We start from the raw sequence: 57671 nt of genomic DNA on the forward strand, positions 1-57671 counted from the left end.
TCGCCATCGGCCAGACATTTGATGTCTACCTCCGTGTCGCTACCACAGGCTCAACGTTTAACCGCCTAGCCACATTGGATGGCGTCTCTGCCACTTTTGTTCAGACCTACTATGCGGTGGAAGATTTTGGTGGCTTCGGCGGCGGGTATCTGGAGGAAGGCTACTGGAAATGGGAAAATGTCACTTCTTCAGACGGGTGGCTGGTGTTCAACTTTGATGCAAAACCACATACTGGCTTTGACCAGTTGGCTTTGGCAACTGTTGCAGCTGTTCCAGAGCCAAGTACCTACGGCATGTTGGCGCTTGGCTTGGGCATTTTAGGCTTTGCAGCACGCCGTTCTAGCAAGAAAATGATTGCATAAGCCGCATTCACGCTAGTCCCATCCACTCCGGCCCTGGTGTATTTCATTTATGCACCTGGGCCGGATTTTTCTGCCTACTCGTATCCACCATATGGCTCAAACTCAGCATTCCAAGCTTTATCTGCAAGCCTTGAGCGCGCTTACATTCCTCATAATTCATGGCGGGGTACTTGCAGCCGCAGGGGCAACGCCTTCTAACTCCAACAATACCTCCACAACGGCTACTGAACGCGTTAAAGAAAATGACACTTCCGCATCCTCTCCCTCTTCCAGTAAGAGCAGCAGCACTGCATCGCCCACAGTCCTGCCCGAGATTGGCGTAAGCTCAACCCGCATCAAGCAAGATGCGATCACCATTAACCCAACCCAGACCATCACCACAATAGAAGCCAAGGAATTAGAAAGAACACAACCCACAACGATATTTGAGGCAATTCGCGATACGCCAGGCGTCGCGATTGAAGGTGGCCCTCGTCCAAGCGGCATGACATTCAATGTCCGGGGATTTAACAGCAATGAAGATGTCCAGGTGCGTGTAGACAATGTCCCTAAAGGGTTTGAAAAATACCGCTTTGGCGGCACCTTCATAGAACCAGACCTGCTCAAGTCTATTGAGGTGCAGCGTGGTCCGCAAATCGCCAGCGGTTCCGGTTCATTAGGCGGCACCATCTTGGCCAAGACCAAAGATGCAGCCGACCTGCTGAAACCGGGACGGCGCTATGGCGGACGCATCAAGCTAGGCTATGCAAGCAACAATGACGAGGTTCAACGCTCCTATTTGGCTTTTGCTCGCCCGGTAGATGCTGTGGATATTCTGTATAACCGCACCTATCGCAATTCCAACGATATTACTCATAGCGATGGCAGCAAGTTACCTCAGTCGAAAGTCAACTCACGGGCCCAGTTATTGAAAGTAGGGATATTTCCAACAGACTTTCTCGAATTGATAACCTCAGTCACGTTACTCGAGGAAAGCGGACTGCAGCCATATGACGCCCTCACCAGCGACCCAGGACTATCGAACTTTGGTAATGTCCTTCGTGACATAGAGGATTTAAGCATTGCCCATACGGCTCATTGGAACCCTGAGTACCGATGGATAGATTTGTCCGCAACCGTTGCCTTTGGTCACACAAAAGTACTAGAGACATATCTTCCTGGCATGAGCAGGAATCGCTCATGCGGTCTCCAAGGAGTCACCTTCTGTGGAAATGATTATCACGACCAAAAAGTTAAAGGCATTACACTAGAGCTGACTAATACCGCTCAACTATATAAGCAAGATAATTTCAGCATTTCCCTGCTTACCGGGCTGCAGTACCGTTCGATGGAAAATGAAACAAGAAGAACAACCGATAGCCAAGGGCCTAATATCAATGAATCATTTCCTGCTGATGGCTTCTGGGCCGCCAGCACCTCAGGGGAAAACGCATATACGGCTGCATTTATTCAATCCCGCATCCAATATGGTCGGCTTGGAATTATTCCCGGGGTCAGAGTGGACTGGTACGAAATCTCATCAACAGAAGATCGCGTCAAACGTCACTTGGCCGAGAAAGGCTTATCGTCTGAAATCGATTTTGATCATACCAGCTATAGTATGGGGCTGACTTTTGATGCCATTGCCAATAGCCTGACTTTCTTTGCAAATTACGGTGAGGGGTTCCGCCCCCCCTCGATCAATGACTATTTTACTTACGGCGACCGCGCAGGCACTCCGCCAAAACCGGCAAACTGGCTTCCTAACAGACCATGGCTTGGTGAGGTAGGACTGGGCCCTCCTTATAGTTCAGGCGAAGGAAGATGCAATACTCCTGATACAAATTTTCTTTGCGGTGATGTATTTAAAATACAAAGCTCCCAGTCTAGCGAAATAGGCGTTCATTATCAGACACCAAACTTATTTGGGAAAAATATTCAGTTAATGAGTAAATTCACCTATTTCCACATTGAAACCAAGCATTTATTGCGCTATTTCTCCATTGATGACTTGACAAATACTTACGTACCGCAAGATGGATGGGAAAAACGCAATGGCACAGAGTTTGAGGGGAGCTTATTTTATAAAGACAGTTACTTCAGAGCCAATTATTCGCGCACCTGGGGATCATACTTTAATCCTCAAACAGGGAATATCAGCTCTATTGCCTGGGTACCAGCCAATACGCTGAATTTGACAATTGGAACTCAGCTCACCTCTCGGGTCGGTATCAATGCCAGTTACCGCAAAGTTTCAGAGCGCCCGCTCATCAACGGAGGCACTCAAGATGGCTATGAGCTTTTCAGTGCAGGAGGCTTCTGGAGCCCGACAGACAATCTAACATTCAGAATCATTGGTGAAAATATTACTAATAAAGATTATCACCTGAATGGCGGTGGTGATTTCTCGGGTCTTTTAGGCAATCGCGGCCCAGGTCGCAACATTCGCCTGATCACAGAGATAACCTTCTAAATCTTATATAAAAATGTGATGTTGCCATTGCGCAAAACAATGATAATTGTTATCATTTGTTTTAATGTTGCTATCAGTATGCAAGTATCATTCAAAGAATTGAAAGAAATCTATCCTTATGCTGCCTACGAAAGCTCCAGTGAAAACCTGCCTGCTCAACCTGCTGGATGAGTTGGTTGAGCATGATGGCTACGGCAGCCTCAAGGTCGATATACGCTTACTGCGCCGCGGGCAAAAGGAAATCATCATTGATTGCGGCAAGCAGTACCGCTTCGTTGTGGATTTCCAGCCTGCCAATAGTGCTGGAGATAAAGGCCAACAAGGCATGACCGATTAGTGAAATTGGTTTTTATGACCGCATCTGCTCATAGGATGGCGGTCATTGATTGCTCGACGGTGTGGGTCCGTGAGCCTAAATGTTGAATTGAATGCCTGCGCCTTCTCGGGGAAGGGTTGAATGGCATTCGCTTTATTAAAGGATTCATGATGAAACTTTCAGCTTTAGCTCTCGCCACTGGCTTGGCATTCAGTGCCTCCGCGTTTGCAACAGAAAACGTTTGGGACAGCGCATCCCCTTGGGATGGATTGACTGTCGTGGATTATGCAGAATGGAACGTGTTCGGCTGGGACTCCGTAAGTGGCAACGAGTACATTGATTCCACACCTGATGTTGGTGGTGTAGGCACCCTCACAGTTACCGGCGCCCCCATCATCACTGGTACTCAAAACGTCTACACATGGCAAGGTGGTCCTCTCTCTTATAGTGCATCCCTGTCCAGCTCAGCAACCGGCGTGTTCGATGTCTACCTACGTGCAGCGTCTATGGGGCTTGTAGCTTCTGACACCGCTTATTTGAATGGTGTTGCTGCAACAGCTGTCGAAACATACAACGTGTCGATGGGCATCATGTTTGGTGAACCTGCTGCTCAGCGTGAATATTACTTCGTGTGGAATAATGTTTCTGCTACAGACCTCTATACCTTCACCTGGACAGACCCTCGTCCCCACATCAGCCTCGATCAATTAGCAATCGCCACAGTGGCAGTGGCTGCCGTACCTGAACCAAGCACATACGGTATGCTGGCGCTCGGCTTGGGCGTACTTGCTTTCGCTGGCCGCCGCTCTCGCAAGCACAACGCTTAAATAGCAAGCAAGACCTTGTCAGCCCGCATCAATATACGGGCTGACATCTTTCGATTATTTATACCGGGGTATTACAATGTCACTTTCTTACAATCTAGCTGCCATCGCCTTGGCAGTAGGCACCGCTTTTGCCACATCCGCATCTGCCACCACCAATGTTTGGGATTCCCAGGCCCCTTGGGGTGGGGCAACGCCTGTACAATACGTGGAATGGAACTCTTTTGACTCCATCGAGGGTGACAGCACGCCCGAGATAGGTGCAGGCACAATCAGCCTGACGCCTCCTGCTGCCATCCAAATGGGTGAAGGGATTTACACTCTATTCAACATGCCGACGATTACCGCCACCTTGGCAGGCACCGCCGGCGTATTTGATGTGTACCTACGCGCAGCAGTGCAAGGCAACACATTAGCATCCGAAGCCACATTAAATGGTATCAGTGCTACCAGTGTGCTTGCTTTCACTGGGGCAGGCTCTCATGGAGACGAGGAAGAACTCTACTGGGTCTGGAACAATGTAGTTGGGACGGATCTTTATACATTCCAATTCAAAACCGCTGCTCCGCATGTCTTTATCGACCAAATTGCATTGGCAACCGTGGCTGCGGTTCCTGAGCCAAGCACCTATGCCATGCTAGCTCTTGGACTGGGCATACTTGGTGCTGCCAGCCGCCTCTCTCGTAAACAAAGCTAGTTATTTTTATATTAATAGTGCGCCTGGCCTACATCAGCGTATGCCAGGCCTCTTCTTTTAGATCGACCAAGCTCACCCACCCCTTTTAATAATGACAACCGCCAGCCTCAACACCTTGAGCCACCGCCCCATGCTGGCGCTTGTTTTAATGTTGGTCTCGGTGCTTCAGCCTCTTTCAGCATTAGCAGCAGAGACTGAAAAAAATAAGCAGTCAGAAAATTCCCCCAGCACACCCTCGGAGGCGCCGCAGGCTCCCACCAAAAAATCAGTCCAAAGGAATCCTGCAACTACTGTATTGCCAGAGACCAGTGTGAGTTCCTCTAGAATTCGGGATGATCGTATTAACACCACGCAGTCCATCACCAAAATCACTGCAGAAGACATGGAAAGGCGCCAAGTCTCCACTGTATTCGATGCGGTAAGAAACACGCCGGGCGTCAGTATTGATGGCGGCCCACGGCTTAATGGCATGAGTTTCAATATCCGTGGCTTTGACAGCAGCGACGTTGCGGTTTCTGTAGACGGTGTATTGAAAAACTATGAGAAGTATAGGTCTAGAGGCACTTATATCGAGCCTGACCTATTGAAAACAATAGAAATTCGGAGGGGCCCGCAAATTAGCACCAATTCTGGCTATGTCGGCGGGGCTGTCATTACTACTACCAAGGATGCTGAAGATTTTTTACGTCCAGGACAAATGATGGGCGGCCGAGTCAAGTTCGGATACGGAAACAACAACGATGAATACTTGCGCTCATATCTGGCCTACGCACGTCCACATGAACGAGTAGATTTGATTTATAACTACACCAATCGTCAATCCAACAACCTGACTCAAGGCAATGGTGATGAACTAGCCTACTCCAATCTCAACATTGAGTCGGAGTTATTTAAGGTTACACTCTACCCTACGGACGCACTACGCATTTCAACCTCATTGACAAAGCTCAAGCAAGGTCCGACAGTACAACTGTTCGATACCATCACAGGGATGCAATTCGCAACACCCTATGTGTTGAGAGCCATTGATGAGGAAACCATCTCCCAGACATGGGAATTCACGCCTGGTAGCGATTGGATTAATCTCAAGGCAATCCTAGGCACTGGCCATACCCAACAAAATGAAGTCACGCCTTTTGGATGGGATGGCAATAGACCATTCAATCCAATGCTCTATTGTGTAGGATTTACTGCATACAACAGATTTACCGGTCTACCAGGTACTGCTACCCAATCCGCCACAACGTGTACGGGAGACAGGCTAGACGACTACAATTTCCGCAATACTAACTTTGACCTATCTAATCGCGCGAAAATTTTCCACACCACTGATCTTGATATCGAGCTATTAACAGGAGTTCAATACTCAAGGCAAAAAACCATCACTAAACGCAGCTATGACAATCCCTTGTCTCCGCGAATTGATGCCAACGCAACTCCTTCGGGAATCAGAACCAGCACTGCCTTTTATATTCAACCTACCATGAGGATCAAACAGCTTTCCATTACCCCGGGATACAGGAAAGACTACTACTTCATTGAAGCATTAAATGAAATAAAAGATGCTCTAGACTTTACAAACCGTCGACACAAGATACGCGCCAAGGAAGAAATCTATAATTTGGCATTAGCTTACGATGTCGTTCCCAATAATCTCACCCTGTTTGCTAATTACGGACAAGGGTTCCGGCCGATTGCGAATGGCTATGCTTTCCCGATTCAAGCCTATCTGAGCAATGGCGATCCTGTTAGCGCCAGCCTATGCCCGGATGACCACTCTTCTTGTGACGATGCCTACAAAACACAGCGGACCGAAAACACCGAGGCAGGCATCAGCTATGTCAACAGTGGTCTATTTGGGCAACCGCTACAATTAACGTCTAAAGCGACATTTTTCCATAGCCATTCCAGCCATGTTGTATTAGGAATTTCAAACTACTTACCTAATTATGGTACCCAAATCAGAAATGGCTGGGAGTTTGAGAACAATCTGAACTACAAGGCATTTTATGCACAAGCTTCTTACTCCAGAATTGCGGGAAGGACAATTGTCGAAAGTAGCGGGAGGCGTATACCGATTTTCAGCCTGCCGGGCAACGCAGTGAACATTACTCTGGGATTCAATATCAGCTCTACTTTCGACTTCCATGTCCACTATAGACGGGTCTCAGACAAGGATATTATCAGCGGAGCAATGGATGGAGTCAGCGGTAATACAGGCATTCAAGAAGGCTATGAATTGTTCAATGTAGGTATGCGCTGGTCTCCAAACAAACATCTAAATTTCCGTTTGGTCGGGGAAAACATTAAAGACACACACTATTATTTGGATGGCGGCTTTGCAGGTGATCGAGGCCTTCCCGGTCCTGGTCGCAATATCAAATTCTATACAGAGCTTATTTATTAACCGTACTATTAAGTTATCAACACACTAGAAAAAATGAGGAGTCTCTCAATGAATCAATTAGCGACACACGAAGAACAATACCACGCCTTCCACAATGCAAAAAAAGAGCAAAAGCTACGTAACCGTGAAGCGGCGCAAGCCATCGGGATCACTGAAGGACAGGCGATTGCCAACGCCGTTGGCCGCGAGGCAGTACGTCTCAAGGGGCCGTTCCATGAAATCATTGCAGAGGTTCCCAAACTGGGCCGTGTGATGGCGCTGACACGCAATGAAGGCACGGTGCATGAGAAGATCGGCACTTATGAGAATGTATCCTTCGACCATGTCGGCTTAGTCGTGGGGCCAGATATCGACCTGCGCATTTTTTATTCGCAATGGAAACATGGTTATGCAGTCACCGAAGAGACCGAGAAAGGCACCCAGCGCAGCCTGCAGTTCTATGACGCCACGGGCACTGCAGTCCACAAGATCCACCTCAAGGATTTCAGCAATGTAGACGCCTGGAACAACCTGGTGCAGAAGTTTCGCAGCGAGGACCAGACGCCGGGAGAGGAAGTCGAAGCGGCCAAACCGGCACCTGCGGAAAAACCGGATAGCGAAATTGACCAAGAAGGCTTCAAGGCAGCCTGGTTGGCAATGAAAGATACGCATGATTTTTTCATGCTCTTGCGCAAGTTCGGTGTGGGGCGTACGCAAGGCCTGCGCCTTGCGCCTGAAGGCCATGCATACAAGGTGGACAACAATGCCGTCAAGCAAATACTGGAAGCAGCGGCGGCAGACGGCACCAGCATCATGTGCTTCGTCGGCAATCCCGGCAATATCCAGATCCATACCGGCCCGATCAAGAACGTGAAGGAATTGGGCCCCTGGATCAATGTGTTGGATGAAACATTCAACCTGCACTTGCGTACCGACCTGATCGTGGAGTCCTGGGTGGTCAAGAAACCAACCGAAGATGGCATCGTGACATCGCTGGAGGTATTCGATAAGAATGGCGAAATCATGGCGCAGTTCTTTGGCGAGCGTAAGCCAGGCAAGCCAGAACTTGAGGCATGGCGCAACATCGTGGCTCAATTGTCAGCTGTGAAATAATCATCAAGAGGAATGTAATGAAAATCCGCGCCTTGCTGCTCGCTACCGGGTTGATGTTTGGTAGCCATATTGCTGTTGCGGCTGAAAAGCTGTTGACGATAGGCGGCGCCGTGACAGAGATTGTCTACGCCTTGGGCAAAGGCAATGAGGTCATCGCCAATGACATTACCAGCGGTTATCCCGAAGCTGCCGCCAGCAAGCCTAAGATTGGCTATATGCGCACACTTTCTGCGGAAGGTTTAATGTCCACGGGTGCCACATTGATCATTGCCGAGGCCGGGGCCGGGCCGCGCAATGTGATCGACCAGGTGCGCAATGCCGGAGTCAAGGTATTGCAGCTACAGGAAACCGACCATACACCACAACAGGTAGCTGCCAATATCCGCACCATTGGTGACTATTTGGGGGCAAGCACGACACAGCAGATCGCTGCGGATTTTGAAAAATCCTGGCAAGAGGCAAAAGTCAAACTGGCCAAGCTTCCGGGACATCCCCGCGTGTTGTTCGTAATGAACAATTCCGGACGCGGAGCACATGCCGCCGGCGATGAAACAGCCGCCTCGGCCGTGATCAAGCTGATACATGCCGAGAATGTCATGGCAGGCCAGTTCAAGAGCTACAAGCCGCTGACTGCCGAGGCATTGGTGGCGGCAGCGCCGGAGGTCATCGTGACGACCAATGAAAGCCTGGAGGCCAGCGGCGGGCTGCCGGGCTTTCTCAAGACGCCCGGCATCAACATGACACCAGCAGGAAAGCAGAAACGTATCATCAGCATGGACACGCAATATATCCTGGGCTTCGGCCCTCGCCTGCCTGCTGCCATGGTCGAGCTCGGCGAAGCCATACGCAAGCAATGAGCAGCAGTGCTTCCTCCTCCATGACGCTGGCCGGGCAAGCGACCCGCAGTCTGCAATTGCGCAACCGGGTCCTCACTGGACTCACCATCATACTTGCCACTCTGGTCGTGCTGGCAGCAGGGATAGGTGCCGTCCACATTCCGCCGCTGGATGTGTTGAAACTGCTGATGAGCCCGCCCGGCACTTCCGTCTGGCAATCCATGCCGCAGGAGCAGCTGCAACAGGCCATGGTGTTATGGAACATCCGTCTGCCGCGCCTTGCCCTGGGCGTGCTTACCGGCGTGGCCCTGGCCGTGTCAGGTGCCGCCATGCAAGCCCTATTGCGTAACCCGCTTGCGGAGCCAGGCCTGGTTGGCGTATCGGGCGGCGCCGCCCTGTTCGCAGCGCTTGCCATTGTGCTGGGCGGTAGTTGGATGGTAGCGCTGCATAATGTGATTGGGGAGTTTGCCCTGCCCATTTTTGCCTTCGTCGGCAGCTTGATCGCCACTATCCTGATTTTTGCCATTTCGACCCGCCAGGGACAGACATCGATTGCCTTGATGCTGCTCGCGGGGATTGCCATCGGCTCGCTCTGCGGCGCACTGATTGGCCTGATGACCTTTGTTGCGACCGACCTGGAAATGCGTTCCCTCAACTTCTGGTCGCTGGGTAGCTTGGGGGCTGCCACCTGGCCGATGGTCACCATGGTGGCATGCCTGAGCGGCAGCTCCGTTCTCATCCTGCTCAAGCAGTCCAGCGCGCTCAACACCCTTGCGCTTGGCGAAGTGCAGGCCAGTTTGCTTGGCGTATCGGTCAAACGCCTCAACCAGGTATGCATAGGCGCGATTGCGCTTGCCGTGGGTGCAGTAGTATCCGTGACAGGCATTATCGGCTTTATCGGCCTGGTGGCCCCCCACTTGGTGCGACTTGCTGTCGGCCCAGACCAGCGCCTGGTCATGCCGGCTTCTGCACTGGTCGGCGCCATCCTGGTATTGCTGTCGGACTTGCTGGCACGCACGATTGCAGTGCCGACCGAGGTGCCGGTAGGCATCATCACGGCGCTGCTCGGCGTACCTTTCTTCCTGGCATTGCTGTTCCGCATGCGGCGCAAAATCGGGTTATAGGAATATTCATGCTGGAAGTCATTCACACAGGGCTCAACATCGGCAGCAAAACCCTGCTGCACGACATCAGCTTCATCATTAAGCCAGGCGAGATGGTAGCTATCTGCGGCCCAAATGGCGCCGGGAAGAGCTCACTCATCCGCCTGTTGTGCGGCGAGCTCAAGCCGTCCAGCGGCGAGGTCCGCTGGGAGGGAAAATCGCTTGCAGAATGGAACTTACTTCAGCTGGCCCGCCAACGCGCATTGATGCAGCAGCATGCTGAAGTTGGGTTTGCCTACACTGCCCTTGAAATCATACTGCTCGGCCGCCATCCCCATCACCTGGGTGCAAACCGTCCACAGGACTACCAGATCGCCATGGCCGCCATGCAGGAAGTGGGCGCCGTGCATTTGGCGGAACAGATTTATTCCACGCTTTCAGGCGGCGAACAAGCCAGGGTGCAAATGGCGCGTGTACTGGCGCAAATCTGGGAAAGCTCGCAAGGTGCCCGCCTGCTCCTGCTCGACGAACCCACTGCCGCGCTTGACCCGCTGCAGCAGCATCGCATGCTCACGATCGCGAGAAAATGGGCAGACAAAGGAGATGTTGCCGTCGTCGCCATCGTGCACGACCTCAATCTCGCCGCTCAGTATGCCGATCGTATCGCCTTGCTACGCGATGGCAGGCTGCAAGCAATTGACCGGGTGGAATCCATCATGACGCCCGCCATGGTCGAAGCCTGCTTCGACCTGCCCTGCGTCCTGCTCAATCATCCGGATGGCGGCACACCCATGATTGCCGCTCGCAGACACCCTTCATCATCGATGATAGCAACATGAGCATACTCAAGCCCATCGAAATCAAGGCATTCGTGCCAGCCAAAGACTTTAAGCTTTCCCAGCAGTTCTATCAGGACATCGGCTTCGAGAAACGGTCTGAAGGTGGAGGCATCGCCTATTTTTGCTATGAACATTGCGCTTTCCTGCTGCAAGACTTCCACTTAAAGCCCTGTGCAGACAATTTCATGATGCATTTACTGGTGGAGGATGCAGATGCCTGGTATGACCGTATTCGGTAGTCAGGCATCGTGGAAAAATACGATAGTCAAATCTCAGACGTGATCGACCAGCCATGGCGCATGCGTGATTTTGTCTTCAACGACCCAAGCGGTGTAGTCTGGCGTATCGGTCATAACATCTAGCAAAAAATCCTGGCCTGTTCCTTGCTTGATTAGCAGTGTGTGACATTGCAATCTGCAAGAAAGGAATGGTGCCTTATGAAAAGCTTCTGGATATTATGCTGTATTGCCGGCTTCACTCTTCTCAGCACGTCCGCCATTGCCGCCTCCGAACAGCAACTGCAAGTCGAGCCGGTACTACGCAGCGTCAAGGCCTGGGATGGCAAGAGCTACGCCAATTATCCAGGTGGCAAGCCTGAATTAAGCGTATTGCGTTTTACCATTCCACCCAACACTTCCCTACCATGGCACAGCAATCCGGTGCCTAATGTTGCCTATATACTTTCCGGCGAAATCACCGTGGAAAAACACGGCACTGGTGAAACTTTACGCCTCGGTCCGGGGCAAGCGCTCCCCGAAATGGTGCATGCCGTGCACCGTGGATATACAGGCGATAGCCCCGCGGTATTGATCGTATTTTATGCAGGTGGTGAAGGCATTCCCTTGCTGGAAGAACAGGAAATACAGTAGTAACAGAAAAATGACCCCTGCCAAACACTGGCAGGAAGCATGCCACGTCATTAGCTGATCTGGCGGAACATTACTCCAGCCAGATCAAGCTGGCCATGCGACCTGTTGATTCGTCACGGCGGAACGAGAAAAACCGCTCTTCATCATCATAAGTACACAGACCACCGCCATAAATATGGCTGACACCAACGTTAGCCAAGCGCTGCCGCCCCAGCTGAAAAATATCACCTAGCCATTTCCCGGCAGAAGCAGGCCTGAAGGCCTGCTCAGCCTTTGCGTCACGGGCGATAAATGCCCGCCTCACCTCATCTCCCACCTCGAACGCATCAGGGCCGATGGCCGGGCCGAGCCAAGCCAGTAAATCGCTTCCTGGCTTGTCCATTTCGGCTACCGTCTCCTCTATCACCCCATCTAGCAGACTGCGCCAACCCGCATGCACGGCAGAGACAATGGTGCCCGCCTTGTCACAAATGAGCACAGGCAGGCAGTCTGCCGTCATGACGGCGCACACGGTATGCCGAGTGCGGGCATAAGCCGCATCTGCGTCAGGCACACAACTGGCAGTGCCTGCGTCGATCACCGTAATGCCATGCACCTGGTTAAGCCATACCGGCTCTGTTGGCACATAGCGGTTCAGGCGCTGGCGGTTGGCTGCCACATCCAGCGCAACATCGCCCACATGCATGCCCAGGTTCAAGCTGTTGTAAGGCGCTTTACTTACCCCTCCCGAGCGGGTGGTTTGAAGCGCCCGGACATTGGCCGGTGCCGGCCAGTCTGGAATGATGAGGTCTTGATCACTCAACATCGTCATCCTCCTCAAGCCAATCGTCGTTTTCGTCTTCGCCGTATTCATACTCATAAGCGAATTCGCCATCATCCACGTAAAAAGCATCAGCCTCTTCTGGCGGCACATTTTCAGCGCGGATCGCTTCCAGCAATATTTTCATGTCGGCAGCCAGTTCCACTTGCCATTCCATTGGCTCACCGCTCACGGGATGTTTGAGTCCGAGCCGGATAGCATGCAGTGCCTGGCGCTTGAATTCGAGCAATACATTCCTGAGGTTGTCCGAGATATGGCGTAGCGGCAGAATGCCGCGAATGCCGTACACAGGATCGCCGACGATCGGCGCCTTGAGATGTTGCATATGCACGCGAATCTGGTGCGTGCGCCCGGTTTCGAGCAGACAACGCATATAGGTATGTACAGAAAAGCGATCCAGTACCTCATAATGGGTGACTGCGGGCTTGCCCATGCGGTTCACTGCCATCTTGGTGCGTGCATGCGGATGTCTGCCAATCGGTTGGTCTACCTTGCCATTGCGCCACACCTGGCCCCAGACGATGGTACGGTACTCTCGCTTGACGGTACGCGCCTGCAACTGCCTGACTAGATTGGTTTGTGCAGCCAACGTCTTGGCAACGACCAACAGGCCGCTGGTATCCTTGTCCAGCCGGTGCACAATGCCCGCCCTAGGCACATCCTTGAGCTGGGGCGCGTGGTAGAGCAAGGCATTGAGCAAGGTGCCACTCCAGTTGCCCGCCGCAGGATGCACTACCATCCCGGCAGGCTTGTTAATCACCAGGATATGCTCATCCTCGAACACCACCTCCAGCGGAATATTTTCAGGCTCGAAAGCCAATGCTTCCGGTGTTGCTTGCGGCTTAATCTGCACTTGCTCCCCGCCCCAGACCTTGAACTTGGCGGTCGGTGTCTCATCGTCAATGGTGACCAGTCCATCCTTGATCCAGCCCTGGATGCGTGAACGCGAGTGTTCGGGCATCAGGCGCTGCAGTGCCTGGTCGAGACGCATGCCCCCGAGCTCCTGGGTAATTGTGAGGGTAATAGGCGTTGCAGTGTGGCTCATCGGTTATAATCAATCATTGTGCGCTGCATCATGCAGCAGCATTGTGTTAATAATCGGCACCCACAAACTCAATCATGGATTTTGTAAATGAAGCATAGTTTAGCGTTAATTGCAGTACTCTGGCTCACAGGCTGCGCGATTTTCGGCGCCCCTACAGAACTCGACGAAACCAAGGGCTGGCCTGTGCAGCGCATCTATGCTGCTGCTGTGGAAAACATGACCACCCGCGACTATGAGAAAGCCATCAAGTACTTCCAGATACTGGAATCCCGCTATCCGCACGGGCGTTATGCCACTCAATCCCAGCTCGAGGTCATTTACGCGCATTACAAGAAAAACGATCCTGCTGCCACGATGGCTGCTGCAGACCGCTTCATCAAACTGCATCCCAACCACCCGAATGTCGACTATGCCTATTACATGAAAGGCTTGGCCACTTTCAATGAGCGCGGGATCATCGAAAAACTCACCAAGCAGCAAATCAGTGACCGCGACCCGAAATCGTTGCGCGAATCCTTCCTCGCTCTCAAGGAGCTGGTGAACCGCTTCCCCAACAGCCGCTATGTCAAGGACGCTACCTTGCGCATGAGCTACCTAGTGAACTCTCTCGCCCAGCACGAACTACACGTTGCCCGCTATTACATGAAGCGCCAGGCTTACGTGGCTGCAGCCAACCGCTGCAAATATGTCATGGAGTTTTATCCTGACACGCCCCATATTGAAGAAGCACTGGTGATTCTGATCAGCGCATACGACGCCATGAGCATGGATGATCTGCGCGACGATGCCAAGCGTGTGCTGGCGCAAAACTACCCCAACAGCCTCATGCTGGGAAACAATGTCCCCAAGGATGAACGTGTATGGTGGCGATTCTGGGAAAGCCTATTCTAGAGTAAGCTTGCTCTCTTAGAAGAGTAGATAGAGCTAATCGCGATATTACTCGATTCGTCGCTTTTATCTAAACACTGGCCCCTGGCATGTGTGATGGGAATATGAGCGAGCTGTTTATCAGGGCAAACGCTGCATACCGTCAAGGCCCTTAATGTCGACCCCCTCCTATTTCTTGGAGACCACCTTGTTTTTCACGTTGCGCGAGCTGGCGACAACGCCCGGCTTTTTCTTGATCTTGCGGCCCTGGTCTTCATTTTTTCGCGCATTCAAGGCCGCTCGCTCCGCAGTCTTGCGCCTGCGCATACTCACGATGCCTTCACCCTGCTTACGCTCTTCCTGTTCGGCAAAAGGATTGTGGCCTTGGTTGAACTGCACCCGCAATGGTGTTCCAGTCAACTGGAATGCCTTGCGGAATACGCCTGCCAGATAACGCCGGTAACTCTCCTTGATACCATCCACATGGTTGCCGTGGATCACGACGATAGGAGGATTGCTACCACCTTGATGCGCGTAACGGAGCTTGGGCCGTATGCCCTTGCTGATCGGCGGCTGGTGCTGCATGGTCGCATCTTCCAGAACCCGGGTCAGTTGCGGAGTTGAGAGCTTGGCCATGGCAGCCTTGTAGGCGGCATCCACAGAATGGAATAACTCACCCAGGCCCTTCTTGCGCAAAGCCGAAATATAGTGAAACTTGGCAAAATCCAGGAACTGCAGCTTGCGGTCGATTTCGCGCTTGATCCATTCGCGTTTATCATCTTCCAGGCCATCCCATTTGTTTACGGCCACCACGAGTGCCCGGCCACTGTCGAGGATGTAAGCCGAAACGTGGGCATCCTGCTCAGTAATGCCTTCCTGCGCATCAACCACGAGAATAGCGACGTTGGCCTCTTCAATTGCCTGCATGGTCTTAATGACAGAAAACTTCTCTACTGCCTCAAAAACCTTGCCACGCCTGCGCACACCTGCCGTATCAATAATCGTGTAGCGCTTGCCGTTGCGCTCGAGATCCAGATAGATCGAGTCACGGGTCGTTCCCGGCTGGTCAAATGCAATCACGCGCTCCTCGCCCAGAAGCGCATTGACCAAGGTTGACTTTCCCACATTCGGGCGGCCCACGATTGCCACCTTGGGCACTTGGTTCCCTTGGGACTCCTCTTCCTCACCGGGCTCAGGAAAGTTTTCCAGGGCCAGTTCGACAAGGTCCCGCACACCTTCACCATGGGCGGAGGATATAGATAGTGGATGTCCCAATCCCAGTTCGTGGAATTCTGCACTGGCAATGGCGCGCTGCATGCCTTCCGTCTTATTGACGGCCAACAGGATAGGCCGCTGACTCTTACGCAGCCGTTCGGCGATCACCTTATCTTGAGGTGCAAGACCGTTGCGTCCGTCGACGAGAAAAATCACTACATCAGCCTCATCAATCGCCAACAGCGTCTGGCGTGCCATTTCCTTGAGAATACCACTATCCACCAGTGGCTCAAAACCACCGGTATCAACAACTAGATAAGGTTTGCTTCCTACTACGCCACGACCATAATGGCGATCGCGCGTCAGTCCAGGCAAGTCTGCCACCAAGGCATCTCGGGTCTTGGTCAGGCGGTTGAACAATGTAGACTTGCCTACGTTGGGCCTGCCAACAAGAACGATGGTCGGCAGCATCATTGCGGCACTACTGAAACAGCATATAAGCCACCCTTGCGGGTCTGAACCAGGAAGCCGTTAGTGCCAAGCGCAACCGGCTGAGGCATCACCGCGCCCTTTTCGGTCTGCAATCGGGCCACAAAATTGCCTTCATCACGGTCCATGAAGTGGAGATAACCCTCGACATCCCCAACCACCACGACACCTCCCATTGGCAATGGGGCACTCAATTGGCGGTTCTTGAGGTCTGGCTGACGCCAGAAAGTACGGCCACTTGAATAATCAAGTGCGAACACGGCTCCACTGGCGTGCGAAACATACACTCGCGCATCCTCAGCGCCCAGGCCGGTATAGCTTGAAATATCCCGCGTCCAGGCAACCCGTCCAGTTGTACGCTCCACGGCAGCGACACGGCCCTGATAAGCAACTGCGTATACCAATGGCCCATCCACCACAGGCAAGCTGGTAATATCCGCGATGCGCTCCAACTCTGTCGTTCCCTTGGGCAGGGCAACAGAAGCCTCCCATAACGTCTTGCCATCATCGGCACGCAGCGAGACAAGCTTGCCGCCGGCAAATCCCGCGTAGACAATATTATCGGCAATCGTCACGCCAGCGCTGCTGCGCAGGGTCAGGGTCGGCGTAGCACGCTCATACACCCACTTGCGCGCACCATCCTTGGCGTTCAAGCCGAAAATCCGGCTGTCACCGCAACGAACGACCACGACATCATTCTCCACTTGAGGAGCACTCAAGACCTCGCTGCTGACCTTGGATTTCCATAGCAGTTTTCCATCAAGGTCATAAGCCAGTACATAGCCCTTGGGCGTCCCGACCAGCACCAAGCCGCTACCAAGGCCAACGCCGCCAGTCAGCGCTTCCCCGGCATTGACCTTCCACACCTGTTTACCGCTAACTGCATCAAACTTGGCGATCTCACCATCTCCGCTTGCCGCGTATACAAAGCCATCAGCTGCAGCAGGCATGAAGTCGGCAAGCCCTGATTCGCCCACCTTGGCAGACCAAACAATTCTCGGCTTCAGCGTGGGCTTGAACTCTACCAACTCGGCAGGCGGGTCAGCCTGATCACGCCCGAACACGCGCTCGGATATATCGGTTTTAAGGTCGCTGATCGTGGAACATCCACCCAATAACACAGCGGCGGCGATTGACAATGAAATTGAACGCAAACTTCGCTCCATCAGCTACCAAGTGCTTCCAGCTTGTACTCGGTATATTTGTAGTAATCACCCTGCATATCCAGCTTGGCAAGTGCATCCTTGTAAGCGGCCTTGGCATCTTCGGTCTTGCCTTGCGCAACGAGCACATCGCCCTTCAGGTCGGCAAACAGCCCGGCATATCCGGCATCATGTTTTTCTGACAAGGTTTTCAATGCTTCGTCGTAAGCTTTTTCCTCATATTGGATGGCAGCCAGCTGCAGCAATGCAATTGCCCGTACAGCGTCTTCCTTGGCATTCTTGGCTGCCCATGTCAATTGAGCTTTGGCGCTTTCCAGGTCCTGCTCCTGGTAATTAAGTTTAGCCACCGCCACCGCAGCACGCCCTGCGTATGGTGTGGAAGAGTATTTGTCCATCAGCTCGGCAGACAATGTCCGTATCTTGTCGGCATCCTTGATATCGGTACTGGCCATGTTCTGATACTGCACTGACGCAGCAGCGGATTGCTGATACTGGTAATATTGCCAGCCTTCGTAACCACCAAAGCCAACCAGCGCCAGTGCTGCCACGCCAATAACGAGATTACCGTTGCGCTTCCACCAGCTCCGGAATGCGTCCAACTGGTCTTGTTCTTCCAAATCGTATGCCATGCTCTTTCCTAAAATTACGCTGCCTGGGCCTTGCGTCCCGGGATAGAATTCAACAAATTACGGGTGTAGTCCTGGGTGGGGGTGCCGTAAATACGCTCCACACTTCCCTGCTCCACGATGCGCCCCTTGTACATCACAGCCACGTCATCCGCGATATGACGTACCACACGCAGATCATGGCTAATAAAAAGATAGCTCAGGTTCATTTCCTGCTGCAGGCTTTGCAACAACAATAAGATCTGCGCCTGGATAGATACATCCAGCGCGGAGACGGGCTCGTCACATATGACGACCTTGGGCTGCAACACAAGCGCCCGGGCAATCCCGATGCGCTGTCTCTGGCCACCGGAAAACTGGTGGGGATATTTGTTCATATCGGCAGCACTCAGGCCGACCCGCTCCAGCATCTGCACTACCTTGTCCTGCTGCTCTCTTGCCGTGCCGACTTCATGAATCACCAGCCCCTCCGCCACAATCTCACGAACCTTCATGCGAGGATTGAGCGAAGCAAAAGGGTCCTGGAAAATCATCTGCAAATGTCGGCGCTCCTGTCGCAAGGCATGGCCCGAGAGTTTTGCCAGGTTATTGCCTTGAAAAATGACTTCACCGCTATCCAGGGGTTGCAATTGTAACAGACAACGCGCCAAAGTGGATTTGCCGCTACCGGACTCCCCTACGATCGCCAATGTACTACCCGCCCGCAATGAGATGCTGACATTGTCCAGAGCCTTGACCTTGGTGCTGCCAAAACCGAAACGCCCGCTACGCTGGGTATACGTCTTGTTGAGATCGCGTGCAAGCAGAATATAGTTGTCGGAGACAGTATCCATCAGGCGCTTCCTGTGCTTAGCCAGGCATAATCGATAGGCTTAAGCGGCTTTTTGCCCTCGGCGTCCGGCACGCAATCAAGCAAGGCGCGGGTATAGGGATGTTGCGGATTCTGCAGCACCGATTGTACCGGTCCCGCCTCCACAATCTCGCCACGGAACATGACGACCACATTGTCCGCAATATCCGCCACCACGCCGAAATCGTGTGTAATGAACAGCATCCCCATGTGCATGCGTACCTTGAGGTCAGCCAGCAGTTTGAGGATTTGTGCCTGCACCGTCACGTCCAGTGCGGTCGTAGGCTCATCTGCGATGAGCATGGCAGGCTCGCATGCAATGCTCATCGCAATCATCACACGTTGACGCTGACCGCCAGACAACTCATCGGGATAACTGCCGGCGCGCTCCGGGGGAATACCCACCTGCTGCAACAAGCTCGCCACCCTGGCCTTCAGAGCTGAGCCGCTCATCTTCAAATGATGGGCCAGACTTTCGCCTATCTGGTAACCGACAGTCAGGACCGGATTGAGCGAAGTCATGGGCTCCTGGAAAATCATGCCGATTTCCCTGCCACGAATTTTCTGCAACTCGTCATTGCCGGCGCGCGCAATATCACGCCCCTTGAAATAGATGCCGCCGCTTTTCAGCTGCAGCTGCTCAGAGAGCAGCCCCATGATGGCAAGTGCCGTCAGGCTTTTTCCGCTTCCGGACTCTCCCACAATACAAGTCGTTTCACCGGCTTCCAGCGCAAGAGAAACACGACTGACCAGCAATCGCTCAGGCTCTGCCTTGGGGGCTATGGTCAGGTTCTCGATGCGCAGCAGTTCGGTCATGTATGCAATGCCTCTATAGCCTGGGATAAGGACATTCTGCGTTGCTCACCATTTTCACGCAATGGTTTCAGGCAAACCTCGTTCGCGGCGATTTCGTCATCGCCCAAGATCAAGGCATATTGAGCACCACTCTGGTCTGCTTTCTTCATTTGCGACTTGAAGCTGCCGCCTCCTGCATGCAGGCTTACGCTCAAGCCGCTGTCTCGCAGGGCCTCCGCAATGGGCAAAGCTGCCTTGTTGGCCGCATCGCCCACATTGACGAGATAGACGTCTGGGCTGTGGAACGCTTCGATGCCACATTCCCGCATCAGCAGAAACACGCGCTCAAGGCCAATGCCAAAGCCGCATGCCGGTGTTTCCTTTCCCCCCAGGCTCTGCACCAGGCTATCGTAACGGCCGCCGCCAGCAATCGTGCCCTGACTGCCCAGTTTGTTGGTGACCCACTCGAACACAGTGCGATTGTAGTAATCCAGGCCTCGCACTAGGCGGGTGTTCAATGTCCATTTGATGCCAAGCTGGTCTAGCTGGCGGGTCACGCCGTCGAAATGGGCCCGGCTTTCCTCGCCGAGGCTATCGAGCAGCTTCGGCGCTGCCTCGATCATGGTCTGCATGGCAGGATTTTTACTATCCAGGATGCGCAATGGATTGGCATACAGACGGCGCTTGGCGTCGTCATCGAGAAGACTCTCATGCTGCTCGAAATAGCGTATCAGCACCTGGCGGTACTGAGCGCGTTCCGAAGCGTCGCCGATGGTGTTCAACTGTAGCTCGACCTCGTTCGCCACTCCAAGCTCGCGCCAGAGTCTGGCCAGCATAGAAATTTGCTCAGCATCAACATCAGGACCGGTATACCCAAACGCTTCGGCACCGATCTGGTGAAACTGGCGTTGGCGGCCTTTCTGTACATTTTCATGCCGGAACATCGGGCCCATGTACCAGAGGCGCTGCGGGCCGTTGTAAGTCAAGCTGTGCTCGACCACGGCCCTGACGCACCCGGCAGTACCTTCTGGACGCAAGGTAAGACGGTCACCGTTGAGTTTATCCTCCCAGGAATACATTTCCTTCTCGACAATATCGGTATGCTCGCCCACTCCGCGGATAAAGAGCTCGGTGGGCTCGACAATGGGCAGCCGGATATTGCGATAGCCGTACTGAGACAGAACCTGCCGGGCACTATCCTCTATCCGCTGCCACAATGCGGTATCTGCTGGCAGGATATCGTAGAATCCCTTGATACTTTGAAACTTATCAGACATAGATGTTTGAATTAATATAGTTTTCTAGATTGCCTTGAGTGGGATGGTCTTCAGACCCGTGCCCGTGCCCTGCTGGCGGAGGCGCCCGCCCTCAGCATAATTGACGCGTACATATTCTTCCACGATCACCTTGAAGTCGTCCGCAATTCTCTCTCCCTTGAGGGTGACAGTTTTTTCCCCATCGACATAGACTGGAGCAACTGGCACCTCTCCCGTCCCCGGCAGGCTGATGCCGATATTGGCAAGCTTGGACTCGCCTGGCCCATTCACGACGCAGCCCATCACGGCCACGCTCATGTTCTCCACGCCGGGATACTGGCTGCGCCAGACAGGCATTTGATCGCGCAGGTAGTGCTGAATTTTCTGGGCGAGCTCCTGGAAGAAAGTGGAAGTCGTCCTGCCGCAACCTGGACAGGCCGTCACCAGCGGAGTAAATGAGCGTATACCCATGGTCTGCAGGATCTCCTGCGCTACCACGACTTCTTTGGTCCGCGACTCACCAGGCTCTGGCGTCAACGATACCCGGATGGTGTCGCCGATTCCATCCTGCAGCAATACGGACAAGGCCGCAGTGGACGCCACGATTCCCTTGGAGCCCATGCCGGCCTCGGTCAGCCCCAGGTGCAATGGATAATCGCAGCGACTACCCAAGTCGCGGTAGACTTTGATCAGGTCCTGCACCGCACTCACCTTGCAGGAAATAATGATGCGGTCACTGGGAAGGCCGAGTTCCTCTGCTGCAGCGGCATTCTCCAATGCCGACTGGATCAGCATTTCGCGCATCAAGGCATCCGCAGCCAAGGGTGCGGCACGCTTAGAGTTTTCATCCATCATGCGCGCCATCTTGGCCTGATCCAGGCTGCCCCAGTTTACGCCGATGCGGACAGGCTTGTTGTAGTCGATTGCCGCCTTGATCATGGCAGAAAACTGCTCGTCCCGCTTGGAACCCTTACCTACATTACCCGGATTAATGCGATATTTCGCCAGCGCCTCGGCGCAATCAGGATATTGCGCCAGCAAACGATGGCCATTGAAGTGAAAGTCACCCACCAACGGAACATTGCACCCCAGATCGTCAAGCTGACGCCTGATGGCACCCACTTGTGCGGCAGCCTCGGGCGAATTCACGGTAATACGCACGATTTCTGAGCCAGCACGCCAAAGCTCATACACCTGACGGACCGTAGCTGCAGCATCGGCGGTATCGGTATTGGTCATGGACTGCACGACTACCGGGGCGCTACTGCCTACCGGAACATGACCGATCATGACGGTCTTGGTAGTGCGCCGGCTGAGAGATTGATGATCCAAGCTCTACTCCAGTGTCAGTCGGGCCACATTGACCTTGGCATAAGGCGCCAGATCAACGGGGTTGTTATTGTATTCCAGCTTGGTGCCATGGATGTTGCCAACCACAATCCTAAATGGTGGTTTGCCAGTCACGACCTCCTCGCTATTGGGCTCAAGCGTCTTACTCATGATTTGTTTACCATTGGCATCTGAAACGCTGACCCAGGTCGCCTCAGTGACGGTAAATTTGATGCGTGCATCTTCCGCCGCCGGCAATGCAAGAGCAGGTTGAGCGATAGGAGGAGTTATCTCAACCGCGGATGGCGTCGCTGGCACAGCCGCCGGCTGTTCAACAGCAGCAGGTTCATCTGTAGGTGCTGGCGGCATGGGATCAGGCGAAGCAAGCGCTTCTGCCTCAGGCTTGCCGGAAATCAATTCGTCCTTATCCGAGATTGGAGCCACTATCGCTTCCGATAATCCGGTATCGGGATCATGCGCCTGATAGAAATCAACATACAGCACCCACCCAGCCATCAATACGACCAGCAATATCCCGAACCACATATAGGGCCGCCATGGCGCCCCCGCCTCGCCGGAAATCACGATATTCGCAGAAGGGATGCTGATCGCCTGGCTGTCCTGCACAGGTACATATTGACTGTAGACACGCAGCAGAGGGGCTGCGTCGATATTGACCAGGCGCGCATAGTTGCGTATGAACCCACGCGTGATGACAGCTTCAGGCAATGCAGCAAAATCATCGTTTTCCAGTGCTTGCACCTGGCGTAGACTGAGGCGCAGGCGATTCGCAACATCCTCAGCCCCCAGGCCGAGACTTTCCCGCGCGGCGACCAGAGTCGGTCCGATACGATCAATCGAGGCTGGCGCTGCCTGCAGCTCCTGCTCGGGAGAATCTTGCTCACTCATTATTACTGTCCTGACAATAATCGTTTTGCTTGCTCGGAATGAGGAAATTTCCTCCTCAGCTGCAAAGCATAACTGGCCTCACTATCACGGTCGCCTGCTTCGCGAGCAAGCTTAATGCCCAGCCAAAGCATGTCGGCGGTTGGGCTGTCACTTTCCAACGCAGGCTTAAGGTAGTCGCGCGCCGCCTCATACTCGCCTCGACTATGGGCAATCACCGCCAATTGATACCCTGCCTGAAATAATTGTGGCTGCAATTGCAAGGCATGCTGCAGGTAAAGCTCAGCCTGCTTAATATCCTTCTTACGTAGCAGGCAAGTGCCAGCATTCATGTATGCCACGCCCGGCGTGACATACAGCGGATTCTTGACCGCTTCCATGAACTGGACGATAGATTCATCGATACGGTTGCGCGCGCAGAGAAAGCTACCGTAATTGTTGCGCGTTTCAGAGCTTTTCGGGTCTAGCTGCAACGCTTTGCGGAATGCTGCATCTGCCTTCTCGTCTTCACGCAATGTGCCATACACTAGCCCAAGGCCGTTATAGGCAGGCGCATAGGAAGGATTGATCTGCGCGGCAAGCTCAAATTCCTCCAACGCCACGGCAATCTGGTTCTGGGCATAATATCCAGCACCCAGTTCGGTATGTACACGGGCGCGCTCACGGCTTGCCTCGGTATCCTGCTTGGTTTCAGTGGCGGCACAAGCGATCAGCAACAAGCAGCAAGCCCCCACCAGGAACTTCCTCACGCAACCGCCTCCACTTTGATGCGGCGCAACGAACGCTTGGTCTTATCCTGCACCTTACCAGCCAGCTGACCACAAGCCGCGTCAATGTCCTCGCCGCGGGTCTTGCGTGTGGTCACGACATAGCCTGCCTGCATGAGGATATCGCGAAAACGGCGGATATTGTCGGGCTTGGAGGTATCGTAGCCGCTATTCGGGAAAGGGTTGAATGGAATCAGGTTGAATTTGCAAGGCACATCCTGAACGATATTCAACAATTGCCTGGCATGCTCGGCAGTATCGTTGACACCGTCCAGCATCACATACTCGAAGGTGACAAAATCGCGTGGCGCCTTTTCGAGATAACGCTGGCAAGCCGCCATGAGCTGCGCAATGGGATACTTGCGATTGATCGGCACAATTTCGTCACGCAATGCATCATTGGGGGCATGAAGGGACACTGCCAGCGCCACGGGACACTCCTCGCGCAACCTGTCCATGGCCGGCACCATACCAGAAGTGGACAAGGTCACGCGACGACGGCTCAAGCCATAAGCAGAATCGTCCAGCATAATATTCATGGCTGCCACGACATTGTCGAAATTGGCCAGCGGCTCGCCCATGCCCATCATGACAACATTGCTGATGATGCGGTCCCCCTTGGGATCGCGACCAAGCGCCTTGTTCGCCACCCATAACTGACCAATGATCTCGGAAACGCTGAGATTACGGTTGAATCCCTGGCGTCCGGTAGAACAGAATGTGCAATCCAACGCACATCCTACCTGCGAAGAAACGCAAAGCGTGCCGCGATCATCCTCGGGGATGAACACTGTCTCGACGCCATTGCCTGCCCCAACGTCAATCAACCACTTGCGCGTCCCATCTTCCGATATTTGCTCCAGATGAACTGAAGGAGGCGCAACCACAGCCTCCTTGGCCAGCTTTTCACGCAATGCCTTGGCAATATCCGTCATCTCCCCAAAATCGCTCACGCCGAAGTGATGCATCCAGCGCATCATCTGCTTGGCACGGAACGGCTTCTCGCCAATACCTTGGAAATATTCTGCGAGCGCTGCCTGGTTGAAATTGAGGAGATTGACCGTCATGCAGAGACAACCTCAGCGGCTGTAAATATTGGATTGCGCAAAGAAATAGGCAATTTCGACTGCAGCATTTTCCAGGGAGTCTGACCCATGAACGGCATTGGCATCAATGCTATCGGCGAAGTCAGCGCGGATAGTACCTGGCTCAGCTTTTTTCGGGTCGGTAGCGCCCATCAGCTCACGGTGCTTGAGCACCGCATTTTCACCTTCCAGCACCTGTACGACGACTGGACCGGAAATCATGAACTTGACCAGATCATTGAAGAAAGGGCGCTCCTTGTGGACTGCATAAAAACCCTCAGCATCAGCCTGAGACAGTTGCACCATCTTGGAAGCGATGATCTTGAGGCCGGCATCTTCAAAACGGGTATAGATCTTGCCGATCACGTTCTTCGCAACTGCATCGGGTTTGATAATGGATAGGGTACGTTCAACAGCCATGATGACTCCAAAGATAATTATTTAGATAAAACTACTACGGAAAGACCGATAAAATAACATTTTAGCGGCCCAAAATAAAGCTGGGACGCAATATTTACCGCCCCCCGGCCTGCAAAAACCAGGCCGTCCTGAGCATGTAGTATCAACTGATCGAGTGACAGGCTCGCGACACAGACCATGCGGACGACATCTTGGCGATTTCACTAAAAACTCGCCCTGCGCCAACTCGGTCAAGCCTGCTGCAGGATGCGCTGCCTGCGTGCCTCATACAGGCAAATACCGCTGGCAACCGATACATTCAGACTCTCAACAGAGCCAAACATCGGAATGCTGATCAAGCTGTCGCAAGTTTCCTGCGTCAGTCGGCGCAGACCACTCCCTTCCGCCCCCAGCACCAGCGCCAGCGGGCCCGATAAATTGGTAGATGGTAAGTCGGCATCTGCCTCTGCCGCAGCCCCCACGATGAACACACCGGCATCCTTGAGTTCACGCAGCGTTCGCGCCAAATTGGTCACGGCAATAAACGGTACAGTTTCCGCGGCGCCGCAAGCCACCTTGCGTACCGTGGCATTCAGGCCTGCTGCGCGATCCTTGGGCGCAATCACTGCATGTACCCCCATCGCATCGGCTACCCGCAGGCAGGCACCAAGGTTATGCGGATCTTCCACACCATCCAGCACTAGAAAAAATGGCGGCTCTTTCAGGTCGGATTCCAGGATGTCATGGATATCCTTGTAGGGAATCGGGGTATCCACTACACGGGCAATCACACCCTGATGCCGAGCATTGCCGCCCGCCATGCCATCCAGGCGAGCCCGCTCCACGTGCATCACCCGTACATTGGCGCCTTCCGCCATCTGCAACAAATCCTTCATGCGCGCATCCACCCTGTCCTGGTCGACCAGGACTTCCTGGACGCTCGCCGCATGCTGGCGCAAACGGCTCAATACGGCATGAAAGCCAAACAAAATACGCACGTCACTCATTCAATCAACTAGCTTTCTTCTTGGTTGTCACTGTGGCACGAGATTTTCCGCCGCTTGCGCGGGGCGGCCTCGTCCTTGTTGTTTTCTGCGCCGGGGTCGCATCGGCCCTGCGGGCCCTCGGCTTTTTCACTGCCTCCTGCACCGGGGACTTGGTCGGCAACTCTGTTGACGTGACAGTGGCAGACTGGCGGCGCTTGGGCTTTTCCGCATCAGGCGCTGCCGCAGCTTTTACTGTCGCCGCAGCAGGGGCAGGCTTCCCACGACGGCGATTAGCTGGGGCTGGGGGAGTGGATGATGCCTGCATCTGGTCCTGTCTGGCAACAAGCCCAAAATCTATACGGCTGGTTTCAAGGTCTACGCGGTTCACCTTGACGCGCAACCTGTCTCCGAGACGAAACCTGACCCCAGTCCGCTCGCCCAGCATTTCATGCCGGGCTTTGTCGTAATTGAAATAATCATTACCCAACTCAGTCACGTGAAGCAGCCCTTCCACGTAGACACCATCCAGCGCCACGAACAGGCCGAAACTGGTCACACCCGCTACCGTGCCGTCAAACTCCTCACCAATCTTGTCCTGCATGTAGTAGCACTTAAGCCAGGCTTCTACGTCCCGCGTTGCATCATCGGCACGCCGCTCGGTCATGGAGCAGTGCTTGCCAAGCTCATTCCAATCCCCCGCTTTGTACACCTCGCCATTCAGGGCCGCCTTGATTGCCCGATGGATCAGCAGGTCGGGATAACGGCGGATTGGCGAAGTGAAATGGGTATATGCCTCATAAGCCAGACCAAAGTGGCCAATATTGTCAGGACTGTAGACAGCTTGCTGCATGGAACGCAGCAATACAGTCTGCAACAACTGCTCATCCGGGCGCCCCTTGATCTGGGCCAGCAGCTTGCCATAGTCCTTGGCATGCGGAGTATCACCCCCCCCCAGAGTAAAGCCGAACTCACCCATGAAGGTACGCAAGGCTTCCAGCTTTTCTTCGGTAGGTCCATCGTGAACACGGTATAAGGCAGGGTGCTTGCACTTGTCGAGAAAATTTGCAGCGCAGACGTTGGCAGCCAACATACACTCCTCGATGAGCCTGTGCGCCTCATTACGGGAAGTCGCTTCGATACGTTCGATCTTGCCGTTATCGTTGAACACCATCAAGGTTTCATTGCTTTCGAACTCGATCGCCCCACGTTTCTCGCGTGCTGCCAACATGACTTTGTAAAGCCTGTATAGATGCTGCACGTGCGGCATCAGCCAATCGTACTCGCGGGCCACCTCGCCAGCAGGATTGCTGATCATGTCGAAGACCTTGGTATAAGTCATCCTGGCCTTGGAGCGCATCACGGAAGGATAAAACTTATATTGCTTAATGCGCCCGGTATTGCTGATCTGCATGTCACAGATCATGCACAGCCTGTCCACATCGGGATTGAGTGAGCAAAGTCCGTTGGACAATGCCTCGGGAAGCATGGGAATCACGCGTCGCGGGAAATAAACGGAATTACCGCGCTCATAAGCATCCTTGTCGAGACTGTCGCCCGGCCTGACGTAAAAACTGACATCAGCAATCGCCACCACCAGGCGCCAACCTGTCCCCTGAGGTTCACAGTAGACGGCATCATCGAAGTCGCGTGCAGTTTCACCATCAATCGTCACCAAGGGGAGCTCGCGCAAGTCGATGCGCCCCTTCCAGTCAGCAGCACGTACCTTCTTAGGGTACTTCTGCGCCTGCTTGATCGCAGCTTCGGAAAACTCATGGGGCAAATGATGCTTGCGTAGGGCAATTTCGATTTCCATCCCCGGGTCGGCATAATTGCCCAATATCTCGATCACCTTTCCTACCGGCTTGGCGTGGATCGATGGCTGCTCGGTCAGCTCAACCGTCACCACTTGCCCGTCCTTCGCCCCCATATCAAGGTGATAGGGAATCAGGATATCCTGGTTAACACGCTTATCCTCCGCTGCGACGATGGTCACCCCGTGACTGCTGATCACCCGACCAACCAATGTCTTGGTCGCACGCTCGAGCACCTCGACAATCCGCCCCTCCGGCCTGCCGCGTCTGTCGGTACCGGCGGGACGCACCATTACGCGATCCCCATGCATCACCTGGGCCATCTCCCGGGGGGAAAGGAACAAATCGTCTCCCCCACCATCGGGAATGAAGAAGCCAAAACCATCAGGATGCCCCTGCACCCTTCCTGCCAGCAAATTCACCTTCTCCGCAATGCACAAGGCGCCCTTGCGGTTCTGGATAATCTGTCCATCACGCTCCATCGCCCTCAGGCGGCGTGAGAAAATTTCCTGTTCGGATTTCTTGACACCAACCAAGCGATAGAGCTCCTCCACCGTCACGGGAACGCCCTGCTCCTCCATCACCGACAAGATAAATTCCCGGCTAGGTAAAGGGTTGGCATATTTCTCCTGCTCCCGCTCGGCATAAGGGTCACCCGCCCGGCCGCCCTTGAGCTTGCGCTGAGGAGCGGCTTCTTTTACACCTGTTTTTGCAATCTGTTTTTTTTTCGTTGACAAAGTATGGCTTTCCTATAAAATGCGCGGCTCATCGATATTCGATGCCCAGATGGCGGAATTGGTAGACGCGCTAGGTTCAGGTCCTAGTGGTGGCAACACTGTGGAGGTTCGAGTCCTCTTCTGGGCACCAACAGAATTATTAGAAACCGCATCATTGCTTACTTTGTAGCTGATGCGGTTTTTTATTGTCCGCTGGGTTAGCGATAAGAAAATTTGATGGAACATCCTCATAGCTCATTGTCCCATTAAAAGCATTGCAGGTCTAAGACAATATCTTCTCTATTTTGCCCTCTAGCTTCAATACCCATGGGTTATCCCCGCCCCGATGCACTACTGCCACATGGCAATAAGTGAACGCAAGCAATCATCACACTTTGCCACGGCTGTTTCGCGCCAGAAGCTTATCCCTCTCTTTATTTTTCCGCAGTCGGAATTATCCGACACAAGCTTGGTAAAACTGCCTATAGCCGAGCCTGAGCGGATTTTTCTATGATGGCTCAACACTCCGGCATCGAGCAATCGTTCCTAAACTGCGAAGCAATGTCCTGCATTAAAGCCATTCACTTCCGCATATCAATAGCAAAAGCAAGATGCCATCTCTAGCTTCCCAATAAACTCAGGGAGAACCATCATGGATAAGCTTCTGCAAACCTTACTGAGAATAGAAAACGGAGAAACAACATTGAAAGCCGCGAATCCTCAGGACATCGCCCGGTTTCAAGTCGAAGTCGTCTGCCTTCAATATGCTTATAAGCAAGGCCTTATTAAGCAACCATGGTTTGTTACCAGCATGTCCCGCGAACATCCTTGGCAGATTGAAAAAGTATCCATGCTGAAACTGACTGAACTCGGGCGAAGATTCTTGAAAATACAAAGACTCAGATGCAATGACTCAACGACACCAACTCATTGACCTCCCTAGGACACAAACTGCCTCATTGCCAATTCCATAATGAATTGGCTGAGCATGAAAACTACGTTATAATCGCCTCCCCTTGGCATTAAGCTTTGATTAGCTGCAGTAGCCGAAGAGTAAGCGAAAGTGGCGGAATTGGTAGACGCACTGGATTTAGGTTCCAGCGCCGCGAGGCGTGAGAGTTCGAGTCTCTCCTTTCGCACCACAATCAGTGGTTCAAAACAGCTATAAAATCAATAGAATCAAGGCGCAAACGACGGTTTGGCGCCTTTTTTCATGCCCAAGCAAGTGCCTCTCTATTTTTCAAGCGACAAACTTCAAATACCCGGCAAGACGTTTGATGACGTGCTCGATAAATACTTAAACTGCGACGATGTCAGCAATCAGAAGGATAACGAATGCTGGGGGCTCATCGGATAGCGCTATCCAAGCGCGACAAGATTGCAGACATCTGCTTTTCACGCTCAGCCAACAGAATTTCGCGGATGGGCGCGATCCGCAAATTTCTCCTACTCGGAACCCACTTTATGAAAGATGGCGGACTGATACCAAACTCACAACCCAGCAGGCACCACTAGCACAGCCTCAACTCACTTGATCGCTTCGATAACTGACAGCTGTAATCCTTGATTAATTCATCATTACAGCCCCCCCTCAATTAAGAAAGCTCTAGCTCTAAATTTATTGCTTTAATGAGGGGCCAATCTGCAAGCCAAGGCAAGCATCATGCAGGAACAAACCGAGGCTTTTGAATCTCAATGGCGCGCTGAAATAGTATGGAAGCTCAAGCCGCTACCTTGCTGAATATGAGCCTGAATGACTCTTTCATGGGCTTTGGCATCAGCAACATCGGCTTCCGGAGCATGCTGGAGGGATTCAAGATATTGCATGGCAACCCTTGTACCCGCGGAGCAAGCAGCCTCAGCAGTTGAATAGGATGAGTCTTCTTTGGATGGCTCCAGGAAATCATCATCAACCAGAGCAACCCAAGTGTAGCTATGAAGACTATCAGGTTTGCAGATAATGGCGACTGAATGGCCCAAGTACTCAAAGTTTTCCATCATTCAACCCCTTGTAGAAAGAATGAATATCACAAAAAGTGATAAAAGTGATAATACCTCATTTTTTAGATTTGTTGTTGAGTTACAAATTAAAGAATATTCAATGAAAATATTGTGATATTTGTGAGATGAAAGGGTCAGGATCAAGGAATGATCAATATGGTTCAGCGCTTCCACGGGCATACTTGATCACACCCACCTATCAAGCCGTGAATGCAAACCCAGCACGTCATGGTTTTTTGCTAGAGCATGTTGCTTGTAATAGGTTAGAATGGCTGCTTGCTAGGGGTTGGATGGCTCAAAAATTCAAGCTGATCACAAGTCATATTGCACATCCCCAGTAATCTTCCCCCATGTTTTCGGTTGTCGTTTGACACATGCCTCAAAGCTGGCCGATATCACCCTAAATCGACATGCATTGAAAGAAATTCATTTATGCAAAGCACTATCAACCAAGATGAAATCAACATGCTACGCGCCGAGCTTGAAATCCTGATGAGAGAACGCCAGGCATTGTTGAAAGTGACTGGCGCCGCCGCAGGGTTGGTTGCTGAACTGGACAGCCACGATTTACCAGCAGGAACGGAAGAAGCAGCCGAACTGCTGGCAACCAACATCAACACGCTTCCGGAAGAAACATTGCAAGATGCCTTGAACTCGGTTCGGGCCGTGATTGCGGGCTAACCTTGCAATAACTCTTCGGGTAGTATCATCGCCTTTCTTTAAGTTTGGTCTTTTCCCATCAGTATTCCCTGCCATCACAGCTTACATTCACTCCTCATGCCCTATAACAATAGCTTCAACGCGCCTTCAGGGCAGATGAGGATAGCTACTAGTCACTGAAAGCAAGGCTTCCTCTCTGAGGCTTGACTCAAACCCTCCTATACAACAAACAATTGCATCACCAATAAAAACGGCACTCCGCTTGCCGACATTGCCGCCAAGCACCGCAGGTTGTACCATCACGGGTGGAGTGAACATTGGCGGCGCGATGAAAACAATAAAACGACCGCCCGGACTATGGACTACGATAACCCTGTGCAGCTTGCTGGCAACGGGATGCGGCTATCAGCAATACCAGGCTCATCCGCTTGTGGCAGCCCATGGACATGTCTCATTACGGGCGCACGATACGGGAGATAGCGGCTTTCTAGCCTATTTGCACGAGGAGGGCTATGACAGCCGTCCTGAGCAATGGGGCTGGCAAGAGCTGATGCTCTGCACGCTGTATTTTCATCCAGACCTTGATGTTGCCCGCGCCCAATTAAGCCGCGCCATAGCCGCCATTACCACTGCGGAACAGCGCCCCAACCCCAGTGTTTCTATTGCTGCAGGCCGCCGCAATGAGCCGGAGGTGCCAGAGGTTTATAGCCTACGCTTCAACATCCCAATCGAAACGGCCGGCAAGCGCCAGGCCAGGATAGATATGGCGTCCAACCTTTCTGAGAGTGCACGCCTCAATATTGCCCAGACGACGTGGAATCTTCGCTACCGGCTGCTTTCAAGCTGGATAGAGTTCAATGCCGCGCACCAGAACCTCACTATGCTGAAAGAAGAGGTGCAATTACGTAGTGAGATCGTTTCCATGCTTACACTGCGTTTGCAGGCCGGCATGATTTCAAGCGTAGAACTGAGTAACGCCAAACTGCAATGGCAGAAATCACAACAAGCCCTGGTCGAAGAGCAAGGCCGCATTGACGAACTCAAGACCCAGCTTGCCAGCAATGTGGGCCTGCCGCTTGACAAGTTTGAACAGCTGCCGTTGCAGCTACATGCCACCAGCCAGTTGTTCGAAATGCAGCGCGATCTTGATATTGCCAATCTCATTGATACCACAGCACAAGACGCTGCCCTGCTCAACCGGGTGGATATCCGGGCAGGGCTGGCAGCCTATGCTGCGAGCGAGGCGCGCCTGCGCCTGGAAATCGCACGACAGTATCCCGACATCCATCTGGGCCCCTCATATAACTATGAAGAGGGATTCCACATTTGGTCGCTAGGCATTACCAGTCTCCTGAACGTGCTCCATCGCAACCAGGGGCTGATTGCTGAAGCCAAAGCGTTGCGCGAAACGGAAGCAGCACAATTCGAAGCGTTGCAAGCCCGAGTCATCGCCACCATGGACAGTGCCCGGAGCCGGTACCGTTCTGCACTCCTGGCGCTTGAGCAAGCCAGAAGTTTGTACGACACCCAGCGAACCCAGACGGAGCAGGCCAGGCTGCGTTTCGAGCATGGCTTTGCCGATCGCCTGGAGCTTTCTACTTATCAACTTGAAAATGTGCTGGCCAGGCAGCGCTTCCTTGCCGCCGAATACCAGGTACAACGTGCGGCCGCCGCACTTGAGGACAGTATGCAATTGCCGTTGGAGAACCTCGACTCCTTGACATCGTCTTCACGCCGTCCTGCCCTCCACCACCCATTTGCCGAGGAAGCCGCTTCATGAGCAAGAAAGCTGTTGCCGTCATCATCGTCCAGGCCTGCATGATCGTGGTACTGCTCTGGCTGCTAGTGTTGTTCAGTAAGGATGAATTCGAGGCATTCAATGAAGAGGAGGAAATTGAAAGCCCTCATCGCATACATACTGAGGGGGGCATCAGCACCATCATATTGAGTATGGAAACCCAGCAGCAAAGCGATATCCGTACCGAAACGCTCACGCAAGCCAAGCATTTGCCAATACTAGAGGGCCTCGGCAGCGTGCTCAGCCTGGACGGGCTATTGAACCTACGCACCCAATACATGAAAGCCTTGGGCGACCTTGCCGTTGCCCAGGCATCCTTGGTCAACAGTAAGAATGATTATGAGCGCCTGTCACTGCTCAACCAGCATGACCGCAATATTTCAGACCGCATGCTGGTAGCAGCAGAGGCCTTGTACAAAAGCGACCTTGCCAAGCTGCAAGCACACGAGGCAGCGCTGGACAACCTACGGCACACAGCTCGCCAACAATGGGGAGAAACCTTGGGTCTAGGCATGCTGGAGCCTAAACCCAGTGCTGACATTCAAGCATTGCTCGAATACAGGCAGGTGCTGCTGCGCATCGTCCTGCCTCCGCAACAAGATAAACCCACTGCAAATTTGCAGGTGACCCCGGTAGGCAGCGGCATCTCCCCTATCACGGCTCACTTGCTTGCCTTGTCTCCACAAGCCGATCCTGTACTGCAAGGCAAAACCTATTTTTATACCGCCCCGGCCGCCAATCTACGCGCAGGCATGCGCCTCAGCACCCGGGAGCTGGACACGCAGAACATGATGACCGGCGTAGTGATCCCACAACAAGCTGTCGTCTGGTATGGCGGCAAGGCATGGGTGTACCGCAAACAAGACGTCGAGAAATTTGTGCGTGAACCCATCAGCACGGAAATCGAAAGTGACAATGGCTGGTTCAACCATGGCAAGCTCAGGCCTGGTGACACCATCGTGACCAGCGGTGCTCAATTGCTGCTCTCGGAAGAGCTCAAGTACCAGATCACCAACGAGAACGATGATTAGGAGCTGATACCCCATGATGTCGGCCCTGATCCGTTTTTCCATACGTCACAGCGGCGTGATGGTAGCACTGGCACTCATGCTGGTGGTCTATGGCGTCTACAAGACAGTACATAGCCCCCTCGATGTCTTTCCCGAGTTCGCCCCGACCCAGCTAGTCATCCAAACCGAATCTCCCGGCCTATCGGCCGAATTGGTCGAGTCGCTGGTTACCCAACCCTTGGAAAGTGGTATTGCAGGCACCGTCGGCATCACCAGCATACGCTCCCAGTCCATTCCCGGACTGTCCGTCATCACGGTGATCTTCGACGAATCCACCGATATCTACCGCAACCGACAGGTAGTCGCCGAACGGCTTTCCACGCTGAGCAACACGTTGCCTACAGGTATTGTCCCCAATATCACGCCACTGACCTCCTCCGCCAGCACGGTGCTTGGCATCGGGCTCACGTCGGACATCAGGACGCTCAGCGAACTGCGCACATTGGTGGACTGGACCATCAAGCCACATTTGATGTCCGTGCAGGGAGTGGCGGATGTCAATGTGTTTGGAGGCCAGGTCCGGCAGTTTCATATTCAAGTGGATCCTGCCAAGTTGGTGCGCTACAACGTGTCGCTGCAGCAAGTCGTGGATGCAGTCAGCCGCAGTACCGCCATCCGCGGCGCAGGCTTCATCGAGAACAATAACCAGCGCATCATCATCAATACAGAAGGCCAAGCCCTGGATCCACAGCAACTGGCGCGCACTGCCCTGCTACATTTAGCAGGCCAGACACTGCGCATCAGCGACATCGGCCAGGTCGTTGAGGGTGCAGCACCGTCTATCAGCGCCGCGGCCATCAATGGTCATGACGGGATATACCTGTCGATACAATCACAACTCGGGGCCAACACCAAGGGCGTCACACAGGCAGTGGAATCGGCTCTGGCAGAACTCGGACCCGTTCTGGATGCACGTGAGGTCACGCTGCATCCCGCATTGTTTCGGCCGGCCAACTTTATCGAGACTGCCATCGATAGTGTGCAGATTGACATCCTCATAGGTTCTGCTCTCGTCATCGGCATCTTGTTCCTGTTTCTGTTCAATGTCCGCGCCGCACTGATTTCCGCAACTGCGATCCCTCTCTCGCTCCTTGCCGCCATCCTGATACTCCAGCAATTTGGCATTGGCCTCAACATCATGCTACTGGGTGGCCTGGCCATTGCGCTCGGCGAGGTAGTGGACGATGCCATCATCGACTCGGAAAACATCTTTCGCCGCATTCGGGAAAACCGGCTGCTGCCAACGCCTGCACCGCTGCACCAGGTTGTGTTCCAGGCTTCCATGGAAGTACGCAGCTCAGTAGTGTATGCCACGTTCATCGTGGCACTGGTCTTTCTACCCCTCCTGATGATAGACGGCGTGGCCGGCAAGCTGTTTGCCCCATTGGGCCTAGCCTACATTGTGGCAATCATGGCTTCGCTGGTCATTGCGCTGACCGTGACGCCTGCTCTGTGTTATCTGCTACTTGGTCAATCCGCCAACCTGGAAACGGAGGACTCACCTATCATCCGCCTGATCAAGCGCCACTATGTGCGTTGCCTACGAGTGATCGAACAGCATTACAAAATCCTGATCGGCGCCACCTTGATGCTGATTGCCCTGGGCCTGACTACCTTGCCGCTGTTCAAGACCCAGTTTATCCCCAGCCTGCACGAAGGCCACTACATCATGCACATGACGGCCGTGCCCGGTACCTCGGAACAAGAATCCCTGCGTATCGGCAGGAAAGTCACCGAAGTGTTGCAGAGCATCGATGGGGTACGCTCGGTGGCTCAATGGGTAGGCCGTGCGCCAAACGCAGCAGACACCTTCGGCACCCATTACAGCGAGTTCGAAATCGAGATCGGCTCGCTTTCAGGCGCAGAACAACGACGCATCCTCGAAGAAATCCGGGAAAAGCTATCCGGCGTAGATGATGACGGGCCTGGTTATCCTGGATTCGTCGGGGTCAACTTTGCAATCAATACCTTCTTGACCGAACGCATCGAGGAAACAATTTCCGGTTATGCCGCCCCTCTGGTCGTCAACATTTACGGGCGAGACCTCGACGGGCTAAACCGCGATGCAGCAGCAGTGGCCACAGCATTGGCCGACACCCCGGGAGCCACCGATGTCACGATTCAATCTCCACCGGGCACTCCCGAGCTGGTCATCAGGCTGCTGCCGGAAAAACTGCTGCAATTCGGACTGCATCCGAGCGACGTGTTGGATACCATCCGCATTGCCTATGAAAGTATGCCGGTGAACCAGGTCTACCATGGCAATCGCATCATTGGCGTAGCAGTAGTGCTTGCGCCCGACGCGAGGCAAAATATCCAGCAGGTAGGCAACCTGCCCTTGCGCAACATTGAAGGCCGCATGCTCCAGCTCAAGGATGTGGCGGATATCCGCCAGGAAAACGGACCGTCGAAAATCCTGCACCAAGGTGCAAAGCGCATCCAGACCATCACGGCTAACGTCAAGGAAGGCGACATCCAGGCCTTTTATGAGCGCGCGCGGCATAAGATCGATACCGACGTGACCCTATCCCCTGGCAACTATCTCGCATTCAGCGGCGAAGCCCAGGCCGGCAGCCAGGCAAGCCGGGAGCTCATCGCCCACTCATTGCTAGCGCTCGGCGGCATATTCCTGCTGCTTTATATCGCGCTTGGCAACCTGCGTAACCTGCTGCTGACCTTTTTCAACCTGCCATTTGCCTTGATTGGCGGTATCTTTGCCGCCGTCATGGCCGGAGGCTGGATATCAATCGGCTCCATGGTAGGATTCGTCACTTTGTTCGGCATCACCTTGCGCAATTCCATCATGCTGATTTCTCATTATCAGCACCTGATCGACCATGAGGGCTTGGAATGGAACCTGGATACTGCCATTCGCGGTGCATCGGAGCGGCTGCCCTCCATCCTCATGACGGCGCTCGTCACCGGCCTGGGATTATTGCCCCTCGCCATCGGCAGCGGAGAACCAGGTCGCGAGATCGAAGGTCCCATGGCCACCATCATTGTCGGCGGGCTGGTCACCTCCACCTTGCTCAACCTGCTCATCATGCCTGCCATCATGCTGCATCTGGGACGCTTCGAAAAGAAGCCTGTGTATATGCAGGCGCCGGTGGCCTGAAGGTTGGGATTCTCTGTAAAATAGCCGCATGGAATCGGCAAGAAAATGGATTCTGCTGGCGTTACTGTGGTCTACGCCGCTCGCTGCGGCCCCTGCTCCCTGGTATCTCTGGCAAAGCAAGCTGGATGGCCAGCTGGTTTGCCTGCAGACTTCACCTGGCCCAGGCTGGACTTTAGCCAAAGGGCCATTCAAGGATAACGACTGCCGCCATAGAAGCGGCTGACACAATACTCATCAAGGATTTTTCATGGCTTGGCTCACCCTATTCGTTGCGGGCTTGTTCGAAATCGTGTGGGCGGTAGGCCTCAAATATAGTCACGGCTTCACGCGATTCTGGCCTAGCCTCGGCACCATCGTCGCCATGGCGCTCAGTGTGGTGCTGCTGAGCCTGGCGATGCGCTCCCTGCCAATGGGAACTGCCTATGCCATCTGGGTAGGGATTGGGGCTGTGGGCACCGTGATCATGGGCATTTTCCTGTTCAACGAACCGACCAGCCTCGTTCGCTTGTTCAGTGTGGCCCTCATCATTGTCGGTATCATTGGACTCAAGCTGGCAACACCATAGTATTGAAGTCATCACCGGATCAATGCTTGCGTACTGCCCGAGTTCACATCGTCAAGGATGACAGTGACACCGTCAATATTGATGCCAAGCAACTGTAATAATGGGTCGAGAATTGACCCGGTCACGACTGCCAACAGGGGAACGACCAATGTTCTCACGATGGGATCCAGTATTCCGCCCAAATCAAGGCCTAGCACCTTAATATCGAGGCTTCCCGCCTGAGCAAATCCGGCCAGGCTACGCCCTAGTCCACTATAGCTATTCAATTCCATGGGCAAGCTTGCTTTGGCAGGATGTTCTACCGAGAAGGTCATGGTACTGGGGGCAGCTTGTGCGATTGGCACATTCAAGCCAATTTCTGCCAGAGGTATCAATCCCAATAAAAGATTCACCTTGGCCGGTGCTTCATTTTCACTATTGGTCAACCTCAATGCGGCAAGTCCGGGGTATGCATTGACAACGACTTGCGTTCTTCCTGGCCCTGAAGGCTTGATCTCCATCAGCTCTGCCCGACCAGTCCCAACATCGAGACTGAGCCGAAGGTCAATGGAGGCAAGCAACACATTAACCTTAATAATGGTTTCTGTCCGGACTTGCGCTGTCCTGGCTATCGTACATGCGGCGCTGCTCATGCCGCCTGCAGGGGGGCCGATCACCAACTGCGGAGGCTCTATAATCCTGATTCTGGTTAAAACCTCAGCCAACCCCGGCAGGCTGACAGCCAAAGGCAGGTCAATGAAATTGTTACCATTGGCAACAAAAGCAGCTGTCGTAATGAGATTCAGGAGGTTGACTTGAGTGCTTGCCACCGCATTAGGGTCTGGATTGGATATTTTCACGACATCCCCCAGCCTCAAGTCCAGGGAATTTACTGTGCGCGTAGCCAAGTACCCCAAGCTCTCAACGACAGAACCCAGGCCAGGGTCAGACGCACTGCCTTGCCGATCCACTGTTGTCTGCAGCAGCGTGAAGAAATCTCCTAGTGAGATATTCGCATTCAACAGTTCCGACACTGATCCAACATTGGGGCTCGCGTTCACCAAATCAAGCAAATGAATGTTGGTTCTCAAAAGCCCATCATATGAAAGTAAGCGGACGTCAGCCCCCAAAATACTTCCCAGCAAATTGTTCAATAAGTTGACATTTGCAATCGTGGAACCAACACGAAACATGGCATAGGGCGTACGCACAGCCCCCACAGCTTCCGTCCGCAACACAATCCTTTGATTGAATATTCCGCCCGCAAACAAGCTGGAAGGCACTTCCTGCGTTGCCAGGACACGCACTGCACTGCGTTCGTTATTCGCAGCGAATGTACGTATGCCATCACTATCTGTATGGTACCCACCCAATTGCACTGCATTGGGAGCTGCAAGCAAATTCCCCTGATACCCATTGGCTGCAGCAGCTGCCTGTGCCGCTGCCTTGTATGCCTCACTGCTGTTATTCTGTGCACATCCGCCCACTTGCCCGCCGGCTGCAATGGCCGCCATGTCGGCAATGTTCTGGAGCTTGCGCTTCTCCATCCATAGGCGCCCACTATCGACGGCGACAGCCACGAACAGCACCGCCATCAGGAGCGTCAGAACACCGAACAGGCCAATAGCGCCTTGCTGTTTTTTTTTGGTGTTTTTATGCATCGCCCATCATCATTGACGGCTGAACTGGCCTGGGTCAAAGCGTTCGGGAATAGGCCGCGTAAAGCTTTCAAGATACCTTTTATGGATATTTTCCATGACAGGACCTGAAAGATGCTGTTTGTTCAAGGATGCCTGGCTGCCTTGTCGTTGCAGCTCCAGCCATTGTTCTGCCTGCGTCAGGGGCTTTCCCTCGGAATCCAGGTTGTCCACCTCCGCCAAAGCATTTATAGAGAGTATGCTCACGGATAACAGGACGATTAATTGTCGTTTCACCATCATTGCACTGCCTCCAATCTGGGACTCAAAATGCCAGTACATAGCTGGGTATTGCCATAGCAACCACCCAATGAGAATTGCTGACGCTGGTTGACCTTGAATGCAGGCAGGCCGCTGGCTTGGCGAATTTCCTGCAGATACTGTTCTGCGATGCTGAAGTCTTTTGCAAGCTGTGTGGCACGTTCGTCCTGGCCCGTCTTGTACATCAGCATAATGAGGTTATGGATGGCGAGCCGATTATTACCATCCAGCTCGATCGCGGTAAGCAGTTCGCTCAGCGCTGCCTGATGGTCGCCGTACATCATCAGCGCATAGCCATAATCCCCCCTGACCTTGCTATCCACAGGCATCATCCTGCTCGCCACTTTAAGGAAGCCAATGGCAGTCTCGTGCTGCTCCTGCATTTCAGCCAGCAAGCCCAATCCCTGATATGCCAGGCCCCCGACGCAGCTCGAGATCAATTGCTGGTACAACTCTCCCGCCTGTTCAAACTGTGCCGTCTGGCGCAAGGCATGGGCACGGTACAAACGGGCTACAGGCAAATCCAGCTTTGCCGCATCCAGAAATGCCAGTGCAGCATAGGCCTTGCCTTCGGCGAGCACCTTGGCAATCATTTCCAGTTGCGTTCTGTCTTCCTGTGTCATTTCCGCACAGCCACGTTTCCCGTCTTTCTGTTCTTTGCCGTCCGCCAGTACAGGCAATGCTGGCAATGAAAGGCCAGCAATGCACAATACGGTGATCCATCGATATATTTTCATTTCCTACCCCTGTCCGCTCAATGCCTTGCCCAAGCCGATAAAGCCCGGCCCTGCAATAAAAATCATCAATGCCGGGAACATAAAGATCATCATGACGATGGTCATTTTCGCCGACAGCTTGCTGACGCGCTCACGCAAATGGGAGAACTGGCGCTCTTCAATCAGAGCGGCATAACGCATGATGGAGTCGCGCACATTCCCCCCCTGCTGCGCCACCTGTTTCAACATCGCCACCGCTTCGCTCAACTCCGGGATATCCAGCATTTGGCTCATGCTCATCAAGGCCTTTCCCTGGTCTTGCCCGGCCCTGATCCTGGCGAGCACACGCTCAAGCTCTTGCGCAAGATGGGGCATGATGTCGCTAGCCTGCTCCACCATGATGCGCAACGAATGCTCCAGCGAAAGGCCTGAATCAAACAGCATGACCAGCATATACAGGAAAGTCGTGATTTCCTTGCTGATCATCTTGCGCCGGCGGGCGGCCAGCCAGCGCAATAGATAGCGGATACCGACATAGAACAGGGCAAATCCGAACAAGGCCGATGCCAGGCAGTGAAACAGGTCTTGTCCCTGCACCAGATTGACCAATAATGTGCCCACCGCTGTCAGCACCGGCCCGATACGTATGACAGCGTTGAACACGACACGGGCCTTGCCTTTGTATCCAGCCTGCACCAATAGCTTGAGAATCTCCGGATCCTTGCTGGAGGGCAAAATGGAAAGCCGCTCAATGACATGTTCGATTCCGCGGGCGGGAGAAGGCAGGTTAAGCCTGCGCTTGCGACCAAATATCTCATCGAACCGTGCATGGGCATCATACCGAATACTCTTCGAGAACTCCGCTACCAGCAACAGCACGCTGCCCGCCAACAGGCCCAATACACTGATCACCACCCAGGCATTCATGATGACTCCTAGATGCTCTTCATCATGCGCCAGAAAATCAGGACGCCAACAACCTGCATCGCCAATGCGGCCTTGAATATCAATGCGCCGGATGGATCATTCAACATCATGTCGATGTAGCCAGGATTAGCTATAAACATATAGCCCACGATCAGCAAGGGAGTCAGTGACAATACCCAGGCGGTCATCTTGGTTTCTCCGGTCATGGCTGCCAATTCACGCTGAGCCTGTTCCTGCTGGCGTATCATCTGCACAATGCTTTTCAGCATCTCCTGTGGCGAGCTTCCGTAATTGCTGCTGATCCGGATTGCCAGGGCAATCAACCCGAGCTCCTTGATATGGTGCAACTCTGCAGCCTTTTGCATGGCATCGGCGAAACCCGCGCCAAGGTCGGTCGCGCGCACCACACGATCCAGCACTGCGCGCAACGGCATCTGCATATCTTCCGTGACACTGCGCACGGCTCCTTCCACACTCTTGCCAGTGGACAGCGCCCGCGATACCTGGTCAATGAACAGCGGGATTTGTGTGACGATGATGCGCTGGCGGCGCTGCAACCGGATATAAGGAATGACCACCAGGAAAATGGCAGTGAGCACCACAATGCACAGTCCAGCCTGCCATGCCTCCATATAGCTATTGGCGAATGCAAACAGGAGTAATAGCCCTGCTCCAAAGGCTACGGTATGCCATGCTGCCAGCTCAAACCCGTAAATGACCGAGAAACGCAGCTTGGCACGTGAGGCCCAGCTTTTATCCCGAGCAGGCAACAAGTTTTCTATCTGTCCAAAATAAGGCAGAGCCTGCTCGAAATTAACACGGGCTTTTGCCTGGAGCTGCTTTTGCCTGCTGGCAGACCACAACAGCAGACCTAGTGCCATGAGCACGATACACACTGACAGCAATATCCATCTATTCATGACTCCTCCTAGCTGAAGGCAAGCGCTCCGCGTAGCTTGGGGTTGCTCGGAGTGACTTGCAGGCTGACAAACTGCTCCTGCTCAACCTGATAGCTGAACAGTTCATTGGTCACAAACCGGTCATCCCGCAAGCCGACCACCTCGACAATCGAGGTGATGCGCCGGCGTCCGTCCGGCATACGGGTAACCTGCACAATCAGCTCTATCGCTGCTGCAATCATCTTGCGCAAAGTGGCTTCGGCTCCCTGGAATCCTGCAAGGCCAGCCAAGGTCTCCAGACGCAGCAAAGCATCTGATGGATTATTGGCATGCACAGTGCTCATGCATCCTTCGTGCCCCGTATTCATCGCCTGCAGCATATCCATCACCTCCTTGCTGCGCACCTCGCCCAGGATGATGCGGTCCGGGCGCATGCGCAGCGCATTGCGCACCAAGTCATGTGCGGATACCTCCCCCACCCCGTCGAGATTGTGTGGCCGGGTTTCCAGACGAACCACATGGTCATGCTCCAGCCTCAGTTCGGCGGCATCCTCGATCGTGACGATACGTTCGCCAGGAGGAATCGAGCGGCTCATGAAATTCAGCAATGTGGTCTTGCCCGCCCCGGTACCGCCGCTGATGATGGTGTTGACACGCCTCTGGGCGGCATTGGTAAGAAAGCTCAGCATCTGCGAGTTCAATGTGCCGTACGCCAGGAGGTCATTACCAAGGATGGGCGTCTTGCGGAACTTGCGGATGGACATGCAAGGTCCGTTCAATGCCAGAGGCGGAATAATGACATTTAGGCGGCTACCATCCGGCAGGCGCGCATCAACAGTGGGGCTGGCCTCGTCCACTCGGCGGCCCAGTGGCGAGAGAATGCGGCGTATCACGCGCAACACATGCTCATCATCAATGAAGCGCAATTGGCTCTTCTCGAGCCTGCCCTTGCGCTCGACAAAAATATCACGGGCACCATTCACGAGAATATCGTTGATGCTGTCATCCTTGATCAGTGTTTCCAAGGGGCCGAATCCAGCCAGCTCATCCACCATTTCCTCGGTCAGCTTCTCCAACTCGTAGGCACTGACCACGAGCTGTTTCTCGGCCACATAGCGGTAGACCTTGCTATTGACATAGGTCATCATCTGCTGGCGCGACATGTTGGCAAGATCGGCTCGATCCTGCTCGATCTCCGCGATCAAATAGCTGTGCAGCAGGAGCTTGGTGTCTTGCGACTGCTCCACGGCCTTGAGGTCCAGCCGGTATTCAGAGAGTCTCATGATTGCAACTTGGACCTAGAGAGGTGCCAATCGCTGAACAAGCGTTGCAAGCTGGCGACCAGCCCTTGCTTGCGGGAGAATTTTGCCTTGTCGTCCTGCAGGGCTTGCGCGATCTCACGTATCTTGGTTGCATATTGGCTTTTAGAGCTCAACTCAAATATGCTGTCGCCGGTGTTAACCGAAGAAAGGCGAATCATTCCCGAGGGCGGAAGCAGACCCAGGAGCGGCAAGTCAAAGGAGCTGGCAATGTTGTCGGCATCCGGAAGCAGGCGCGGAAGATAGTGATCCAGCACCAGGCCGGTATTCTGCAATTCCAGGTTCTGTGCGCGTAAGGCACGCAGCAACTCGTAGTTGCGTTTGCAGCTCGGCACACTCTGCTCTGCCACGAGAATGGTGCGATCTACGGCAGACAGCAATAACTGCAGAAAATCCACGCGCGTCACCCCGCCTAGGTTGATCACTACCTGAGAAAAATGCTTTCTCAACGTGCGCAATACCGTATAGATATCGGCAGGTGAAATCTGAAAATCGTCTCCAGGCTCCTCCGGCATGGATAGTACCGACAGCCCGGAACCATGACGCGCGAACCCGGTATCAATCAGGGTGGCATCCACCCGCGCCAGGTTGCGCATCACGTCCACGAAACTGTATTTTCCTTGCATGCCCATGAATAACAGGCTATCCGCATGCGGAATGCCCAGGTCTACCAGAAGCGTAGACTCGGTTTCCTGCATTGCCTGGGCCAAGTGGATGGCCAGCATGGTCGTATCCGGGCCGGGCCGGGCATTGATGACGGCCGTAATCTTACCTGACGAAGGTTGCGGCGCTGACTGCTCACGCCTGATGGTGTTGCGCAGGCTGTAACGGCCCAGAATGGCAAGCAACTCGTTTTCCTTGCTGCCAACACGGATGAAATCCCTGGCACCGGCACGCATGATCGTGAGGAGTAGTTGTCCATCCGCCGTATCGGCCATGGCAAGCACCGGCAGGTCAGGCCGGGTGGCGCTGATTTCTTCGATAAAGGCGATTTCCTGCAAGAATGCCGGCGACAAAGCGACCTCCTGACGGAAATCCTGCGAGCGCATATGCAACAGCACTGCGTTGATGTCTACGGCATCTACCAACTGCATCACCTTGTGGATATCTTGCTCCTCCACGAAGATGAATTTGCTGGAGTGATCGGAAATGTTCCTGAGCCAGCGTATGCATTCATCACCATTGCTGACCACAATGTAATTTCGGCTATCGTGCATTAGCGTGACATCCCTGTTGAGCTTGGTTTCGGATAAGCATCACGCGAGAGGAAAAACTCGCTGAATGACGGCTTGTAGTGTTTGAGCTCACTCCCAGGCAGGGCCGGCAATTCGGCATTGCGGGCAATCGGGCGGACCAGGCGCGGCGTCACGACCATCAGCAGCTCCTTATCCTCGCGGTCGAAACGCTTGGAGCTGAAGAAAGCGCCGATGATTGGGATGTTGCCCAGCCCAGGCACTTTGTCTATGTTGTTGATGGTATTGCGGCTCACCATGCCGCTGATCACGAAGCTTTCCCCGTTGCCTAGCGACACGCTGGTTTCCGTGCGCCTGACCTTGAGCCCGGGCACCGCCACGCCGCCGGTTTGCACCGCATTGGCAAAATCCAGTTCGCTGACTTCGGGCGCCACTTTGAGAAAAATACGCTCGCCACTGAGAATGGTCGGCGTCAGCATCAGCCTGACACCATATTCCTTGTAACGGATCGTGATCGCACTATCGGAGCCGCCCCCTGTACGGATGGGGACAGGAAACTCGCCCCCGGCGAGAAAGGTGGCAGTCTGGCCCGAGATGGCAGATAAGGAAGGCTCTGCGAGGGTATAGGCAAAACCATTGCCCTCCAGAATACTGAGTGTCCCCAATAGGCCAGAACCATGGTTACCGAATACGACATTAAAAGCATTCAAGACCGGCAGGAACCCAGAAGTGCTCGAAAAATCGAAACCGCCACTGCCAGCTTCGACTCCTGAAAATGAGTTTGGCGAGGCTACGATACCGAAACCATCCCTGCTAGCGCTATTGTTTTTCCCCATCAGGAAACCAAATCGCATCGCATTCTGCCTGCTGACTTCCACCACCTTGATGTCGATCTGCACATGGCTATCAAACTCGCTGCTCGTCACATCCAAGGCACCCTGCCGTTCTTTCTGCAAGGATTCCAGCGCCCTGGCATGTTCTTCGAGCGAGCGGGCCTCCCCTGATAAGGCAAGGCCGTTCCCTGCAGCTTCAACCTGCAAACCTGCGGCATCAGCCGCCTTCAGGCCTTGACCCTCCAGCGCGAGCGAAGGCGTCACGCTGACCTGCAATACCCTGCTGGGCTGAACTGACTGGCTATCCCACAGGCTGATTTCAGTGGCGCCCACTGCCTTGGGCACGATCATCATGGTTTTAGGGCTCGTCAGCGTGACCGCCAGCACTTCCGGATTGGCGACGGCGACACGCTGCAGTGTAACGGTGTGCTCGTAGAGCCGTTGCTGCCCCATGCTGACCATTATTTCCTCGGCCTGGAGCCATTGACCGAAAAAGAGTAAGCCAAGCCCGGCGATGCAGGTCAATATTCCCCGTGAATTGAATGCAGCCATTTACTGTCCCCCGAAGCTGACTGTTTCCGTCTTATCACCGGCGTGGACAATGACGTTGACCACACCGGCATTTTTCTTGGTTGGCGCCGCCTTTACGACCTTGGGCAGCGAAGGCGCCTTGACTGGTTGCTGCGACCCGGTGATTTCCGATAACCGCACCAAGTCGCTGGATTTTTTTGCAACATCCGGGCTGGCGCCCCGCAAGGACAAGCGCAAGGTGCCGCCACTGGCAGCCAGCATCAGGCGTGAGACATCTTCCTCCTTGACGGCAATGACAGCAGAATGTCCGCTCAATGCTTGAGGCTTGCTGGTACTGCCATTGTCAGCAAGCATCGAAGCAGGTCCGGGGGAGACATTTGAGGAGGAGACATTCTGCTGCAGAGCATCACCGTAACTGATCACGCGTACATCCCTGAGGATGGACTGCGCAGAACTATCCGTGGTCATACCGTTACTACTGTTGATATATACCAGCACATCAACATGATCGCCGGGCTGGATAAACCCGCCTACACCAACGACTTCATCGACCTTGATGGCAACACCGCGCTCACCATGCTTGAGCAATTGCGCGGCCGGACCGCGCTGCGCAAAGTGGCTGGACAGGATGGGAGCGTTTTTCTCTATGCTGCTCTCCACCATGCGCCCCACCAAGTCCGTTGTAGCACTATAAGCCAATGGATTCTGGCTCTCGCTCTCCTCCAAGGCCAAGTCTTCCGGCAACAATACATGCCCGGCCGGAATATCCTGGCGTGCCACCACCAGAGGATAGAGCACCGCAGGTAAGGGAGCTGGCGCCTGGATTTCGGGCTGATGACCTGCCCGAATGCCATACCAACCCACCAATACCGCCCCGATAAATAAAAGGATTGCTGTGATCCTTAATGCATTTCCGCTCATTATTATGATGATCCGCTCTTGAAATCAGCGGTAACGCCAGACTCAGGCTAAATTAATGCTGGCATTACCTTGTAAGTTCAGTGGCATGGGCAGCATCGGCCCATAGCCAGGAATATTCAGGATGGGGATGACCGGATTGGTGATGTAATTGGGGTATACCACCCGCACCGTCACGCTATTGCCCGCCATATCCACCATGACATTGCTGTTACCATCGCCCAACACACGTTCCCGGATGTTGTCCGGCAACCATGCCAATGTATTGCCTACCGTGCCCCTCACCCTTGCCGTGATGGCAGTGCCCACATTACTCGATGTCATTGGATCCACGGCAATAGCAGAACGTGCGCCTTCAGAGGCTGCATAGATGAAAGAGGATTGCAGGAGAAACACGATGGCATAAGTCACCAAGGCGTAAAACAAGGTGAAGAACAACATAAATAACATGGCAAACTCGATCGCCGCTGCGCCAGATTGCCTACGCTTTGGTACATGTCTGTTCAGTATGTCTGTTATAGATGCCATGAATCCATCCTCCACATGTCCGGAAACAGGACGACAATACCCATCGCCAACGCCAGCGCCGCCCCGAACGGGATATAGCGCCGGTTGTTGCTTTCCCTGCTGACCGCTGCCCAGCCTGAAGTACTCAATTGCGGGCTCAACTGCCACCAGACCAACAATGCCGCCAATACACCCAGCGATGCCAGCACAAAGGTCGCCACTACCACTTTCACTCCGCACAGCACAGCAATCGCCGCCAGCAATTTCACGTCCCCACCACCCAATGTTCTGGTGGCATAGCCGGGAATCGTTAGAAGAAAAGATACGGCCAAACCCCAAAAGGCAGAAGATATGGGTTGACCGTAGTAAAAGACTTGCCCGGCTACCGACATATAGCCGAGGCCAAAGATCAATGCTCCCAAACTGAGCAGATTGGGAATGCGTCGCTGGGAGAAATCATAATAAGCCAGCGATCCCGCCCAGATACAGAGCATGATTAGCATTTGTTAGCCCCCGGAAGATGGACCAGCAGCTGTAGTAAGAGCATTACTAATGTTAGTAAAAATTGTGGTCACTGCTTGACGCACATTTCCAGACAATCCTGCGATTACGACAGCCACCATGGCCGCAATCAAGGCATATTCAATGCCGCTCGCACCCTCTTCGTCCAAGTAAAGATTCACAAGCCACTGTTTCATCGTTGCAAACATGTCCATCTCTCCTTTTAACTACTCACTCAACTTATGCCGGGCAATTTTTCATTGCCACTGAAGCACAGTATACACATTTTGATAAATACAGTAAATATGAAAAATATGAAAATCTTACTTTGTCTATCGGCGGTCTCTGATTTTTCTTTAGGGCAAAATAAAAAAAACGGCCAGGACAAATCTCCTGGCCGTTCATGTGAGTTGAAGAAAAACTTAAGATCGAATCTACAAATCAGTCGTACTTGATATATTTGAAGCGGGCGTCGTCGTTGGGCGTGCCCTCCAGCGCACCCTGCTCTTTGGCAGGTTGCCACTGGATCACGGATTCTATCTTGCGAGCGAGCTCCCAATCCTTGTCGGTAATGCCTTTGGCACTATGGGTGCACAGCTTGACGATGACGAACGCGTATGACACAGTCAGGTCGGGATGGTGCCAGGCAGCCTCGGCGAGGTGCCCGACGGTATTGACCACCATTAGGGTAGCCTTCCAGCCGCTGGTCCTGTATTTGCGGCGTATCCAGCCATCTTCGTAATACCAGTGTGGCAACTCGGCCTCTATCCTGGCTTGGATTTCTGTTTCACTATAAGTACGCTCCGCATCGCTCATGCTGGCCTCCTTTAATTCCACGAACAACGCACCGGCAAACCTACACGCATCAGTTCTTCTTCCCTGAAGCCCTCGTTGAATGCTACACAGTCCTGACGGCCAACCACCCAGGTGTTGAACGACTGCCCGGCAATGTGATCCCCGAAAGCCTCATCGACAAACCCTTCCTTGGTCAGCTTTTCCAACGACACTTGCTGATCCGCATCGGGGCGCGAGGATTTCACAAGAATCAGGTGTTCGGCATTGAGCTTGGCGGCGAGATAAGCCGCCAAGCTGTCCGACGTGATCCCCCAATTCATGGGAATGGACTCGTCGGCGCAAATCATTTCGCTGGGCAGCCAGACGATGCCGCGATGTTGCCAGCCACGCTCGGCAATTTCCAGTTCGCTCCTGGCGGTAACCAGGCGCGGACTCAAGCCGGTCATCAGGACGCCGTACTGGTCCATGGCCATGACCGCCATGCGATGAGCGGTCGCATCATCGACGCCGCTGCTGAGCTGGGCATCGCGTACCGCATCGGCAAAAATGCCACCGCCTGGCACAATCAGCACCTTACCATCTCCGTGGCGAGCCACGACGTCAAGCCAAAGATTGAGCTCGGACGAACCCAGCAGACTGCCTCCCAGTTTAATTACCCACATCTTGGTCACCCCGAAAATGTTCAACGAGTTTCAGCATGGTTGATGCCTTGTCCCAGGTTTCGCGATATTCTTTATCCGCTTCCGAATCCGCTACGATACCACCTCCAGCCCAGAAACGGATTTCCCTGTGAGAATAAACTGCCGTACGAATGGCAATATTGGTATCCATATTGCCGTCAAACCCGATATATCCAATGGCGCCGCAGTAGATACCGCGCCGGTGCGGCTCGAGCTCTTCGATGATTTCCATGGCTCTGAGCTTGGGTGCCCCTGTGATGGAACCACCGGGAAATGCGCCGCGCAATAGATCAACAGCCTCAAATTGATCGGCCAGCTTCCCGGTCACGGCGCTGACCAGATGGTGCACATTGGCATAGCTTTCCAGCACGAACAGGCGGTCGGCTCTGACGGAACCGATCGCGCAACTCTTGCCGATATCGTTGCGCAGCAAGTCCACGATCATGAGATTCTCAGCCCTGTCTTTAAGGCTGCTTTTCAGGTCGGCTGCCTGGCGCTCATCTTCATCGGCATCAGATGAGCGAGGCCGGGTGCCTTTGATCGGACGGGTTTCCACATGACGGCCGGTGACCTGAAGAAAGCGCTCCGGCGAATCTGAGAGCACCTGCAAGCCGGGCAGGTTCATGAATGCCATGAATGGCGCCGGTCCGATGCTGCGCAAGTATTGATAGGCCTGCCAGGCGTCACCACTGGCCGCTGCGCTAAACCGTTGCGCCAGGTTCACCTGGTAGCAATCACCTTCGTGGATATAACGCTGGATGCGTTCAAACGCATGTTGATAGCTTGCAGCATCAAAATTCGAGCGCACTGGTGTTTCAATAGCAAAGCTACTGGCCTGCTGCGTGAAATGTCCGTCAAACAATGCGCATAGCGACTTCCAGCCAGCTTTGCGCTCTTCGGCAATGGCACAGCATACCAGCCAGGCTTGCTGTTTCTCGTGATCGACAATGACAGCCCAGTCATAGATGCCGACCATCATCTCCGGAATGTGTTCGCCATCCTGCGCCAGATTGGGCAGGGATTCGATATGCCGTGCCAGGTCATAGCCAAAATATCCGACTGCCCCGCCAGTAAAAGGTAGATCCGACTGCAGTCGCGGATATTGCTGCAACGCCTGCTTCAACAGAAAAAACGGATCTTCACGTGACGCTTGCACCCCTTCTTGGCCACGCACCTCTGTCACGCCCGCATGGGTGGTGAATGTCATCACAGGATCGGCGACCATGATATCGTAACGCCCGTATTCGTTGCCGGGGCGACCGCTATCAAGGTATATGGCCCAGGGGCGTTGCGCTATTTTCGCAAACAGGGGAGCACTATCAACCTGGTAGGGAAGCTCGTGCCTCAGCATGCGCGCTCCTGACTGTTGGCAGTAATGCCAAGGTTGGCAACAGCATAAGCAGGCAAACATACACCCGCCCAATTCCTGGCCTGATCCGATTCCGCCTTCAGCAAGGAGCTGGCTGCCAGGAACTCGTGGCCTAGCTGCTGTGCCAGCTCTCGCACCAAGAACACACCTGCCCCGGCGCCAATGAATGGTGCCCCGGGCCGGACCACATTGCGCGAAAGGTTACATAGGACAGCATCCCGCAATATAGCGAGCTGCTGCTGCCTGAACGCCTGCGCCAAGTGCACCCAAGCTGTCTTGTCCGCATCGTCTGCATCTCGCCCCACCATTCTTGCCAAACGTCTGCAAGTCTCGTCCATGCTCTTGCCTGCACCGTCTGCAGTCGCTGCCATATCTTCAGCTGGGTCCAATTCACCGGTCAGTCGGTAGACATCGGCCGTGGTGGCAAAATGTTCAGCCGCCACGTTTTGCCATTGTCCGGCAAAAGGGATGCGCGAAGCCAATGCCATGAGGGAAGTACGCGCTACGCCGGTATACACCAACTCTTCATGCTGCATGCGCTCCGCATCGGTCTGCCCGCGATTGACAGGGCGACCATCATGCAGCAGGACAAAATCTGCAGTGGTACTACCAATATCGATGAACAGGCCCTGCTGCAGCTTAGTGGCAACAAAGGCAGCACTTGCCAGCCAATTGGCCGACGCAATCGCATTGGCATGCTGCTGCACCTGGGCCAGTGGCACAAACCCGCTCGCACCTGCAAAGAAACATAGTTCCGATCCCAACATGGCATGTGTTCGCAAGGCAATTTCCCAGACACCGCTTGCCCGGTCTGGGAAAATATCCGCGAGCTCACCCGTCATGGTCACGCTGTGCTTGGCACCACCAGGCCCACCGAGCTCAGCAAGTGCCAGATCGATTGCGGCATCCAGTCTATCCATGCCTTGCCACAAAGGACATGGAACCTGGATGACCTTGACAGCAATGCCATCCGGACGCACGAGGGCTACTTTCAGGTTGGCGCCACCAATATCCCAACCGAGATAATGTTGGGGGGAAGAGGTTGTTTCAGTCATTCAGCTTGATTTCAATTCGGTTGCGCTGCAAACCAGACGGCAGCTTGAAGTCCTCATTATAAAACAAGTCCAGCAGCAACCGCGCCGGGTTATAGTGAATGGCAGCCTGGAGCCCGGCAAAAGAAGTCGTCAATCTAGGATTTACTTCCAGGACATGCAAACAGCCATCATTGCCGATGATCAAATCCACGCCCACATAACCAAAGAGCCCTGGTATGGCAGCGGCAACCTGGCGAGCAAGTTCGTCAAAATCCGTCCATCGTTCGGCAGTACCATTCACGATCCCACCGCAATAGCGTATCCTGCCCTGCTCAACCTCAACCAGTTGCTGGTTACACGCCAATAGCCACGCCTCGCCGCCCCGGCAAAGCATGGTCAGACTTGCCGGCAATCCTTGCACATAAGGCTGGACAATATGACCTGCCGGGATATTCTGCAGCCAGCTTTCCAGCGCATCAGCATCATGGAAATACCTTGCGTTGTCGCAGCTCACACCATCATCGGGTTTAACCACCCAGGCACTTCCTGAATCAGGGCGATGGGGGGCCTGCATCGTTTCCACAACCGGCACGCCCGCGCCATGCAGCTGCCTATACGTTTGCCACTTGCTTCCAGCCATGCGTACGGCTTCGCTTGCGCTTGTAAGCAAAACTTTACCGGAGGCCTCCACCGCCTCTGTCAATTGCTGCAATACGCCCGCACTTTCAGGCGCAACCAGCCACACCATGTCTGCCGCTGCCATCAACGACATCCATATTTGCCAGGGCTCATCGTCATCGTTCAGTACATGACACTGCGACGCATGGGTTGGCATTGGCAAGCGCGGATCATGTGCCAGAAGAATATCCACGCCCGGAACACCATCCATGGCGTCCAGCATGGCATCACGCATCAAGATAGCCTCCTGCGCCAGCGATACCGGGATTGGCTCACGGTATAATCCGCCTGCAGTAATGTATTCAAGTACTAGAATTCGCATTGTAGTTGGTAACCGAGGCATGGAAAAAGGAGTGTTGGTGCAAGTCATACCCGTAATTGATCTGATGAATGGTGCCGTGGTGCATGCGCGTCAAGGCAATCGCGCACATTACCAGCCGATTGTGTCCAATCTTTGCAATGGCAGTGAGGCGCAAGAGATTGTGGGTGCATTGCTGGGATTATACCCATTCCCCGCCCTCTACATTGCCGATTTGGACGCCATACAATGCCGCAACGACCATCGCACTCTCATCCATACCCTGCTTTCCAAGCACCCCACCCTCGAAATCTGGGTTGATGCTGGCATCAATTCAGTTGCGAAGGTGCAGCGATGGCAACATCCTCGCCTGCGTCCCGTGCTCGGCACTGAGAGCATTCCCAGCATTGCAACTTGGCACCTGCTTGCAGGAGCATGCGAAGGCAGGCACATTCTATCCTTGGACTTCACTACAGCAGGGTATCAGGGCCCTTCTGAATTATTGCAGGAGGCCAGGCATTGGCCTCAGCACGTGATCATCATGTCCCTGCCTCACGTCGGTAGCCATGCCGGCCCAGACATGGACAAGCTCACTCACTTCCGCGCCCTCTCTCCCAAGCACCACCTATATGCTGCAGGCGGCATACGTGACGCGAGCGACCTGCAGTTATTGCGCAAGCGCGGCATTAAGGGTGCATTGGTTGCCAGCGCATTGCATAACGGCAACTTGGAAAAATCCATGTTGCAGTCAATACTGGCTTCTTAAAACAAAACGCCCTGATATCGAAATATCAGGGCGTTTATGTCGTATTCGGTACCGTGGTAGCAGTACCGAACCTTCCAGGCTAAAGGATTACTTAGCTTGGAATGGGTGAGCAGATTCCTTGTAGCTCTTCAGTACGTCAGCAACCTTGGGCTCACGTGCAACAGCATTCTTGATCGCTTGCTTGGTAGCTTGGTAGTTCCATTCCTGGATGCGGTCATCCATATCCGCGCGGCTGTCGATAAACACACCTACGGAAATGAATACATCATCAGCTTCCTCTTGTGGAATGGTGCCATCGGCAACACAATCCATCACCGCCATCGCCACGCCGCGCTGTGCAGGGCCAAACATCTGAACAGCTTGCTTGCCGTTCTTGATGGTCACCTTGTTGAACATCACTGTAGCAGGCTTCACCATCAGGTTAGGGGCAACGATAGCCAACAAGCCGTTCACGCCTTCCTTCTGGTCTGTCAGGGTGCGGCAGAAAGCATCTTCCGCAGCACTACCACGAGGCCCAATAATCAGATCGATGTGAGCTACGTTCAGCAGGTCCAGGCCACTGCCATCAGGACGATTATCAACAACAAGAGCTTCACCTACTAAAACGCGATCAATAACTGCCATTTCATTCTCCAATATAAAGTTTCCGTAGAAACACGTCGACATTGCCGGGTTAGCTATGCCATCCAACTGCCTTACGTCTGTTTAACGTCAAGCTTGAAATTTTGCAAATATTATACATAGTTTATGAAAACTATGTGAAATGCCATGCAAATAATTTGCTTCCATACAAAATCGGTATTCGCCGCTGTTGATGATCTATGCATCCAGCCGGGCATGAGCATATGCATGGCAACGGTCAATTAGTGTGATATTTGTGGCAGAAGTTCGCGCCACATCGAAAATCAGTCAATAAAAAAACCCGGCAGCTTACGCAGATCCGGGTTTCCACCTGAATAAGAAGCTTTATCTGTCGTTATTCAAGATTGGCGTGAATTGCACGCATGCCTTCTTCTGTCAGGCCTTTTTGATCTATCAACTTGGCAATCGTAGCTTCCAGGAACCAGAGCGTAGACAGCTCGAAAATAGTGCCCATAGGCATGCCATGTGTCTTGTCGAATGCATGCGCATCGTTGCCACCGATCGGCACCACTAGGTCTGCCAGCTCCGCCATTGGGGACTGCGCCTTCATGGAGATCACGATGACCTTTGCGCCCTGGCTCTTGGCCTTCCTGACCAAGGGCATCAGGGTTTCCGTGCTTCCCGAACCGGAGATCACAATGAAAAGGTCGCCAGCCTGGATGCTCGGAGTGACAACCTCACCCACCATGCTGACTTGATAGCCTGCATGGACGAGACGCATGGCGAAGAAGCGGGAAACCAGCAGGGAACGACCAGCACCACCAAGGAAGGTACGACCGGCAGCATCCACCATGCTCAGGATCTTGTCATCATAGCCTTCTGCTGTGTTATTGATTACATTGGTCAGCTTGTTGACCACGAGCTCTTGATATTTATTCATAGCACTCACCTTAATTAAACGATGATGAAATTCCATTAGGCCACAATAAAAAATCCACCAACTTAGCTCCGGGAGCTATGTATGGTGGATTTTTCCAGCTTGGCTTAAGCGAAAGATTACTTAGCCAGAGCAGTGATTTCAGCAGCAGCAGCAGCTGGATCAGCAGCACCGTAGATAGCAGCGCCAGCAACGATGATGGTAGCGCCAGCATCCTTGACTTGCTTAACGGTAGCAGGCTTCACACCACCAGCAACGGATACTTCCAGACCCAGGTTGAGGCCGGTAACAGTTGCCAGATCGGCAAATGGAGTTTGACCAGCGGCTTGTTGATCCAAGCCAGTGTGAACGCCGATGATGTGTGCGCCCAGCTTGGCCACTTCCTTAGTACGTTCAGCTTTGTCAGCAACGTTGATCAGGTCGACTTGAGCCTTCTTGCCGTACTTGTTGGCGGCATCGATTACGCCCTTGATAGTACCCAGATCAGCTACGCCCAGAACGGTAGTGATGTCGGCACCAGCCTTGAAGAATGGCTCGGCTTCGTAGAAGCCAGCATCCATGGTCTTCAGGTCAACCAGGATCTTGTTGTTAGGAAACTTTGCGCGCAAAGTTTCCAGCAACTTGATACCGTTGTGCTTGATACATGGTGTACCGATTTCGAGAATGTCAACGTGCGGAGCTACCTTCTCAGCCAGCGCCACGGTTGCGTCGAAATCCAGTGAATCTAATGCCATTTGTGTCAATGCCACGATACTTCCTCCAAAAGGGTTACGAATTGAGTACTACTAATAAAAATAAAAACTACTTTTTTATAAAAAAGCGGAACGGCAATGGTAATCGCCAAGTGAACCGGATGTCAACGCCAATCAGGCGTAGGCATCCGGGTATTGAAGTGGTTAAAGCTTTTCGGCCAGAGCCTTTTCCAGCTTGTTCTGATCAACTACGAAACCACGGATACCTTCCGCCAGCTTCTCCGTTGCCATTGCGTCTTCATTCAGATCGAAGCGGAATTCCTTCTCTGTCAGCAAGGGAGGACGCTGCTTGGTAACACCATTGTCGACCAGCACGCGCTCCAGCTTGCCTTCGGTAGCCTTCAGCTCTTCCAGCAGATTAGGAGATACAGTCAGGCGATCGCAACCTGCCAGCGCAATGATTTCGCCGGTGTTGCGGAAGGATGCCCCCATCACCACGGTCTTGTAGCCGTGTTCCTTATAATATGCGTAGATCTTGCGCACGGATTGAACGCCAGGATCGGTTTCAGCGGTGTAGGTTTCGCCGGTCTTGGCCTTGTACCAGTCAAGAATACGGCCAACGAACGGGGAAATCAGGAACACACCGGCTTCAGCACAGGCACGTGCCTGGGCAAAGCTGAACAGCAATGTCAGGTTGCAGTTGATGCCTTCCTTCTCGAGGATTTCACCAGCCTTGATGCCTTCCCAAGTGGAAGCCAGCTTGATCAGCACGCGATCCTTGGCAATACCTGCATCCTCGTAAAGCTTGATCAGCTTGCGTCCCTTTTGCACCATGGCCTCGGTATCAAAGGACAGGCGCGCATCCACTTCAGTGGAAATCTTGCCTGGGATATGTTTGAGGATTTCCAGGCCGATCAATACAGCCAGCTTGTCGGCAGCATCTTCGATTTGTTGCGCCTTGTCGCCGCTCTGGGACTTGGCGTAGGCAATTGCCTCATCGATCAGCGGGGCATACTGGGGAATGGTGCTTGCTTTGAGCAACAGGGATGGGTTGGTGGTGGCATCATAAGGCTTCACGCTCTTGATCGCTTCTACATCGCCAGTGTCAGCGACGATCGTCGTGAATTCCTTAAGTTGATCGAATAAATTAGCCATATTGCTCCTCCTTGAGAAAATACAGAAATATTACGCTTGAAAACTTGCTTGCCCGACCGGGAGACTGTGCAGCCAAGGACAGGCCCAGACCTCGCCAAAGGAATCGCGCTAGTATAACCGAAATTCATGTATAACTATAGAGCACCACTTCTCGACAATTCGTATGCCAGCAAGGTGGCAACCGTAAGGTCCGCACTCGTTCCAGGGTTTAGCTTCCGGTCTTTCAGCTCCGTATCGAATTGGAGCAATGTTCGCTGGTAGCGCTTGGGGTTC

At 53.6% G+C, this 57671-nt stretch carries 58 protein-coding genes and 2 tRNA genes (2 of these 60 cut by a window edge); 22 read left to right on the forward strand and 38 right to left on the reverse strand.

Annotated features, from left to right (window positions below; genetic code table 11):
* The 12 genes from MFLA_RS08190 to MFLA_RS08250 all read left to right on the forward strand — a co-directional run.
* Positions 1-362 carry the 3' portion of a PEP-CTERM sorting domain-containing protein gene (locus tag MFLA_RS08190; RefSeq protein ID WP_048811639.1) on the forward strand. The gene continues 286 nt to the left of window position 1, outside the view, so only the last 362 of its 648 coding nucleotides appear in the window; the start codon falls outside the window, past its left edge; the stop codon is at positions 360-362.
* 91 nt (positions 363-453) lie between these two features.
* Entirely contained in the window at positions 454-2814 is a 2361-nt protein-coding gene (locus tag MFLA_RS08200; protein ID WP_195741980.1) for a TonB-dependent receptor domain-containing protein, read from the forward strand.
* A gap of 118 nt (positions 2815-2932) precedes the next feature.
* Positions 2933-3151 (forward strand): hypothetical protein, encoded by a 219-nt coding sequence (locus MFLA_RS08205; protein ID WP_011479822.1) that lies wholly within the window; start codon positions 2933-2935, stop codon positions 3149-3151.
* A 116-nt stretch (positions 3152-3267) separates the two neighbouring features.
* Positions 3268-3957: a PEP-CTERM sorting domain-containing protein gene (locus tag MFLA_RS08210; RefSeq protein WP_229407035.1), complete on the forward strand. Its 690-nt coding sequence runs from the start codon at positions 3268-3270 to the stop codon at positions 3955-3957.
* Between the two features lie 76 nt (positions 3958-4033).
* Positions 4034-4651 (forward strand): PEP-CTERM sorting domain-containing protein, encoded by a 618-nt coding sequence (locus MFLA_RS08215; RefSeq protein ID WP_011479824.1) that lies wholly within the window; start codon positions 4034-4036, stop codon positions 4649-4651.
* A gap of 130 nt (positions 4652-4781) precedes the next feature.
* A complete protein-coding gene (locus tag MFLA_RS08220; RefSeq protein ID WP_048811643.1) occupies positions 4782-7058 on the forward strand; it encodes a TonB-dependent receptor domain-containing protein in 2277 nt (758 codons plus the stop codon).
* A gap of 48 nt (positions 7059-7106) precedes the next feature.
* Positions 7107-8150, forward strand: coding sequence for a hemin-degrading factor (locus MFLA_RS08225; RefSeq protein ID WP_011479826.1), 1044 nt, complete (start codon positions 7107-7109; stop codon positions 8148-8150).
* Positions 8151-8167: 17 nt separating this feature from the next.
* Positions 8168-9007 carry a heme/hemin ABC transporter substrate-binding protein gene (locus tag MFLA_RS08230; protein WP_011479827.1) on the forward strand — a complete coding sequence of 280 codons (840 nt, stop codon included), beginning with the start codon at positions 8168-8170 and terminating at the stop codon, positions 9005-9007.
* Entirely contained in the window at positions 9004-10110 is a 1107-nt protein-coding gene (locus tag MFLA_RS08235) for a FecCD family ABC transporter permease (protein ID WP_011479828.1), read from the forward strand. The genes MFLA_RS08230 and MFLA_RS08235 overlap by 4 nt, the downstream gene beginning before the upstream one ends.
* An 8-nt stretch (positions 10111-10118) precedes the next feature.
* Positions 10119-10928 carry a heme ABC transporter ATP-binding protein gene (locus tag MFLA_RS08240; RefSeq protein ID WP_011479829.1) on the forward strand — a complete coding sequence of 270 codons (810 nt, stop codon included), beginning with the start codon at positions 10119-10121 and terminating at the stop codon, positions 10926-10928.
* Positions 10925-11167: a hypothetical protein gene (locus MFLA_RS08245; RefSeq protein ID WP_011479830.1), complete on the forward strand. Its 243-nt coding sequence runs from the start codon at positions 10925-10927 to the stop codon at positions 11165-11167. The genes MFLA_RS08240 and MFLA_RS08245 overlap by 4 nt, the downstream gene beginning before the upstream one ends.
* Positions 11168-11365: 198 nt before the next feature.
* A complete protein-coding gene (locus MFLA_RS08250) occupies positions 11366-11797 on the forward strand; it encodes a cupin domain-containing protein (RefSeq protein WP_011479832.1) in 432 nt (143 codons plus the stop codon).
* Positions 11798-11867: 70 nt separating this feature from the next.
* On the opposite strand, the gene pgeF is transcribed toward MFLA_RS08250, so the two are convergent.
* Together pgeF and rluD are read right to left on the reverse strand one after the other, a co-directional pair.
* Entirely contained in the window at positions 11868-12602 is a 735-nt protein-coding gene (gene pgeF, locus MFLA_RS08255) for a peptidoglycan editing factor PgeF (RefSeq protein ID WP_011479833.1), read from the reverse strand.
* Positions 12592-13662: a 23S rRNA pseudouridine(1911/1915/1917) synthase RluD gene (gene rluD / locus MFLA_RS08260; RefSeq protein WP_011479834.1), complete on the reverse strand. Its 1071-nt coding sequence runs from the start codon at positions 13660-13662 to the stop codon at positions 12592-12594. Before rluD ends, pgeF begins: the two co-directional genes overlap by 11 nt.
* 87 nt (positions 13663-13749) lie before the next feature.
* Between rluD and MFLA_RS08265 the strand changes: the two genes are divergently transcribed.
* Positions 13750-14553 (forward strand): outer membrane protein assembly factor BamD, encoded by an 804-nt coding sequence (locus MFLA_RS08265; RefSeq protein ID WP_011479835.1) that lies wholly within the window; start codon positions 13750-13752, stop codon positions 14551-14553.
* A gap of 165 nt (positions 14554-14718) precedes the next feature.
* Here the strand turns inward: MFLA_RS08265 and der are convergent, their stop codons facing one another.
* The 13 genes from der to rnr all read right to left on the reverse strand — a co-directional run bounded on the left by der (position 14719) and on the right by rnr (position 28943).
* A complete protein-coding gene (der, locus tag MFLA_RS08270) occupies positions 14719-16215 on the reverse strand; it encodes a ribosome biogenesis GTPase Der (protein WP_048811924.1) in 1497 nt (498 codons plus the stop codon).
* The gene (gene bamB, locus MFLA_RS08275) at positions 16215-17387 is read right to left on the reverse strand and encodes an outer membrane protein assembly factor BamB (protein WP_011479837.1); all 1173 of its coding nucleotides are present in this window, start codon (positions 17385-17387) and stop codon (positions 16215-16217) included. The genes der and bamB overlap by 1 nt, the downstream gene beginning before the upstream one ends.
* Before the next feature lie 11 nt (positions 17388-17398).
* A complete protein-coding gene (locus MFLA_RS08280; protein ID WP_011479838.1) occupies positions 17399-18025 on the reverse strand; it encodes a YfgM family protein in 627 nt (208 codons plus the stop codon).
* Between the two features lie 14 nt (positions 18026-18039).
* Entirely contained in the window at positions 18040-18855 is an 816-nt protein-coding gene (locus MFLA_RS14565) for an ATP-binding cassette domain-containing protein (RefSeq protein ID WP_011479839.1), read from the reverse strand.
* Positions 18855-19688 (reverse strand): ATP-binding cassette domain-containing protein, encoded by an 834-nt coding sequence (locus tag MFLA_RS14570; protein ID WP_011479840.1) that lies wholly within the window; start codon positions 19686-19688, stop codon positions 18855-18857. Before MFLA_RS14570 ends, MFLA_RS14565 begins: the two co-directional genes overlap by 1 nt.
* On the reverse strand, positions 19685-20944 hold the full coding sequence (gene hisS, locus MFLA_RS08295) for a histidine--tRNA ligase (protein WP_011479841.1): 1260 nt from the start codon (positions 20942-20944) through the stop codon (positions 19685-19687). Before hisS ends, MFLA_RS14570 begins: the two co-directional genes overlap by 4 nt.
* A gap of 24 nt (positions 20945-20968) precedes the next feature.
* The gene (ispG, locus tag MFLA_RS08300; protein WP_011479842.1) at positions 20969-22255 is read right to left on the reverse strand and encodes a flavodoxin-dependent (E)-4-hydroxy-3-methylbut-2-enyl-diphosphate synthase; all 1287 of its coding nucleotides are present in this window, start codon (positions 22253-22255) and stop codon (positions 20969-20971) included.
* Between the two features lie 3 nt (positions 22256-22258).
* On the reverse strand, positions 22259-23161 hold the full coding sequence (locus tag MFLA_RS08305; protein ID WP_011479843.1) for a helix-turn-helix domain-containing protein: 903 nt from the start codon (positions 23159-23161) through the stop codon (positions 22259-22261).
* Positions 23162-23163: 2 nt separating this feature from the next.
* Positions 23164-23907 (reverse strand): type IV pilus biogenesis/stability protein PilW, encoded by a 744-nt coding sequence (pilW, locus tag MFLA_RS08310; RefSeq protein ID WP_011479844.1) that lies wholly within the window; start codon positions 23905-23907, stop codon positions 23164-23166.
* A complete protein-coding gene (rlmN, locus tag MFLA_RS08315; protein ID WP_011479845.1) occupies positions 23904-24992 on the reverse strand; it encodes a 23S rRNA (adenine(2503)-C(2))-methyltransferase RlmN in 1089 nt (362 codons plus the stop codon). Before rlmN ends, pilW begins: the two co-directional genes overlap by 4 nt.
* Before the next feature lie 12 nt (positions 24993-25004).
* Entirely contained in the window at positions 25005-25430 is a 426-nt protein-coding gene (gene ndk, locus MFLA_RS08320) for a nucleoside-diphosphate kinase (protein WP_011479846.1), read from the reverse strand.
* A 230-nt stretch (positions 25431-25660) separates the two neighbouring features.
* A complete protein-coding gene (gene rlmB / locus MFLA_RS08325; protein WP_011479847.1) occupies positions 25661-26416 on the reverse strand; it encodes a 23S rRNA (guanosine(2251)-2'-O)-methyltransferase RlmB in 756 nt (251 codons plus the stop codon).
* Between the two features lie 4 nt (positions 26417-26420).
* Complete coding sequence (rnr, locus tag MFLA_RS08330; protein WP_011479848.1) at positions 26421-28943, reverse strand: ribonuclease R; 2523 nt, start codon at positions 28941-28943, stop codon at positions 26421-26423.
* Positions 28944-28986: 43 nt separating this feature from the next.
* Between rnr and MFLA_RS08335 the strand changes: the two genes are divergently transcribed.
* The 3 genes from MFLA_RS08335 (at position 28987) to MFLA_RS08345 (ending at position 30064) form a co-directional block, all read left to right on the forward strand.
* Positions 28987-29073: transfer RNA gene (locus MFLA_RS08335), tRNA-Leu, on the forward strand.
* A 501-nt stretch (positions 29074-29574) separates the two neighbouring features.
* The gene (locus MFLA_RS14575) at positions 29575-29856 is read left to right on the forward strand and encodes a hypothetical protein (protein WP_011479849.1); all 282 of its coding nucleotides are present in this window, start codon (positions 29575-29577) and stop codon (positions 29854-29856) included.
* A gap of 123 nt (positions 29857-29979) precedes the next feature.
* Positions 29980-30064 (forward strand) — tRNA-Leu (locus tag MFLA_RS08345).
* Between the two features lie 550 nt (positions 30065-30614).
* Here MFLA_RS08345 and MFLA_RS14580 read toward each other — a convergent pair.
* A complete protein-coding gene (locus MFLA_RS14580; RefSeq protein WP_195741981.1) occupies positions 30615-30923 on the reverse strand; it encodes a hypothetical protein in 309 nt (102 codons plus the stop codon).
* A 432-nt stretch (positions 30924-31355) separates the two neighbouring features.
* Between MFLA_RS14580 and MFLA_RS08350 the strand changes: the two genes are divergently transcribed.
* The 5 genes from MFLA_RS08350 to sugE all read left to right on the forward strand — a co-directional run bounded on the left by MFLA_RS08350 (position 31356) and on the right by sugE (position 38131).
* Positions 31356-31604 (forward strand): hypothetical protein, encoded by a 249-nt coding sequence (locus MFLA_RS08350; RefSeq protein ID WP_011479851.1) that lies wholly within the window; start codon positions 31356-31358, stop codon positions 31602-31604.
* Between the two features lie 307 nt (positions 31605-31911).
* Complete coding sequence (locus tag MFLA_RS08355; RefSeq protein WP_011479852.1) at positions 31912-33363, forward strand: TolC family protein; 1452 nt, start codon at positions 31912-31914, stop codon at positions 33361-33363.
* Positions 33360-34412 (forward strand): efflux RND transporter periplasmic adaptor subunit, encoded by a 1053-nt coding sequence (locus MFLA_RS08360; RefSeq protein WP_011479853.1) that lies wholly within the window; start codon positions 33360-33362, stop codon positions 34410-34412. The genes MFLA_RS08355 and MFLA_RS08360 overlap by 4 nt, the downstream gene beginning before the upstream one ends.
* Positions 34413-34425: 13 nt before the next feature.
* A complete protein-coding gene (locus tag MFLA_RS08365; RefSeq protein ID WP_011479854.1) occupies positions 34426-37566 on the forward strand; it encodes an efflux RND transporter permease subunit in 3141 nt (1046 codons plus the stop codon).
* A gap of 247 nt (positions 37567-37813) precedes the next feature.
* Positions 37814-38131, forward strand: a complete 318-nt coding sequence (gene sugE, locus MFLA_RS08370) for a quaternary ammonium compound efflux SMR transporter SugE (RefSeq protein WP_011479856.1) — start codon at positions 37814-37816, stop codon at positions 38129-38131.
* An 11-nt stretch (positions 38132-38142) separates the two neighbouring features.
* Here sugE and MFLA_RS08375 read toward each other — a convergent pair whose 3' ends face one another.
* From MFLA_RS08375 to MFLA_RS08455, 17 genes are all read right to left on the reverse strand, one after another.
* Positions 38143-39771 (reverse strand): TadG family pilus assembly protein, encoded by a 1629-nt coding sequence (locus MFLA_RS08375; protein ID WP_011479857.1) that lies wholly within the window; start codon positions 39769-39771, stop codon positions 38143-38145.
* A 9-nt stretch (positions 39772-39780) separates the two neighbouring features.
* Entirely contained in the window at positions 39781-40050 is a 270-nt protein-coding gene (locus MFLA_RS08380) for a DUF3613 domain-containing protein (protein ID WP_052286274.1), read from the reverse strand.
* On the reverse strand, positions 40047-40805 hold the full coding sequence (locus tag MFLA_RS08385; protein WP_011479859.1) for a hypothetical protein: 759 nt from the start codon (positions 40803-40805) through the stop codon (positions 40047-40049). The genes MFLA_RS08380 and MFLA_RS08385 overlap by 4 nt, the downstream gene beginning before the upstream one ends.
* Before the next feature lie 3 nt (positions 40806-40808).
* The gene (locus MFLA_RS08390) at positions 40809-41711 is read right to left on the reverse strand and encodes a type II secretion system F family protein (protein WP_011479860.1); all 903 of its coding nucleotides are present in this window, start codon (positions 41709-41711) and stop codon (positions 40809-40811) included.
* Positions 41712-41719: 8 nt separating this feature from the next.
* Positions 41720-42631, reverse strand: coding sequence for a type II secretion system F family protein (locus tag MFLA_RS08395; RefSeq protein ID WP_011479861.1), 912 nt, complete (start codon positions 42629-42631; stop codon positions 41720-41722).
* A gap of 8 nt (positions 42632-42639) precedes the next feature.
* Positions 42640-43893 carry a CpaF family protein gene (locus MFLA_RS08400; protein WP_011479862.1) on the reverse strand — a complete coding sequence of 418 codons (1254 nt, stop codon included), beginning with the start codon at positions 43891-43893 and terminating at the stop codon, positions 42640-42642.
* A complete protein-coding gene (locus MFLA_RS08405; protein WP_011479863.1) occupies positions 43890-45146 on the reverse strand; it encodes an AAA family ATPase in 1257 nt (418 codons plus the stop codon). The genes MFLA_RS08400 and MFLA_RS08405 overlap by 4 nt, the downstream gene beginning before the upstream one ends.
* Positions 45146-46507 carry a type II and III secretion system protein family protein gene (locus MFLA_RS08410; protein ID WP_011479864.1) on the reverse strand — a complete coding sequence of 454 codons (1362 nt, stop codon included), beginning with the start codon at positions 46505-46507 and terminating at the stop codon, positions 45146-45148. Before MFLA_RS08410 ends, MFLA_RS08405 begins: the two co-directional genes overlap by 1 nt.
* On the reverse strand, positions 46508-47407 hold the full coding sequence (cpaB, locus tag MFLA_RS08415) for a Flp pilus assembly protein CpaB (RefSeq protein ID WP_011479865.1): 900 nt from the start codon (positions 47405-47407) through the stop codon (positions 46508-46510).
* Positions 47408-47449: 42 nt separating this feature from the next.
* Positions 47450-47932 carry a TadE/TadG family type IV pilus assembly protein gene (locus tag MFLA_RS08420; RefSeq protein ID WP_011479866.1) on the reverse strand — a complete coding sequence of 161 codons (483 nt, stop codon included), beginning with the start codon at positions 47930-47932 and terminating at the stop codon, positions 47450-47452.
* Complete coding sequence (locus MFLA_RS08425; RefSeq protein WP_048811650.1) at positions 47920-48405, reverse strand: A24 family peptidase; 486 nt, start codon at positions 48403-48405, stop codon at positions 47920-47922. Before MFLA_RS08425 ends, MFLA_RS08420 begins: the two co-directional genes overlap by 13 nt.
* Positions 48406-48417: 12 nt before the next feature.
* Positions 48418-48621, reverse strand: a complete 204-nt coding sequence (locus MFLA_RS08430) for a Flp family type IVb pilin (protein ID WP_229407036.1) — start codon at positions 48619-48621, stop codon at positions 48418-48420.
* A 232-nt stretch (positions 48622-48853) separates the two neighbouring features.
* Entirely contained in the window at positions 48854-49228 is a 375-nt protein-coding gene (locus MFLA_RS08435) for a 4a-hydroxytetrahydrobiopterin dehydratase (RefSeq protein WP_011479868.1), read from the reverse strand.
* 11 nt (positions 49229-49239) lie between these two features.
* Entirely contained in the window at positions 49240-49869 is a 630-nt protein-coding gene (locus tag MFLA_RS08440) for a uridylate kinase (protein WP_011479869.1), read from the reverse strand.
* Entirely contained in the window at positions 49856-51238 is a 1383-nt protein-coding gene (pabB, locus tag MFLA_RS08445; RefSeq protein WP_011479870.1) for an aminodeoxychorismate synthase component I, read from the reverse strand. Before pabB ends, MFLA_RS08440 begins: the two co-directional genes overlap by 14 nt.
* On the reverse strand, positions 51232-52311 hold the full coding sequence (locus tag MFLA_RS08450) for a hydantoinase/oxoprolinase family protein (protein WP_011479871.1): 1080 nt from the start codon (positions 52309-52311) through the stop codon (positions 51232-51234). The genes pabB and MFLA_RS08450 overlap by 7 nt, the downstream gene beginning before the upstream one ends.
* Complete coding sequence (locus tag MFLA_RS08455) at positions 52304-53290, reverse strand: ATP-grasp domain-containing protein (RefSeq protein WP_195741982.1); 987 nt, start codon at positions 53288-53290, stop codon at positions 52304-52306. Before MFLA_RS08455 ends, MFLA_RS08450 begins: the two co-directional genes overlap by 8 nt.
* 37 nt (positions 53291-53327) lie before the next feature.
* On the opposite strand from MFLA_RS08455, the gene MFLA_RS08460 reads away from it, so the two are divergent.
* The gene (locus MFLA_RS08460) at positions 53328-54032 is read left to right on the forward strand and encodes a HisA/HisF-related TIM barrel protein (protein WP_011479873.1); all 705 of its coding nucleotides are present in this window, start codon (positions 53328-53330) and stop codon (positions 54030-54032) included.
* A gap of 87 nt (positions 54033-54119) precedes the next feature.
* Here the strand turns inward: MFLA_RS08460 and fae are convergent, their stop codons facing one another.
* From fae to MFLA_RS08485, 5 genes are all read right to left on the reverse strand, one after another.
* Complete coding sequence (gene fae / locus MFLA_RS08465) at positions 54120-54656, reverse strand: formaldehyde-activating enzyme (protein WP_011479874.1); 537 nt, start codon at positions 54654-54656, stop codon at positions 54120-54122.
* Positions 54657-55008: 352 nt separating this feature from the next.
* A complete protein-coding gene (gene hxlB, locus MFLA_RS08470) occupies positions 55009-55554 on the reverse strand; it encodes a 6-phospho-3-hexuloisomerase (RefSeq protein ID WP_011479875.1) in 546 nt (181 codons plus the stop codon).
* 116 nt (positions 55555-55670) lie between these two features.
* Positions 55671-56300 (reverse strand): 3-hexulose-6-phosphate synthase, encoded by a 630-nt coding sequence (gene hxlA, locus MFLA_RS08475; protein WP_011479876.1) that lies wholly within the window; start codon positions 56298-56300, stop codon positions 55671-55673.
* A 147-nt stretch (positions 56301-56447) separates the two neighbouring features.
* A complete protein-coding gene (gene tal, locus MFLA_RS08480) occupies positions 56448-57398 on the reverse strand; it encodes a transaldolase (protein ID WP_011479877.1) in 951 nt (316 codons plus the stop codon).
* A 134-nt stretch (positions 57399-57532) separates the two neighbouring features.
* Positions 57533-57671, reverse strand: the final stretch of a protein-coding gene (locus MFLA_RS08485) for a triphosphoribosyl-dephospho-CoA synthase (RefSeq protein WP_011479878.1). It continues 707 nt past the right edge of the window; only the last 139 of its 846 coding nucleotides appear in the window; its start codon lies beyond the right edge, outside the window; the stop codon is at positions 57533-57535.

The sequence above is a fragment of the Methylobacillus flagellatus KT genome (assembly GCF_000013705.1).
Lineage (GTDB): Bacteria > Pseudomonadota > Gammaproteobacteria > Burkholderiales > Methylophilaceae > Methylobacillus > Methylobacillus flagellatus.

Excerpts from the sequence above, each read along its gene's own strand:
- MFLA_RS08200 (WP_195741980.1), top strand. The coding sequence starts at position 454 with ATGGCTCAAACTCAGCATTCCAAGCTTTATCTGCAAGCCTTGAGCGCG.
- MFLA_RS08205 (WP_011479822.1), top strand. The coding sequence starts at position 2,933 with ATGCTGCCTACGAAAGCTCCAGTGAAAACCTGCCTGCTCAACCTGCTG.
- MFLA_RS08215 (WP_011479824.1), top strand. The coding sequence starts at position 4,034 with ATGTCACTTTCTTACAATCTAGCTGCCATCGCCTTGGCAGTAGGCACC.
- MFLA_RS08220 (WP_048811643.1), top strand. The coding sequence starts at position 4,782 with ATGCTGGCGCTTGTTTTAATGTTGGTCTCGGTGCTTCAGCCTCTTTCA.
- MFLA_RS08225 (WP_011479826.1), top strand. The coding sequence starts at position 7,107 with ATGAATCAATTAGCGACACACGAAGAACAATACCACGCCTTCCACAAT.
- MFLA_RS08230 (WP_011479827.1), top strand. The coding sequence starts at position 8,168 with ATGAAAATCCGCGCCTTGCTGCTCGCTACCGGGTTGATGTTTGGTAGC.
- MFLA_RS08235 (WP_011479828.1), top strand. The coding sequence starts at position 9,004 with ATGAGCAGCAGTGCTTCCTCCTCCATGACGCTGGCCGGGCAAGCGACC.
- MFLA_RS08240 (WP_011479829.1), top strand. The coding sequence starts at position 10,119 with ATGCTGGAAGTCATTCACACAGGGCTCAACATCGGCAGCAAAACCCTG.
- MFLA_RS08245 (WP_011479830.1), top strand. The coding sequence starts at position 10,925 with ATGAGCATACTCAAGCCCATCGAAATCAAGGCATTCGTGCCAGCCAAA.
- MFLA_RS08250 (WP_011479832.1), top strand. The coding sequence starts at position 11,366 with ATGAAAAGCTTCTGGATATTATGCTGTATTGCCGGCTTCACTCTTCTC.
- pgeF (WP_011479833.1), bottom strand. The coding sequence starts at position 12,602 with ATGTTGAGTGATCAAGACCTCATCATTCCAGACTGGCCGGCACCGGCC.
- rluD (WP_011479834.1), bottom strand. The coding sequence starts at position 13,662 with ATGAGCCACACTGCAACGCCTATTACCCTCACAATTACCCAGGAGCTC.
- MFLA_RS08265 (WP_011479835.1), top strand. The coding sequence starts at position 13,750 with ATGAAGCATAGTTTAGCGTTAATTGCAGTACTCTGGCTCACAGGCTGC.
- der (WP_048811924.1), bottom strand. The coding sequence starts at position 16,215 with ATGCTGCCGACCATCGTTCTTGTTGGCAGGCCCAACGTAGGCAAGTCT.
- MFLA_RS08280 (WP_011479838.1), bottom strand. The coding sequence starts at position 18,025 with ATGGCATACGATTTGGAAGAACAAGACCAGTTGGACGCATTCCGGAGC.
- MFLA_RS14565 (WP_011479839.1), bottom strand. The coding sequence starts at position 18,855 with ATGGATACTGTCTCCGACAACTATATTCTGCTTGCACGCGATCTCAAC.
- MFLA_RS14570 (WP_011479840.1), bottom strand. The coding sequence starts at position 19,688 with ATGACCGAACTGCTGCGCATCGAGAACCTGACCATAGCCCCCAAGGCA.
- hisS (WP_011479841.1), bottom strand. The coding sequence starts at position 20,944 with ATGTCTGATAAGTTTCAAAGTATCAAGGGATTCTACGATATCCTGCCA.
- MFLA_RS08305 (WP_011479843.1), bottom strand. The coding sequence starts at position 23,161 with ATGAGTGAGCAAGATTCTCCCGAGCAGGAGCTGCAGGCAGCGCCAGCC.
- rlmN (WP_011479845.1), bottom strand. The coding sequence starts at position 24,992 with ATGACGGTCAATCTCCTCAATTTCAACCAGGCAGCGCTCGCAGAATAT.
- ndk (WP_011479846.1), bottom strand. The coding sequence starts at position 25,430 with ATGGCTGTTGAACGTACCCTATCCATTATCAAACCCGATGCAGTTGCG.
- rlmB (WP_011479847.1), bottom strand. The coding sequence starts at position 26,416 with ATGAGTGACGTGCGTATTTTGTTTGGCTTTCATGCCGTATTGAGCCGT.
- MFLA_RS14575 (WP_011479849.1), top strand. The coding sequence starts at position 29,575 with ATGGATAAGCTTCTGCAAACCTTACTGAGAATAGAAAACGGAGAAACA.
- MFLA_RS14580 (WP_195741981.1), bottom strand. The coding sequence starts at position 30,923 with ATGATGGAAAACTTTGAGTACTTGGGCCATTCAGTCGCCATTATCTGC.
- MFLA_RS08350 (WP_011479851.1), top strand. The coding sequence starts at position 31,356 with ATGCAAAGCACTATCAACCAAGATGAAATCAACATGCTACGCGCCGAG.
- MFLA_RS08355 (WP_011479852.1), top strand. The coding sequence starts at position 31,912 with ATGAAAACAATAAAACGACCGCCCGGACTATGGACTACGATAACCCTG.
- MFLA_RS08360 (WP_011479853.1), top strand. The coding sequence starts at position 33,360 with ATGAGCAAGAAAGCTGTTGCCGTCATCATCGTCCAGGCCTGCATGATC.
- MFLA_RS08365 (WP_011479854.1), top strand. The coding sequence starts at position 34,426 with ATGATGTCGGCCCTGATCCGTTTTTCCATACGTCACAGCGGCGTGATG.
- sugE (WP_011479856.1), top strand. The coding sequence starts at position 37,814 with ATGGCTTGGCTCACCCTATTCGTTGCGGGCTTGTTCGAAATCGTGTGG.
- MFLA_RS08375 (WP_011479857.1), bottom strand. The coding sequence starts at position 39,771 with ATGCATAAAAACACCAAAAAAAAACAGCAAGGCGCTATTGGCCTGTTC.
- MFLA_RS08380 (WP_052286274.1), bottom strand. The coding sequence starts at position 40,050 with ATGATGGTGAAACGACAATTAATCGTCCTGTTATCCGTGAGCATACTC.
- MFLA_RS08385 (WP_011479859.1), bottom strand. The coding sequence starts at position 40,805 with ATGAAAATATATCGATGGATCACCGTATTGTGCATTGCTGGCCTTTCA.
- MFLA_RS08390 (WP_011479860.1), bottom strand. The coding sequence starts at position 41,711 with ATGAATGCCTGGGTGGTGATCAGTGTATTGGGCCTGTTGGCGGGCAGC.
- MFLA_RS08395 (WP_011479861.1), bottom strand. The coding sequence starts at position 42,631 with ATGAATAGATGGATATTGCTGTCAGTGTGTATCGTGCTCATGGCACTA.
- MFLA_RS08400 (WP_011479862.1), bottom strand. The coding sequence starts at position 43,893 with ATGAGACTCTCTGAATACCGGCTGGACCTCAAGGCCGTGGAGCAGTCG.
- MFLA_RS08405 (WP_011479863.1), bottom strand. The coding sequence starts at position 45,146 with ATGCACGATAGCCGAAATTACATTGTGGTCAGCAATGGTGATGAATGC.
- MFLA_RS08410 (WP_011479864.1), bottom strand. The coding sequence starts at position 46,507 with ATGGCTGCATTCAATTCACGGGGAATATTGACCTGCATCGCCGGGCTT.
- cpaB (WP_011479865.1), bottom strand. The coding sequence starts at position 47,407 with ATGAGCGGAAATGCATTAAGGATCACAGCAATCCTTTTATTTATCGGG.
- MFLA_RS08420 (WP_011479866.1), bottom strand. The coding sequence starts at position 47,932 with ATGGCATCTATAACAGACATACTGAACAGACATGTACCAAAGCGTAGG.
- MFLA_RS08425 (WP_048811650.1), bottom strand. The coding sequence starts at position 48,405 with ATGCTCTGTATCTGGGCGGGATCGCTGGCTTATTATGATTTCTCCCAG.
- MFLA_RS08430 (WP_229407036.1), bottom strand. The coding sequence starts at position 48,621 with ATGTTTGCAACGATGAAACAGTGGCTTGTGAATCTTTACTTGGACGAA.
- MFLA_RS08435 (WP_011479868.1), bottom strand. The coding sequence starts at position 49,228 with ATGAGCGATGCGGAGCGTACTTATAGTGAAACAGAAATCCAAGCCAGG.
- MFLA_RS08440 (WP_011479869.1), bottom strand. The coding sequence starts at position 49,869 with ATGTGGGTAATTAAACTGGGAGGCAGTCTGCTGGGTTCGTCCGAGCTC.
- pabB (WP_011479870.1), bottom strand. The coding sequence starts at position 51,238 with ATGCTGAGGCACGAGCTTCCCTACCAGGTTGATAGTGCTCCCCTGTTT.
- MFLA_RS08450 (WP_011479871.1), bottom strand. The coding sequence starts at position 52,311 with ATGACTGAAACAACCTCTTCCCCCCAACATTATCTCGGTTGGGATATT.
- MFLA_RS08455 (WP_195741982.1), bottom strand. The coding sequence starts at position 53,290 with ATGCGAATTCTAGTACTTGAATACATTACTGCAGGCGGATTATACCGT.
- fae (WP_011479874.1), bottom strand. The coding sequence starts at position 54,656 with ATGGCAGTTATTGATCGCGTTTTAGTAGGTGAAGCTCTTGTTGTTGAT.
- hxlB (WP_011479875.1), bottom strand. The coding sequence starts at position 55,554 with ATGAATAAATATCAAGAGCTCGTGGTCAACAAGCTGACCAATGTAATC.
- tal (WP_011479877.1), bottom strand. The coding sequence starts at position 57,398 with ATGGCTAATTTATTCGATCAACTTAAGGAATTCACGACGATCGTCGCT.